The 57671-nt window shown below is 53.2% G+C and carries 42 protein-coding genes, 1 tRNA gene and 1 other annotated feature (2 of these 44 running past the window's edge); of the genes, 12 read left to right on the top strand and 31 right to left on the bottom strand.

Annotated features, from left to right (window positions below):
* Positions 1-547 carry the 5' portion of a GNAT family N-acetyltransferase gene (locus GYMC10_RS01290; RefSeq protein WP_012818470.1) on the bottom strand. The gene continues 338 nt to the left of window position 1, outside the view, so only the first 547 of its 885 coding nucleotides appear in the window; the start codon lies at positions 545-547; the stop codon falls past the left edge of the window.
* Between the two features lie 230 nt (positions 548-777).
* Here GYMC10_RS01290 and GYMC10_RS01285 point away from each other — a divergent pair, with 230 nt between their 5' ends.
* Positions 778-1896, top strand: a complete 1119-nt coding sequence (locus GYMC10_RS01285) for an ATP-binding protein (protein ID WP_012818469.1) — start codon at positions 778-780, stop codon at positions 1894-1896.
* 306 nt (positions 1897-2202) lie between these two features.
* Complete coding sequence (locus tag GYMC10_RS01280) at positions 2203-3057, top strand: alpha/beta fold hydrolase (RefSeq protein ID WP_012818468.1); 855 nt, start codon at positions 2203-2205, stop codon at positions 3055-3057.
* A 1298-nt stretch (positions 3058-4355) separates the two neighbouring features.
* Here the strand turns inward: GYMC10_RS01280 and metG are convergent.
* From metG to GYMC10_RS32385, 3 genes are all read right to left on the bottom strand, one after another.
* The gene (gene metG / locus GYMC10_RS01260) at positions 4356-5996 is read right to left on the bottom strand and encodes a methionine--tRNA ligase (RefSeq protein WP_012818466.1); all 1641 of its coding nucleotides are present in this window, start codon (positions 5994-5996) and stop codon (positions 4356-4358) included.
* 46 nt (positions 5997-6042) lie between these two features.
* Positions 6043-6314 (bottom strand) — a binding site (T-box leader).
* 50 nt (positions 6315-6364) lie between these two features.
* Positions 6365-6685, bottom strand: coding sequence for a sigma-70 family RNA polymerase sigma factor (locus tag GYMC10_RS01250; protein WP_036664899.1), 321 nt, complete (start codon positions 6683-6685; stop codon positions 6365-6367).
* Between the two features lie 57 nt (positions 6686-6742).
* Positions 6743-6919: a hypothetical protein gene (locus GYMC10_RS32385; RefSeq protein ID WP_012818465.1), complete on the bottom strand. Its 177-nt coding sequence runs from the start codon at positions 6917-6919 to the stop codon at positions 6743-6745.
* A gap of 159 nt (positions 6920-7078) precedes the next feature.
* Here GYMC10_RS32385 and GYMC10_RS01245 point away from each other — a divergent pair, with 159 nt between their 5' ends.
* The gene (locus GYMC10_RS01245; protein ID WP_012818464.1) at positions 7079-7996 is read left to right on the top strand and encodes an ArsR/SmtB family transcription factor; all 918 of its coding nucleotides are present in this window, start codon (positions 7079-7081) and stop codon (positions 7994-7996) included.
* 354 nt (positions 7997-8350) lie between these two features.
* Here the strand turns inward: GYMC10_RS01245 and GYMC10_RS01240 are convergent, their stop codons facing one another.
* The 9 genes from GYMC10_RS01240 to GYMC10_RS01200 form a co-directional block, all read right to left on the bottom strand.
* Positions 8351-9697 carry a glycoside hydrolase family 30 protein gene (locus GYMC10_RS01240; RefSeq protein ID WP_012818463.1) on the bottom strand — a complete coding sequence of 449 codons (1347 nt, stop codon included), beginning with the start codon at positions 9695-9697 and terminating at the stop codon, positions 8351-8353.
* Positions 9698-9808: 111 nt separating this feature from the next.
* Complete coding sequence (locus GYMC10_RS01235; RefSeq protein WP_012818462.1) at positions 9809-11452, bottom strand: sugar ABC transporter substrate-binding protein; 1644 nt, start codon at positions 11450-11452, stop codon at positions 9809-9811.
* Between the two features lie 96 nt (positions 11453-11548).
* The gene (locus tag GYMC10_RS01230) at positions 11549-12433 is read right to left on the bottom strand and encodes a carbohydrate ABC transporter permease (protein WP_012818461.1); all 885 of its coding nucleotides are present in this window, start codon (positions 12431-12433) and stop codon (positions 11549-11551) included.
* 23 nt (positions 12434-12456) lie between these two features.
* The gene (locus tag GYMC10_RS01225; protein ID WP_012818460.1) at positions 12457-13446 is read right to left on the bottom strand and encodes an ABC transporter permease; all 990 of its coding nucleotides are present in this window, start codon (positions 13444-13446) and stop codon (positions 12457-12459) included.
* Between the two features lie 120 nt (positions 13447-13566).
* Complete coding sequence (locus GYMC10_RS01220) at positions 13567-14586, bottom strand: LacI family DNA-binding transcriptional regulator (protein WP_012818459.1); 1020 nt, start codon at positions 14584-14586, stop codon at positions 13567-13569.
* A gap of 174 nt (positions 14587-14760) precedes the next feature.
* On the bottom strand, positions 14761-15600 hold the full coding sequence (locus GYMC10_RS01215) for a phosphotransferase (protein ID WP_261979528.1): 840 nt from the start codon (positions 15598-15600) through the stop codon (positions 14761-14763).
* Positions 15566-17785 carry a DEAD/DEAH box helicase gene (locus GYMC10_RS01210; protein ID WP_012818457.1) on the bottom strand — a complete coding sequence of 740 codons (2220 nt, stop codon included), beginning with the start codon at positions 17783-17785 and terminating at the stop codon, positions 15566-15568. Before GYMC10_RS01210 ends, GYMC10_RS01215 begins: the two co-directional genes overlap by 35 nt.
* On the bottom strand, positions 17782-19119 hold the full coding sequence (locus GYMC10_RS01205) for an ATP-binding protein (protein ID WP_012818456.1): 1338 nt from the start codon (positions 19117-19119) through the stop codon (positions 17782-17784). The genes GYMC10_RS01210 and GYMC10_RS01205 overlap by 4 nt, the downstream gene beginning before the upstream one ends.
* A 62-nt stretch (positions 19120-19181) precedes the next feature.
* Complete coding sequence (locus GYMC10_RS01200; RefSeq protein WP_012818455.1) at positions 19182-21083, bottom strand: TerB N-terminal domain-containing protein; 1902 nt, start codon at positions 21081-21083, stop codon at positions 19182-19184.
* Positions 21084-21222: 139 nt separating this feature from the next.
* Between GYMC10_RS01200 and GYMC10_RS01195 the strand changes: the two genes are divergently transcribed.
* Both GYMC10_RS01195 and GYMC10_RS01190 read left to right on the top strand, forming a co-directional pair.
* Positions 21223-21885 carry a M50 family metallopeptidase gene (locus GYMC10_RS01195; RefSeq protein WP_009590185.1) on the top strand — a complete coding sequence of 221 codons (663 nt, stop codon included), beginning with the start codon at positions 21223-21225 and terminating at the stop codon, positions 21883-21885.
* Positions 21886-22096: 211 nt separating this feature from the next.
* Positions 22097-24799 carry an S-layer homology domain-containing protein gene (locus GYMC10_RS01190; protein ID WP_012818454.1) on the top strand — a complete coding sequence of 901 codons (2703 nt, stop codon included), beginning with the start codon at positions 22097-22099 and terminating at the stop codon, positions 24797-24799.
* Between the two features lie 157 nt (positions 24800-24956).
* Here GYMC10_RS01190 and GYMC10_RS01185 read toward each other — a convergent pair whose 3' ends face one another.
* The gene (locus GYMC10_RS01185; protein WP_012818453.1) at positions 24957-27740 is read right to left on the bottom strand and encodes a glycoside hydrolase family 2 protein; all 2784 of its coding nucleotides are present in this window, start codon (positions 27738-27740) and stop codon (positions 24957-24959) included.
* Between the two features lie 147 nt (positions 27741-27887).
* On the opposite strand from GYMC10_RS01185, the gene GYMC10_RS01180 reads away from it, so the two are divergent.
* Entirely contained in the window at positions 27888-28820 is a 933-nt protein-coding gene (locus GYMC10_RS01180; RefSeq protein ID WP_012818452.1) for an ArsR/SmtB family transcription factor, read from the top strand.
* A 167-nt stretch (positions 28821-28987) separates the two neighbouring features.
* Here GYMC10_RS01180 and fhuB read toward each other — a convergent pair whose 3' ends face one another.
* Both fhuB and GYMC10_RS01170 read right to left on the bottom strand, forming a co-directional pair.
* The gene (gene fhuB, locus GYMC10_RS01175) at positions 28988-31093 is read right to left on the bottom strand and encodes a Fe(3+)-hydroxamate ABC transporter permease FhuB (RefSeq protein WP_012818451.1); all 2106 of its coding nucleotides are present in this window, start codon (positions 31091-31093) and stop codon (positions 28988-28990) included.
* Positions 31090-32124 (bottom strand): ABC transporter substrate-binding protein, encoded by a 1035-nt coding sequence (locus GYMC10_RS01170; protein ID WP_012818450.1) that lies wholly within the window; start codon positions 32122-32124, stop codon positions 31090-31092. The genes fhuB and GYMC10_RS01170 overlap by 4 nt, the downstream gene beginning before the upstream one ends.
* A gap of 317 nt (positions 32125-32441) precedes the next feature.
* On the opposite strand from GYMC10_RS01170, the gene GYMC10_RS01165 reads away from it, so the two are divergent.
* The 3 genes from GYMC10_RS01165 to GYMC10_RS01155 all read left to right on the top strand — a co-directional run bounded on the left by GYMC10_RS01165 (position 32442) and on the right by GYMC10_RS01155 (position 34381).
* Positions 32442-32660 carry a DNA-binding protein gene (locus tag GYMC10_RS01165; RefSeq protein WP_012818449.1) on the top strand — a complete coding sequence of 73 codons (219 nt, stop codon included), beginning with the start codon at positions 32442-32444 and terminating at the stop codon, positions 32658-32660.
* A gap of 168 nt (positions 32661-32828) precedes the next feature.
* The gene (locus GYMC10_RS31685) at positions 32829-33140 is read left to right on the top strand and encodes an ArsR/SmtB family transcription factor (protein ID WP_009590170.1); all 312 of its coding nucleotides are present in this window, start codon (positions 32829-32831) and stop codon (positions 33138-33140) included.
* 116 nt (positions 33141-33256) lie between these two features.
* Positions 33257-34381, top strand: a complete 1125-nt coding sequence (locus GYMC10_RS01155; protein ID WP_012818448.1) for an NADH:flavin oxidoreductase — start codon at positions 33257-33259, stop codon at positions 34379-34381.
* Positions 34382-34490: 109 nt separating this feature from the next.
* Here GYMC10_RS01155 and aroC read toward each other — a convergent pair whose 3' ends face one another.
* The gene (gene aroC / locus GYMC10_RS01150) at positions 34491-35549 is read right to left on the bottom strand and encodes a chorismate synthase (protein WP_012818447.1); all 1059 of its coding nucleotides are present in this window, start codon (positions 35547-35549) and stop codon (positions 34491-34493) included.
* Between the two features lie 109 nt (positions 35550-35658).
* On the opposite strand from aroC, the gene GYMC10_RS01145 reads away from it, so the two are divergent.
* On the top strand, positions 35659-36543 hold the full coding sequence (locus tag GYMC10_RS01145) for a LysR family transcriptional regulator (RefSeq protein WP_012818446.1): 885 nt from the start codon (positions 35659-35661) through the stop codon (positions 36541-36543).
* Between the two features lie 167 nt (positions 36544-36710).
* Here GYMC10_RS01145 and GYMC10_RS01140 read toward each other — a convergent pair whose 3' ends face one another.
* The 13 genes from GYMC10_RS01140 to GYMC10_RS01080 all read right to left on the bottom strand — a co-directional run bounded on the left by GYMC10_RS01140 (position 36711) and on the right by GYMC10_RS01080 (position 55123).
* Positions 36711-38966 carry an FAD-dependent oxidoreductase gene (locus GYMC10_RS01140; RefSeq protein ID WP_012818445.1) on the bottom strand — a complete coding sequence of 752 codons (2256 nt, stop codon included), beginning with the start codon at positions 38964-38966 and terminating at the stop codon, positions 36711-36713.
* 52 nt (positions 38967-39018) lie between these two features.
* Positions 39019-39846, bottom strand: a complete 828-nt coding sequence (locus GYMC10_RS01135; RefSeq protein WP_012818444.1) for a carbohydrate ABC transporter permease — start codon at positions 39844-39846, stop codon at positions 39019-39021.
* Positions 39847-39858: 12 nt separating this feature from the next.
* Positions 39859-40740 carry a carbohydrate ABC transporter permease gene (locus GYMC10_RS01130; RefSeq protein ID WP_009593631.1) on the bottom strand — a complete coding sequence of 294 codons (882 nt, stop codon included), beginning with the start codon at positions 40738-40740 and terminating at the stop codon, positions 39859-39861.
* A 274-nt stretch (positions 40741-41014) separates the two neighbouring features.
* Entirely contained in the window at positions 41015-42346 is a 1332-nt protein-coding gene (locus tag GYMC10_RS01125; protein ID WP_012818443.1) for an ABC transporter substrate-binding protein, read from the bottom strand.
* A gap of 152 nt (positions 42347-42498) precedes the next feature.
* Positions 42499-43311: a response regulator gene (locus GYMC10_RS01120; protein WP_012818442.1), complete on the bottom strand. Its 813-nt coding sequence runs from the start codon at positions 43309-43311 to the stop codon at positions 42499-42501.
* 73 nt (positions 43312-43384) lie between these two features.
* Positions 43385-45169 (bottom strand): sensor histidine kinase, encoded by a 1785-nt coding sequence (locus GYMC10_RS01115; RefSeq protein ID WP_012818441.1) that lies wholly within the window; start codon positions 45167-45169, stop codon positions 43385-43387.
* Positions 45170-45469: 300 nt separating this feature from the next.
* Positions 45470-47320, bottom strand: coding sequence for an S-layer homology domain-containing protein (locus GYMC10_RS01110; RefSeq protein ID WP_012818440.1), 1851 nt, complete (start codon positions 47318-47320; stop codon positions 45470-45472).
* 562 nt (positions 47321-47882) lie between these two features.
* Positions 47883-49172, bottom strand: a complete 1290-nt coding sequence (eno, locus tag GYMC10_RS01105; protein WP_009593642.1) for a phosphopyruvate hydratase — start codon at positions 49170-49172, stop codon at positions 47883-47885.
* Positions 49173-49221: 49 nt separating this feature from the next.
* The gene (gene gpmI / locus GYMC10_RS01100) at positions 49222-50766 is read right to left on the bottom strand and encodes a 2,3-bisphosphoglycerate-independent phosphoglycerate mutase (protein WP_012818439.1); all 1545 of its coding nucleotides are present in this window, start codon (positions 50764-50766) and stop codon (positions 49222-49224) included.
* On the bottom strand, positions 50767-51519 hold the full coding sequence (gene tpiA, locus GYMC10_RS01095) for a triose-phosphate isomerase (protein WP_012818438.1): 753 nt from the start codon (positions 51517-51519) through the stop codon (positions 50767-50769).
* A gap of 79 nt (positions 51520-51598) precedes the next feature.
* Complete coding sequence (locus tag GYMC10_RS01090) at positions 51599-52780, bottom strand: phosphoglycerate kinase (protein ID WP_012818437.1); 1182 nt, start codon at positions 52778-52780, stop codon at positions 51599-51601.
* Positions 52781-52975: 195 nt separating this feature from the next.
* Positions 52976-53980: a type I glyceraldehyde-3-phosphate dehydrogenase gene (gene gap / locus GYMC10_RS01085; RefSeq protein ID WP_012818436.1), complete on the bottom strand. Its 1005-nt coding sequence runs from the start codon at positions 53978-53980 to the stop codon at positions 52976-52978.
* Between the two features lie 99 nt (positions 53981-54079).
* Positions 54080-55123 carry a sugar-binding transcriptional regulator gene (locus GYMC10_RS01080; protein ID WP_009593661.1) on the bottom strand — a complete coding sequence of 348 codons (1044 nt, stop codon included), beginning with the start codon at positions 55121-55123 and terminating at the stop codon, positions 54080-54082.
* Between the two features lie 257 nt (positions 55124-55380).
* Here GYMC10_RS01080 and GYMC10_RS01075 point away from each other — a divergent pair.
* Positions 55381-55455: transfer RNA gene (locus GYMC10_RS01075), tRNA-Arg, on the top strand.
* A gap of 162 nt (positions 55456-55617) precedes the next feature.
* Positions 55618-56214, top strand: a complete 597-nt coding sequence (clpP, locus tag GYMC10_RS01070; protein WP_009593635.1) for an ATP-dependent Clp endopeptidase proteolytic subunit ClpP — start codon at positions 55618-55620, stop codon at positions 56212-56214.
* Positions 56215-56699: 485 nt separating this feature from the next.
* Here the strand turns inward: clpP and GYMC10_RS01065 are convergent, their stop codons facing one another.
* Positions 56700-57671 carry the 3' portion of a PdaC/SigV domain-containing protein gene (locus GYMC10_RS01065; RefSeq protein ID WP_009593665.1) on the bottom strand. The gene runs 102 nt beyond the window's last position, so the window shows 972 of its 1074 coding nt (coding positions 103-1074); its start codon lies off the right edge, out of view; it ends in the stop codon at positions 56700-56702.

The raw sequence follows: 57671 nt of genomic DNA, 5'->3' as shown, positions 1-57671 counted from the left end.
CCAGCGGCGCTTCCGGCCAAATTTCAGCTTCGAGCTTTAAATACTCCACTTCCTCTTCCGCAGACTCGATCCTCCACAACCGATTTTGATAGCGATCATCTAATGGCAAGGCAGGAATGGGCTCCTCCAACGATCGTTTCATGGCATAAAGGTTCTCCAGCGGCTGAAACCCCTTCTTCTCCGTAAAAAAAGCATTATTTGCGCTCTCATGGACATAATTGCCCACGCACAAATACGTCTCGTACGTCTTCGGCAAAGTCCTCATTAAGACAACCGCCCGTTCATACAGGACCTGATACAATTCGTCCAAAAGGTCGAAATCCCGCTCACGATGCGGAACCGCCTTGAGATTCACGTAAATATGATGCTTGCAGTTCGGGACACATCCCGGCGGAATCACGTTTATGATCCCGACCTGACCCTTAGCTACCATCTTCCCGTCTTCGATAGCGCAGAACACGTTTTCCCAATTCTCCCGGTCACCCACCCACCAGAACAGCGCATTCTCGGCGGATACCGCCTGATATAACTCGCCTAGCAGAGGCATGTCGCCCTGCCCAAAACTACGAATGATTCTTTCACTCAAATGAATGTCACCAGCCTTTGCGTTCATTGTAAGGCGATCGGAGTGCCAACAACAGAGAAAAAACAACTATAGACAAACAAGCCGCCTTTTTCAAACAACGATCTCCTTATAATGGGTGTACAATAATGAAATTACGTAATATAATAATTACGTAATAACATAATACTCTAAAGTGAGGTTGATGATTCCACATGACACGTGATCTGATCCAAGAGATGGATGTCTTAAAGAATCAAATGGCGGAGCTGCAGCAGCTTGTTTATCAAGCTCTTATGGAACGAAAACCTGCATCCGCATCAAATCCATACCGCCAAGAAATCGCAACAGCGCCCACCATAAATGAACCCAATCCCGAAGACGGCTCTGTCTTCTACTCCGGGCAGGTGCACCTGAACGGACAAAACATCCGCTGGGAGCCACAGCAACGCCGATTGAATCAAATACTGGACATGAATACCGAGAAGGCGGCCAAAATCCTCGCTGCCCTGGGCAACAAGCAGCGACTGGATATTTTGAAGGCCGTCATGGCGGAGCCGCTATCGGGTTCCGAGCTGGTGGAACGGTTGAACATGGGGACGACGGGTCAGCTGTATCATCATCTCAAGGCGCTGCTCGGCGCAGACCTGCTCGTCCAGGAGCAGGGGGGCCGCTACGCTCTTCCCCAGCATCGAAGCCTGCCGTTCCTTCTGCTGTTGTCCGCTGCCGGCGATCTGCTCGATGCCAGCGATTACCTGGAGATGTCGGAAACCCGCAACAATGCAGGGATGTACTTCGGGCCCTCGCATGGCTTTGATATTCATCAGCTGCTTTGGGCCGTGGTGGAAAATTCGATTTTGGAGCATACGAGCGGGTATGGCGATCAGATCGGCATTTTCCTGCATGAGGATGGCAGCGTGACGGTGACCGACAACGGAAGAGGCATTCCGGTGCAGGCCCTCCCGAATTCCGATGTCCCCGTTGTGCAGTCGATTCTGACCGATGTCCACCGCTTCAACAACAGCGCGCACTTTCTGGTTCCCGGCGCGGAAAAAGGCATCAGCATTGCCGTGGTCAACGCCCTCTCCAAGCAGCTGTCCGTGGAAATTCGGCGTGACGGGAACATATACCGGCAGGAATACCGGCACGGCATTCCGCAGACGGGTCTTTTGACGGTTGGTTTGACTCAAGAGACGGGAACCAGCGTGACGTTTAAGCCTGAGACGGAATTATTCAGCTCGGCCTTTGAATTTGACCGCATCCTCGAGCACAAGGACGCGATTGCCGCGGATTATCCTGCACTTGCCCTGACCATTCGGAACACCGCTGAATAAAGTGGCTTTTCGAAGCGGTCCTAATTTGTATACTTTGCTTCTTTTGCAGCAGCGGCAGATATGGTTGGCAACCATCCAAGCATGCCCCGGACCACACGTCGTGCGCACAGGGGGCAGTTTCGCACGATGCATGAAAGCCTGGTATCCGGTACACCGAGTGCCTGCGCTCCTATGCTATACTGAGCTTGAACGAACGCTAATCGAGGTGATATAGAATGCTGGAACGTTCTATGGAGAATGTAATGGAATCCGAACAGGAAAGGGGCTGGTGCGATTAAAAAATATAACGAAACGAGGGCGATACACATGAATACGCGAGATACGGTAATGAGCGAAGGTTTTGCACTGAATGTTTCCATTCGCGGAAACGGCAAGCCTATATTGGTGGTGGGAAGCAGCGTTTACTACCCCCGCTTGTTTTCGGAGCAGCTTTATACGTCATTTCAATTGATTTTCCTGGACCATCGAGGCTTTGTGGAGCCTCCTCGGACACTGGAACCGGAAGACTATACGCTGAATAAGGTTCTGGATGATATCGAGAGGGCAAGACAAGCGCTGGGACTGGAGAATTTCATCATATTGGGGCATTCGGGACACGCCTTTATGGCGCTGGCGTATGCCCAAACCTATCCGGAACGCGTCAGCAAGGTGATCCTGCTGAATACGGGCCCCTCCAATAGTCCGGAGCGGCAGCAGCAAAGCTTTTCTTTTTTCAATGAGACGGCAAGCCCTGAGCGGAAACGGCAGTTCGAAGCGGATATCGCCCTGCTGGAGGAGGATGTCCGAAAGGAGCCTGAACGTCGGTTTGCTCATATGTGCATTCGGATGGGAGCCCACAGCTTTTATGATTATGCCTATGATGCGGCTTGGATGTGGGATGGGGTTTTCACCAGCATGCCCGTCTTGGATCATTTATGGGGAGAAGCCTTCGCGCGGCTGAATCTGATCGATTGCCTGGAAGAGGTCGATATCCCCGTCTTCATCGGTCTTGGACGGTACGACTATTTGGTCGGCCCCGTGTTGCTATGGGATGCCGTAGACGGCTCGCAAGCAAACGTGAGAAAGGTCGTTTTTGAGCAAAGCGGCCATAATCCGATGTTCGAGGAGCCTGAGCTTTTTAACGCCGTCTTGACGGATTGGATTCACGAAACGGATCGCTGATCTTGTAAAAGCTTGAATGAAGAGGAGCCCGCGGCATTCCCGCTGGGCTCCCTTTGTATTTACTGGTGCTTCAAGCGGCGTACTCTCGCTTCATAAGGCTTCAAAGGAGCATCGTCCGATGCTCTACTCGCTCAAAGTCGCTCTTTTTTGGGTCGGATGCGGACACAGCTTCCGCTATTTGCTGATATTCGGGCCTCTTTTGGGCCCATGCGGACATAGGATCCGCCATTCGCTGATCTTCGTTCCTTTTTGAGTCCATGCGGACACTGGTTCCGCTATTTGTTGATTTTTGGTCCTCTTTTGCGCCAATGCGGACATGATCCGCCATTCGCCGATTTTCGTTCCTTTTTTGAGTCCATGCGGACACTGGTTCCGCTATTTGTTGATATTCGAGCCTCTTTTGGGCCAATGCGGACATGATCCGCCATTCGCCGATTTTCGTTCCTTTTTTGAGTCCATGCGGACACTGGTTCCGCTATTTGTTGATATTCGAGCCTCTTTTGGGCCAATGCGGACATAGGATCCGCTAATGCAGCTTATACACGGTTGAATCCCAGTAAATTTTGAATATAGCGGATCTCCTGTCCTCAAATCGCTGCAATATGGCCAAAAACATAGAAATAACGGAACCATTGTCCTCCAAACGTCACAAATACGACCTATCCAACCCGCAAACCTTCATCACTCACGCGACGTTGCTTCGTCAGTTTTCGCCCATTGTCGAAGCTCCCCTTCTACTCTGCTTCACCGATCCTCGACTCTTGATACTCTGCTCCAGCGATCCCACCCTTGATACTTCGCTTCCTCGACTCCCGATACTTTGCTTTCTCGATCCCGAACTCTTGATACTCTGCTTCATCAATCCTCGGCTCTCGATACTTTCTTCCTCGATCCTCACGCTCTTGTTACTTTGCTTCCTTGATCCCCAACTCTTGTTACTTTGTTCCATCGATCCCCAACTCTTGTTACTTTGTTCCATCGATCCCCAACTCTTGATACTTTGCTCCATCGATCCTCGTCTTGTTACTTTGCTTCCTTGATCCTCGACTCCCGATACTTTGCTTTCTCGATCCCGAACTCTTGTTACTCTCCTCCATCGATCCCCGACCTTGATACTTTGCTTCCTGACTCCCCGACTCTCGATCCCTAGACCTCTTGAACCTACATCCCCTTCCCATGATCATGATCCTATTTCACCTTGCAGAGTCCTCTTACGAATACAAATTTCATCATGACGACAATAGCTCCCACCCTCCTGCAGGGTCTGACCTATGGGTGGGCAGCCGTGAGTTCCCCCATTAAAGGGACAACTCCCCCAGCCGACGACTCTCCTCCTCAATCCGGCTTGGATCGATCCGCTCAAACAACAGCTCCACCCCATGAATCGGCCTGCCGGCCGGAACGTGGCACCACTTCCACGCAGGCGGCTCCAGCGAGAGAAAGTCCCGGATCCTATCGCAAGAGAACGGGATGAACGGCTGCAGCAGGTTCGCCAGATTGGCCATAATCAGAATGCAGGTGTACAGCGTGGTCCCGCAGGCGGCCCGATCCTCCTTGACCTGAATCCACGGCTTCCGTTCATCGAAATATTTGTTCGCCTGGCGTACCACGCTGAAAATCAACTCCAACGCTTCTTTCAGTCGACCCTCCTCAATAAGCGCCCCGGCCTCCCGGTACAGTTCCTCCACCCGGCCCTGCCATTCATCGGATATGCTTCCCTCAGGCACTTTCCCGTCAAACGATTTGTTCGCAAACACCAGGGTCCGGTTGACCAAATTCCCGAACGCGCCAAGCAGCTCGCCGTTATGGCTGTGGATGAACTCCCTCCAGGAGAAATCCGCATCCCGCTTCTCGGGACCGTTCGCAAGGAGGAAATAACGAACCGAGTCCGGCTGATACCGGCTTAACAAATCCGGCACCCATATGGCCCAATTGCGACTGGTCGAGAATTTCTTCCCTTCCAGCGTCATGTATTCGCAAGAAATGATCCGATCCGGCTGATGCAGATCCCCCGCTCCCTTAAGCAGCGCGGGCCAGATCAACGTATGAAACGGGATATTGTCCTTCCCATGAACATAGTAAGCGGTCACCTCGCCTTTCCCCTTGCGCCAAAAGGACTCCCAATCGCCGCCCGTTTCCGCGGCCCACTGCTTGCTGGCGGACAAGTAGCCGCTGACCGCTTCGATCCAGACATAGATTTTCTTATCCTCGAAGCCCGGAACCGGAACATCCACGCCCCAGGTCAAGTCCCGCGTAGCCGCCCGGTCCTGAAGTCCTTCCTCCAAGTATCTTCTGGTCATGTGCACCGCATTATCCCGCCAGCCTTGGGCGTTGTTCAAATCATCCGCCAGCTCAGCTTGGAAATGCGACAACGATACATAAAAATGCTCGGTGGGCCGCTCCACCGGCGGGTTCCCGCAAATTTTGCAGGTCCTGTTCGTCAGGTCGGACGGATCAAGCATCGTGGAACAAGCATCGCACTGATCCCCGCGGGCCCTGCTCCCGCATACGGGGCAATTTCCTTCCACATAACGGTCCGGCAGAAACCGCCGATCGGTTTCGCAATACGTTTGCAGCACGGTTTTACGGTACAGATGGCCGTTGTCCAGCAGCTTCAGGAACAGCTCCTGTACCACGCCATGGTGAAACGCCTGATCGGTTCGCGTGTATAAATCGTAAGAGAAACCCAGCTGTGCAAAGCACTCCGCGAACTCCGCATGGAACCGATCGGCAATATCCCCCGGCGTTACGCCCTCTTGAATCGCTTGCACCGCCACCGGCGTGCCGTGGCAATCGCTGCCCGATACGTACAGGACGCGATCGCCCTTCGCGCGGAAATAACGCGCCAACACGTCGCCGGGCAGGAGACTGGCAAGCCGCCCCAAATGTAAGGAGCCGTTGGCATAAGGCCAGGCACCGCCGATAAAAATGTTTGTCATGTCGTTCATCCTCCTTTTTTATGGACAACAAAAAAAGCCCTCATCCCAAAGGGACGAGAGCTTATGGCTCACGTGGTACCACCCAATTTCATTCATGCCTTGCGGCATTCACCTCTTCGGGTACGACGCCCATATATCGCGTGTATACCCTAGCACGTTAACGGGTGCGGGATCCGGCACAGCCTACGACCCCATGCAGGGTTTCGGTGCACAGCTCAGAGACCATATTCCCGAGGCTCCTTCTTTACCCCTTTTCACCAGCCGGGGCTCTCTGTTCAAAGACGCTGCCAAGGTACTCTTTCTCGTCATTGCTTTTGTCTAGCGTTATTCAACTTACTGGAAATCATACTCGAATTTCACGGAAGAAGTCAAGGGGACGAATGCGCAGCTTTTCTTGCCCTTTCCCGGCCGTCCCGTATCGCTCCCAGCTTCTTGCCCAGCATCATTTTAAGCTTCTTGCGGGCTCTGCTCATGCGGTTCCGGACATTTTCGGGCTCAATCTGCAGCACCTCCGCAATTTCCAGGGTGTTGAAATCCTCGTAATAGTACAAATACATCGGTTGTCTTAAGGTTTCGGGCAGCCTAAGCACGGCAGACAACAGCTCGTCATGGTTTTCCTCGCTGTACATTATCGATTCAGGCACCTGTACGGCCCACTCGCTTAAACGATTCTCAGCCAAAAGATCCATTCATTTCAACTCCTTTTTTCCCGTGTATGGATATGGATCGGTTCTTCCTTGTTCCCGTTAGTTCAAATTTCGAGCTCTTTTCTTGACCGGCTGAAATTGTCGTCTCTTCGCTGGGAAGAAGCGAGCCAACAAACGTACCCGATCATGCGTATATTTCCAGGACTCTCCGGCCTCTCGATCCAACTCCGCCTGCTGCTGCTTGATGAGAGATTCCACAACGAACCAATTGGTCATATCTAGTCACTCCTCTTCCCTCGCTCGTTAGTTCATATTTTTTTGAACTAAATATTTAAGTTCAATTATATATGAACTAATAAAAAGTTCAATATTTATTTTCCTTGGGATGTGGTATCATAAAAATGGAATAATGAGTGCTTGGAGGAGAGGATGATCATGACTCATATCAGAGTTGACTATTCGCCTGTTCACGAGCTGGTAACCAGCTTGTTCACATATGCAGATAATAAAAACCAAATGCATGATCTAGGGAATAAATGGAGGAAGGACATTCAGAAGAATCTGCCCGCGTCTTTTACGGATAAGCTGGAAGAGCTGGACCTGTGCGAGATCGTTGCTTATCTGCACCTGGTTATCGTAGACAGCCCGAAAAAAGACAACATCGAGCGTTTTCTTGCCTGGTTTGCCGATTTAGGAGAAGGGCAATTGTACGAAATCCTAGCGCCTTATCTAGAAGACGGATTTCCGATGGGGCTGAAAACATTCCGGGATCAGAGCCTTGAGATCATGACGGAGTGGCACCGGGTCTATACGATCTTGCCTGAGATTCACGACCTGCTGGGGCGTTCCGCTGCCCGCATGGAGCAGCTGAGCCGGGAGCTTTCCTGTATTGATCTGATCGATGAGGCAACGAACGGGATCGTGCTCGATCCTGAAGACGAATATAGCGCCATTCTTCTCATCCCTACTTATCACATCAAGCCGTTAAACCGGATGGACGAAGTGGGCAATCAACAGCTCATTATCAGTTATGCCGTAGACGATGAGCAGCAGGACGAGGATACGCCGACCAACCAGCTGCTGCGCATGACCAAGGGATTGGCTGACGAGAAGAGGCTCGTGCTGCTGCACATTCTCGCTGACGGCCCCGTCACGTTTACGGAGCTGCAGCAGAAGACCGGACTTTCCAAGAGTAACCTGCACTACCACCTTTCCTTGCTTAAAACCGCGGGCCTTTTGCGCATGCACTTCAAAATGCCGAATGAACGATATAAATACAGCGCAAGACCGGAATCCTTCACTCAGCTCAAGTCTTTCCTGGAGTCTTACGTGTTCGGTCTGACAAAAGAATAAGCGCTGCGTAGTCCCCCACCGAATTCGGGAGCACAGCGATAGTCATGTAAGAACTACACGCAAAGAGGCTCCCCTCTTTAGGAAGCCGGTACAGGATGTAAGGCGAAATGGCGAGTATAAAATAGCCTGCCGCATTAATAAAAACATCGATCGATATCCCCGGAAGGCAGTCCGTATACCGGAACGGAGCGTTGTCTTGCGAGATCAGGGCCACAAGCTCTAAAGGTTTATACGTTCTGATCTCTAACGAAAACAGAAAAAAGCCTGGAACCATCGTTCCAGGCTTTTTATCATTCAGTTATAGAGGTCGCAGCTTTCTATCGTTGCTGTTATAGAGGCCCCCGCAGCCTCCAATCAGTTGCTCTCTATCTTGACTGTCAGCGCACTCTTGGCCGGCATTTCCAGCTGCAACGCCTCTTCCCCGCGCAGCTGGATCGCCACGCTCTCCGGAGCCTCGCTGTCGTTGAACAACACGGCGGCAATCGAGCCGTCCGTGTTCTTGAAGGCTACCGAACGGATGAACTCATGGCTGGTAGATGCCACACGCCGCGCTTTGGGACGGATCACCTTGCTAAAGTGCGCCAGCGCGTAGTAATCCAGCGTATAGGTAAGCTCCTTCGTCTGCTGATTCACCGTCACGATGCCGCGGCAGGTGCTTTTTCCAAAGCCCGGCACGGTAGGTCCGCTCTTCTCGTCCAGTGCCATATTCCACAGCACGTAAGATTTACTGTGATTGCGGAGAATCTCGATTCCGGTCCGCATCACATTGGAGAAGGCTTGCTCAAACGGCGGAATCCACTCCCCGCCCGATCCTTCCGTAAAATGAACCTCTTTCCCCGGGAATGCCTCGAAGACTTCCGATTGGGCCGACGGTTTGCCGCCGTACCAGTGCCAGGCAACCCCATCCACAGCGTCGGCCGCTTGCTCAAATACGGTCAGCGGGTAGTCCGGCTTGTCCCAGTTATGGTCATAACAGAGTATTTTCGTACCGATGCCGTTCTTTACGAATTGCGGCTTCAGATGGTTCTTGATAAAATCGCTCTGCGCTTCGGGCAGCATGATCATGCCGGGGTAATGTCCCGGCGAGTATAATGCCTCGTTCTGCGGCGTGACGGCATAAATCGGCAGCCCGTTGGCTTCATACCCTTGGATATAACGCACAAAATAATCAGCATACACCGAATAGTATTCCGGCTTCAGCTCTCCGCCGATCATCGACCCGCTCGTCTTCATCCAGCCGGGCGGGCTCCACGGGGAACCCATCAGCTTCACGTCCGGATTCAATCTCACCGCTTCCTGCAGAAGAGGAATGATATCTTCCTCGTCATGCGCAATGGAGAACTGCTCCAGCTCTACATCCGTCTGGCCCTCAGGCATATCATTGTAGCTGTAGAAATCACGCGCGTAATCCGATGCTCCCATCGGCTGGCGGAGTACAGATAACCCGATCCCTTCGTTTGGATCGAACAGCTGCGTCATGAGCTCGGAACGCTGCTTCGTCTCCAGCACCTGATGGATCAAATAAGCAGCGGAGTCCGTGAAGGACGCGCCGAAGCCGTCCATCTCCTGAAACGTCTGCTCCTCATCGATGACAACCTTATGCTTCGCTGCACCCGTAGTTACGGGCGTTAGCTGCGCCTTGTCTTTCTTCACGAATAATTCTTCTTCACCGTTTGACTGGTAGATGGTGATGTTCAGCATGTTGTTCCCCTCCAGGTTTCTTGTGTCTTCCTACCCATGGCCTACCGAAGATAACTTGGAAAGAGCCCCTCTCCTGTCAAGAAAGGGGCCCTTCCATCCATTAACGTAAACTTATTTCAGCCCCAGCTTCTCTTTGTTCGCTTTCATCTTCTCGTTGCGGACTTCGACGATTTTATCCCAGTTGTTATCGTCCAGGAACTTTTTATAATCGTTCAAGAGGCTATCGAAGGTTGCGTCGTCCTTCGAGCGAATCATGCTGACGAGCGTGGAGTTCCATTTCGTATTGATGGCCGTCAGGGAGCGCGCTTCCGGCGTGCCCTGATCCGGGTTGATATTCTCCAAAATAAAGTGCGGCGTCAGCTTGCCTTTGCCCCATTCCTGCATTTGCTTGATCGCATCCGGGAAAGCATCCCCGCTCAGCGCCTTGTGGCGGTCATGTCCGAAGAACATGAATTCGCCCATGCGGTAGTCCTTCTTGAACGTATCCGGATTGTTCATCTGGAGCTCCTTCACGTCTGGCAGGAATTCCACCGTTCCGTCTGCGTTCACTTGGTAAGTCTCGCCTTCGATGCCATAGTTCATCAGCATTTGTCCTTCTTCGCTTAACAGGTACGTGAAGAGCTGAATGGATTTGGCAGGGTCTGCGTTCTCTTTCGTGATAAAGCTGATCATCCAGCCCGTAATACCGGATTGGTTCAAAGTAGGCGCATGTCCGACCGTGCTTTGCGGTCCGTCAATCGCGATGTACTCTTTGCCTTTGTTGTTGCTGTAGAAGCTCTGCAGGTTTCCGCCCTGCTGCGGCGTGCCGTCCAGCATGATCGTTGCGTATTTGCCCGCCTTCACCTTCTCTTCAAAAGCCGTTCCGTCATCGGCAAAGCTGTCATCGCTGATCGCGCCGTCACGGTATACGGTATTGAACGCCTTCACCCAAGTCAGATAATCTTCATCCAGGTTCCGGTTATAGAAGCCGCCGTTCTCGTCTTCCAGCGGCACGCCGATGAAATCCTGCAGCACGTCGCCGAGCGAGCCCGTTCCTTCGCCGATGGAGTTGAAGCCCAGTGGAATCAGGGCAGGGAATTGCTTCTTGATATCCGCGAGAGCAGCCTGGAATTCCTCAGGCGTTCCCATCGCAGGCTTGCCGATAGCCTCGTACACGTCCTTGCGGATGATAAATGCCGTTTTGGCAGGAATGTTGCCGCTGTCATAGTCTTCCTGCGTATTGGAATAGTTCGGGTATCCGTACGTTTTGCCGTCCTTCAATTGGAACCAGTTGAGGGTATCCTGCGCCGCTACCTTATTGAAGTAAGGGTCATATTTCTCGGCCAGATCGTTCAGTGGCAACGCCCATGTAGCCGCTTTCTGTACGACAGGGGAGTTCGAGTCAAATGTCGTGATCAAATCCGGCATATCCCCGCCGGCAAAAAACGTATTCAATTTGGTATCGTCACCCGTAATGAATTTGATATTGATATTCAAGTCTTCCTTGATCTTCTTCGTTACAACGTCCTTGCCGAAATCCGTGTTCCACCAGTCCGCATTCACGTACCAAGTCAGCTCGGTGGTCTCTTCTTTTTTGTCCAGCTGCCAAGCCGGCTTTTCCGGATCCGGCGTATACCGGTCCTCGATCGAAACCCAATTCTCCTTCTTGGAGCCGGAGCCCCCCGATCCGCCGCAGCCGCTCACAACCAGCACAACGGCCATCAAAGCCGTAAGCAGCGTAAGTCCTCTCTTACCCATAGCCTTGTTCATCAACATCCTGTAACCCTCCCTTTAAATAAAAGCGCTTTCTCGATAAACCCTTGTCTTTACAGGCTTGCTTCTGTTCCACTCCCTTAAAGAGCTACGGCTTCGCTACTCTTTAACAGCTCCGAGCATCATGCCGGAGATAAAATATCTCTGTAATATTGGATACATCACAACAATCGGCAGCGTCGTCACGACAATTGTTGCTAGTTGGACCCCTTTGGTGGTCGTCTGAATCGCAACCGAACCGATATTTTGCATCGATTGGGTCTGGGACTGCACAATAATCTCATACAGCATCATCTGTAACGGATACAGCGACTGATCCGTGATATACAATTTGGTGGTCATAAAATCGTTCCACTGTCCGACTCCGTTAAACAGGGCAATCGTCGCCATGGCCGGCATGGAAAGAGGAATGAAGATGCTCAGGAAAATTCTCCAGTCGCCCCCGCCATCGATCTTCGCCGACTCTTCCAGCGAATCCGGCACGTTGCGGAAGAAGTTCATCAGAATGATAACGTCGTAAAAGCTTAACAGGGCCGGGATGATATAAACCCAGAAGCTGTTTAGCAGCCCCAAGTCTTTGATCAACATGTACGTCGGAATCATGCCGCCCGAGAAAAACATGGTGACAACGCCCATCGCCACGTAGAACTTGCGGCCGCGGACGTATTTTTTACTCAAGCCGTAACCCACCATGGCACAGAAGAACACGTGCGTGATGACTCCGATCACGGTTTTGGCCACCGAGATGAAGAAGGCATTCCATATGTTGGCATCCCTGAACACGGCCTGATAATTCTCCAGCGAGAACTCGGTAGGCCAGAAGATGAACCCGCCCTCGGCAAGGGACCTGCCCGAGCTGAAGGATGAGACGACGACGTTCCATAACGGAACGACGATGATGATCGTAAACGTAACCAGTAAAATGATGTTGATCGTATCAAAGATCCGGCTGTCGAGATCTCCTTTTGCTGCTTTGAAATTCACCGTTATACCCCCTTCTGCATGACCTATAGAACGGATTGATTATCGTTTAATTTACTGGTCACCTTATTCGCCGTAACGAGCAGAATGACGGAGATGATGGATACGCCCAAACCAACGGCTGTGGCATAAGAGAAATCTCCCTGCGTCATACCCATCCGGTACACGTACGAGTTAATGACTTCGGCCTTTTCCCGGTTCTGCGAATTCATGAGCACCAAGGTTTGATCCAGATTCGATCCCAATAAACCGCTTACAGTCAGGATCAAATTCAAGCTGATAATCATCTTCATGTTCGGCAGGGTGATGTTCCAGATTTGTCTCAAGCGGCTGGCCCCGTCGATTCTTGCGGCCTCGTAGTAGGTAGGATCGATCTTGGCCATGATCGCCAGGTACAGAATCGTTCCCCAGCCGGCCTCTTTCCAAATATCCGACAGCGTTGCAATCCACCAATACTTGCTTGGATCGAGCAAAATGTTTTGCGGCTGCGAGATCAGTCCCAGAGCAAGCAAGATTTCGTTGAACAGGCCGGATGTCGAGAACCAAGTAATGAGCATGCCGCCCAATACGATCCAGGACAAGAAGTGAGGCAGGTACGAGACGGTTTGAACGAATTTTTTGAAGCGCCCCATGCCAACCTCGTAAATCATGATGGCCAGAATAATCGGAATGACAAAGCCGATCGCCAATTTCAAGAAGCTGATGCCCAGCGTGTTGACGACGGAGTCCCAGAAATACTTGTCCGACATAATGATCTTGAAATTGTCCAGGCCAACCCACGGCGCGGAATCCAGCGTATCGATAACGGTGTAATTTTTAAACGCAATCGTCAAACCGTAAATCGGTATGTAGCAGAAGATGAACATGAAGATGACGCCGGGAATGATCATCGATTGAAGCTCCCATTGCCGCTTGTAATCCATAAAGAATTCCTTGATCCTCTGCCCCATCGGCTTCTTCCCGGTAGGTTGAACCGCTCCCGTGCCGGTTGACTGAACTGCAGCAGTTTTACTCACCTGCTTAACCCCCTTTGATCAAAAACGTTTCATAATAAAAACGTTTTTATTTTTCGCGAAAAAAACCCCGAATTTATAAAGTATTTTTAAAAAACCGTTTGACGCGTTCATTCCCTTCGGTTAAACCGGTTCATTCCGACTCATCTTCACGTGACTGGAGCCGCGAACGACCAGTTCTCCCGGCAGCTTCTGAATCTTGCCCTTCTCTTTCTTCTGAATCATGCGCACCAGATGATCCACGACCAGAATCCCCTGTCTGGCAATCTGATTGCGGACGGTCGATAACGGCGGCGTAAAATACTGCGCGATATCGATATCGTCGAAGCCTACAACGCTGACGTCCTGCGGAACCTCGTATCCATGAGACTTCAACGCCCGAATGCAGCCGATGGCGCTCACGTCGTTACCGGCGAGAAAAGCATCCGGCACTTTGCCAGGGTGTAAGTGAAGAAACGATTTGACGGCGTTATAGGAACCCTCTTCCTCGAAATAGCCTTGCAGTATGTAGTCTCCGTCGATCGGGAACCCGCACTCCCGGAGCGCAGCCAGATACCCTTCCTTCCGCTGCACGCTGTCAAACATCGTATCCACGCCGGAGATGTAGGCAATCTTCTTATGCCCCAGGCTGATCAGGTACTTGGTTGCTTCATAACCGGCTACGTAAGAGTCGAATATGATGCTGCCCATCGTTTCGTTCTGAACCTCGCGATCCAGGAAAACGGCCTTGATCTTATCCTTCTCCATGGCAGCGATGTCTTTGTCGTCGATCTTCAGCTCTTCGAAGATAATGACGCCGTCCACACGGCCGCCCATAATATTGCTCATGATCACCTGCTTATCCTTCGTCACAAACACGTTCAAACCATAACCCAGACGGTCACATTCCCGTGACATCGACTCCACCAATGTGTAGAAGTAAGGCCCTGACACGCTTGTCGTAAAGAAGCCCAGCATCTTGGTCTTGCCCGACTTCAACAGCTTTCCGTTCAGGTTAGGTACGTAATTGAGCCGCTCCGCCACCTTCAGCACATGGGATTTGGTCTCCGGGTTCAATACATCTACGTCGTTCAATGCATTCGAAACCGTAGAAATGGAGACTCCGGCTTCTCTTGCCACATCCTTGATCGTTACTTTACCCATATAACCATTCCATTTCCTTTGCGATAAAAACGTTTTTATGTTCATAAGTTACCACATATGTGAGGTGAACACAATGCTTTTTTGGAAGGGGTTACAAATATTTTTTCAGTTATGCTCAACGACTATTGGGGGATAGATATGAAAAAAAGCAGACACTCTTCAAATCGGTACCCTTCATCGGTACCACTCTTCGAAGTGTGCCTGCAGAAATTGAATCTCTCGTTCGTAATGGGCTACATGCCCCTCATCGATCATGTTCTGGTAAGCCTTGTTGCCTTGTGCCGCACCGGTTGTAAGTGTATCGCATAATGCCTTGAGGCGTCTTATAGTCCATTCTTTCAAGTTGGGAGGCTTTGATATGCCATAGGACTTAAAGAACAGCGATATTCTGTGCGTGCGATCCACAGCATGTAATTCCGATTGATAAGGTATCGATGTCCCTGTAGTGTAATCTATCGCAAAGCTTGCCAGCGGGACTGAGGTGTACAGCATATAAACCATGTCCCAGATTCTTGGACCTGGCGCAGCCAAATCAAAATCGATCAGTGCAACCGGCACTTCGTCTTGAAAAACGATATTGTATGGCGCGGCATCATTGTGACAGATCACCTCATCGTCCCATTCCCCCGAAGCCTGAGAGGTATGTGCAACCTCCGGTTGGATTGAAGTTGCAGCAAAGCCCTGTACGGCGTCATGATAACGCCGTAACAACGCTGCACTCTGGATGAGGGCATGGTCCGACCATATATAAGGTTTAAAATCAGGATATTGGTTTCCCGGCACTTCGCCAGGAATGTAGGACAAGATCTCCCGACCGCTATGATCAATGCCTATGAACTTGGGGGCGCCTTCAAAACCCTGCTTATCCAAGTATAGGAGCAAGTCATGCACGAAAGAACTCCATTTCGTAGTTCGGTGAACGTTATTTCCAATACGAACAACTTCGTTAACATTCCCACCGGGAAGTATTTCTTCCTTGTCACACATCCGCAACTCCCCTTCCCGCTGCTCCACGTGCCAGCCCCAGCGCCTCTGCCAGCCCCTCCAGATCCAGTCCGTCGGCGGCAAAAGCGGTGCGAACGAGCTTCGGCGGGACGAACTCGTCATATTTGCCGAGATACGGCGCTTCGTCAGGATCGAGAAGCGCGCCGGCGTCCTCGCAGTTCGCCAATTCCTGCTTGATTTCTTCCATCAGCGTTTCGTTATCGACCTTGCCCGCGACCACCATGTAATACGGCTCCATCGGCACGATAGAGCGGAGAGCCAGCCTCTCCGACAGATTATGCTTAAGCAATCGCTCCAGCGTGCGAAACTGCTTGCTGCCCGCCCAAGGCAGAATGAACAGGGAGTCGCCGCCCGCCGGTATAACCACCTGTTTCAGCAGTCCGCTCTCCCGAGCAAGTCGGCGGGCCCGTTCCAGGCGATTCACCGCACCCGGTGCCAGGTATGGATAGATGGCGCTGACAGCGAGCACCTCCCGCATCTTCTGCACCACGCGGGTATGCACATCGCCGCCTGCGCCAAGCCACAACGTATCGACCTTGCCCTTGGCCGACTTCACGTACAGGGCCTTGTGCTTCGTGTCGACTTCCTCTACCTTCCACAGCTTGCCTGCCAGCGAGAAGCAGTAGCCCGGCGGCGGCACGGTCGTAATCGATCCGATTTCTTCCGACCCGTTATAGACGACATGTTCTTCATCGTCCTTAAACACCGCATAGAAGCGGTAGTTGTTCACGATTTTCTCCCCGCCAAGGCCGATGATCAGGCTGCCTTCTTCCGTACGCTGGATGTGATCCGTCTGGAGCAAATACTGCAGGAACTCCTTGTATTCCTCCGGCTCGATGCCGCGGAAGGCCGGGAGCGTCAGCACCGCTCGCGCCAGATCGGGCGGCTCGGCCTCGCCCATGCTCTTGAGCGTGCTCATCGTCTGATGGTAAAGCACGCCAACCGGTTTCTTCCGCAGGGCCAGCGGTTCGACCCATTTCTCGCGAATATACAGCTCAATGACGGCAATGGCCCGGAGCAGCATCCACGGCATGCGCGCAGGCAGCATGGCCTCCTCGTCCTCGTCCTCCGGACAGAGGAACATCATCTCGGAGGCCTGATCCCCCCGCCGGCCGGAGCGGCCCAGCCGCTGAACGAAGCTGGAGCAGCTGTACGGCGCACCAAGCTGGATCACCCGCTCCAGCTCGCCGAGATCGATGCCGAGCTCCAGCGTCAGGGTGGCCGCCGCAACCGCCGGCCCCGGACCTTCGCGGAGCGCGGCCTCGGCTTCCTCGCGCAGCATTGCGGAGATGCTTCCATGATGCACATGGAAGACATCCCGCTGCTCGCGCTTGGCCGCAATCCGCCGCAGCTCGAGCGTGGTCAGCTCGGCATCCGAGCGGCTGTTGGTGAAGACCAGCGCTTTTTTCAGGTGGGTGTTGTCGTATACGAAATCGTAGTAGGCCTTGCGCGCAAGCTCCAGCTGCTCCGCCTGCTTCTCGTCCCGCGCATCCGGGAAGGAGAAATGCTCGACCGACAGCCGCAGCTTCCGCCCCCCTTGCGGCGAAACGACCTCGACCGCGTGCTTCGTGCCTGCGCCCAGCCAGCCGGCTGCGGTCTCGTAATCGCTGAGCGTTGCCGACAGCCCGATGCGGCGAGGCGAACAGGAAGCCATCCGCTCGATCCGGGTCAGCTGGCTCAGCACCTGAATGCCCCGGTCGGCTCCCATGAAGGCATGCACCTCGTCAATGATGACATACCGCAAATCCTGGAACAGCGCCGGGATGGCGTTCGGCCGGTTCATGAGCAGCCCTTCAAGCGATTCCGGCGTAATCTGCAGCACGCCCGACGGCTTCTGCATGAGTTTCGTTTTCTCGGCTTGGGACACGTCGCCGTGCCAATGCCATACCGGCACCTGGCCTTCCTTCAGCAGATCGGTGATCCGTTCGAATTGGTCGTTGATCAGTGCCTTTAGCGGCCCGATATACAGGATCCCGACCGAGCTGGAAGGCATGTTGTACAGCTCCGTCAGCGCCGGGAAGAATGCGGCTTCGGTCTTGCCCGATGCCGTGCCGGAAGCGATCAGCAGATGATTGGGCGTGTCGAACAGGACGCGGCAGGCTTCCACCTGCGCCTCGCGAAGGGTGTCCCATCTTTTTTTATAGATAAACTCCTGAATGAACGGGGCCAACCTGGAAAAAGGATTCGCACTCATAGCTCAAACTCCGCCAGCAGATCGTCCAGATCGTCCGAAGGAGCATCGCTTTGCCCCTTGCCCTGCGGCTGCGCTGCGGCGCGCTCGCCTAGCAGCTCTTCAAACGTCGCCTCCGGATGCTGATGCAGCGTATGCAGCAGATCCATGAAATCCCGCACCACCTCGCGGGTGGTTAGCAGCTCCTCAGCTCCCAGCCGGTTCACGGCCGTCTGCATGAACGCGATCAGCTGCTCGTCCGTCAATTGCGCTTCATACTTGAAATGCAAGGCATGGATGTCGCGCAGCTTTTGCAGGAGGATGAGAATCTCCTCATACGACAGCATGTCCAGCTTCAGGATAGGCGACGTGTAGGTTCTCAGCGAACTGCTGCCGTAGCGTCCGTCGATCAGGCGGGAGCGCAGCGCGTCATAACTGAACAGTCCCCGGCGCTCATCCTCGACAAACTGCGGCGTTCCGCCCATGTAGATGCCCAGATGCTCCGCTTTGCCCTGCATCGTGTCGTTGAACATGGTCAGCAGCTTCTCGTAGTTGCTCTGGCGGGACACGCTGTTGGTGATTTTGTAGAGGTTAACCCCTTCGTCAATGAACAGCAGCAATCCCTTATACCCGATGGCCGCCGTAAATTCGGACCACAGCTTCATGTAATCGTACCAATTGTCGTCATCGATAATGACCCCGACGCCAAGGTCCTTGCGGGCCTCCGTCTTCGTCGGGACTTCCCCGCGGAGCCAGCGCAGCGCCGCTCCCTTGCGGTCATCGTCGCCAAGCTTATAGCCGTTCCAGTAAGCAGCGAGAACCTTCGCAAAATCAAAACCGTGCACCAGATTCTGCATGCCGTTCGTCACGGCATAAATCTGCGTTTCCACCTTATCGTTCAGCGCAGGGTCATCCGGGCGCAGGCCCGTCTCCTGCATGATGTCCTGCTGGATCGCGGCGATCCATTTTTGCAAAATAGCCTCCAGCGCGCCTCCGTCCGGACGCGTTCTCGTGGACAGATGGGTCATCAGCTCGCGGTATGTGGCAAGGCCCTGCCCTTTCGTGCCCACAAGCCGCCGCTCCGGCGACAGATCCGCATCCGCCACCACAAAATCGCGATCCATCGCGTAGTTGCGGATGATCTGCAGCAGGAAGCTTTTGCCGCTTCCGTAGCGGCCGGTAATCAGCCGGAAGGCGGCGCCCCCCTCGGCGATATTATCCATGTCGCGCAGGATCGACTCCACCTCCGGCTTGCGGCCGACGGCGATGAACTCCAGCCCCACCCGCGGCACGACCCCTGCCGTCAAAGAATTCACGAGGGCGGTCGTGAGCCGCTTCGGTATTTTCAGTTCCGTCATGGTTCCACCTCTTTCAAGCATCTTACAGTCATAACGAGTCCAATCGATGTCAATCCGTCCGGTTATACGGACTTCAATGTTTCCAGCATATCTATATAATCATCCGCAATGGACTCCCCATCGATCAGCAGATCGCCGACGGTATCCATCGCGGCCTCGTTGATCTCATCAAGCAGCAGCGCCGGCATGGAGCCGGCCTGCTCCGCAATCCGCTGCAGCTGTGTTCGGTTCGGTCCGGACTTGAGGGCGTGCAGAACCTCCAAGTGTATAAGCTTAAGACGCTCTCCGAGCTCCTGCCATTCCTCATCCAGTCCGTCCGTATTCCAAACCACCGCACCCTCAGATGATTTACCAGCCGCCGGGACGGATGGTTCCTTACTCTCGGGTGCAGCCAGTGCTGTTCCTTCATCCTCCGCTGCAGCGATTGCCCTTTCTTCCTTCACGGTCTCAAAGAGCGTTTCTTGCTCCTTAGCTTGATTCCGGTCTGTCTCCGGAACTGGCATCTCTTCATAAATAACCGCATCAAAATCCATCACGGCCTGGAACACTTCCGGGTTCTTCGCCGCGGATTTTGGAGAGGAATGCCCCTTTGAAGACGCACCCGTTCTCCTGTTAGTTGCTGCAGGTCCCCCATAGCCCGAAAAGGCTCCCGCATCCGTTACAATTTCCGCTGCAGGTCGGCTGTTCTCCGCTTCAACCTCCTGCTGCCCGGCTTCCTCCGTAAGCAGCATGTCGCGGACCTGGTCCGATTCCCGCTGCAAGCGGCGCAGCTTCCCTGTATCGATCTGAACCTCAGGCAGGCTCTGCTTGCGCTCGGCCTCCATCTGCTCCTGAATCTCTTTTTTCAGATAACGGGTGATGATCTCTTCCACTTCGGGTTCTACCGCTTCCGCTCCGCGCAGCCGTCCCTTGAAGCCCCTCAATTCCCGCAGCTTATTCTCGGTCAAGCGGACCAGCCCGGTTATATAGGAGCGCAAAGGAGCGTGCTCGCTTAAGGACACCACCGTCAGCACGACGGTTCGGCCGTATAACCCGTGATCGTACACCGCGCTGCGGAATAAATGCCGTTTCACCTGCCGGGGCCGCGGCTGAAAGCGGTCGATAAGACGCTGCCCTTTCATTTTGGCCCAATAACTGTCCACGAGCGCAATCACCTTCGGGGCGTACCGTTCCAGGTCCTTGCGGCCCTTCTCCTGGTAAAAACGGCTCTTCTCCACGTCATAATCCAGCAAATCGAGCAGCAGCTCCCACGACAGCTCCACCGGCTGGAGGGAGAACCGGCGCTTCCATTCCTTCTCCTTCAGCTCAGCGGATAAGACGCGCGGAAAACGCTGGTACGTCTCCCGGATCGGCATATCCAGGCCATGCACGATCATAAAATCATATAACCACTCCCGCAGATACGTATCCAGCTTGGCATAACGCTTGCGGTAGGCCGTCCACGCTTGCTCCATCAATGCATAGCCCTGCAGGGGATCGCTCCAGCCCACGCCATGGATCAGCTCGTAAAAATAGACAAAAAGATAGGAAAGGTCCGTATCCGGGTACCGCCCGGACCTGACTTCCTCCCGCCAGTAAAAATACCATTTGAACTGGTCGCTGGCCATCTGGTCGTAGGTCGGCCAATAGCTTTTGAAGGCTACGAAAGGGGTCTCGCCCTCCACATGCCATGCGAGTTCCCTCGCCTTCTGCACGAATTGCTGTTCCTTGGTCACATAGCGGAAGTCCTCGCCCCAATTCATGTCCAGGGGGTGCTGCGGCTTCACAATCAGGGAATTCTTCGCTTGCGCGTTAGGATTAACGATCTCCTGTTCCTGGTCATCCGGCCGCTTGTCAAGCAGTGGAATATCCTGTTCATCACCGGCCAGCTCGAATTCGGCAAAACGAATCCCTTGGTCGGTCACGTGCGTAGTATGTCTTATCGAATTTATGTGATTGTCGTTGTTAGGCTTATCGTTTTTCATCGAACATGAACCTCCGTCACAACTTCAATTATACCATTTAACCTATAGGAGCCACCTGTGTTTTCACATGTTTCTCATCTGTATTATAATGGACGGAATGATAGTCTAGCGAATGACTTTATGCTGAAAGGACCTTCGAATGAATAAATGGCTGAAAGCATTGTTATTTCTGGCCGGCGCGGCTTTTCTGACGAGGCTGATCCCCTTCTCTTCCTGGTTCCGTATTCTGGATACGATGATCCATGAGCTGGGGCATGCCGCCATGACCCTTCTCATGTCGGGCCGGGTGCTCAGCATCGAGCTGAATCCCGATCATAGCGGCGTCACCTATTCCATGCTGGCTTCCGGCGGGTGGAGTCCGATCGTAGTCTCGCTTGCAGGCTATACGTCGGCATCCCTGTTCGCCATTCTGATGTTCTACGGCTATGCCAAGAAAAAACAGGCTACCGGCCTGATCACCATTACCGTGCTAGCCCTCATCATGATCATCTTCTTCGTTCGCGCCGGTTACGGATTATGGTGGCTTATCATATTTATGATCGTAAATCTGATCTTCTATTTCCTCGGCGATAAGGTCCGCAATTTCTATTATCTGCTGCTCGCCTTTCTCGTGCTGGAAGAATCCGTGGTCGGTCCGCTGACCCTCTTGACCATGGCGCTGACCCAGCCCAAGCAAGCGGGCGACGCGTCCAACCTGGCCAACATGACCGTGCTCCCGGCGTTCGCCTGGGCGCTGCTGTTCCTGCTGTTCTCCCTATGGTGTGCCAAGGTGGCGCTGCAGCTGTTCTGGAAGAAGCGGTAACGAAACGTAGATTGCTTTAAATTTAATATAAAAGACCATTCCATGATGGAAATGGTCTTTTTTTCGTTCCAATATTTTCTTTGACTCTATCAATATTCCAAAATATAATAACATAGTCCTAGTATTTTAATCTCATATTAGGTATTTAGCAATGATTGTAGAGGGTTTTAAGAACTATATTCATATAAAATCTTACCAGGAGGCTACTAGAATGCACATCACGAAAGCACTAAAGAAACCCGTCTTTGTCATGATCATGCTCATCTTCTCGCTGTCCATCATGACGACGGCATGGGCCGCACAACCGGATGCGGACGATCTTCAAGGACATTGGGCGGAGACCCGGCTGCGCAGCTGGTCCGATCAGGGTCTGCTTCAGGGCTACAACGGGAAATTTAACCCCGATCGTCCTGTAACGCGGGCTGAATTGGTAACGCTGATCAACCGTTCTTTTGAAGTATCCGAACCAAGCAGCATCTCGTTTAAGGACTTGGAAACTTCTCATTGGGCTTATGACCAAATCGCCAGAGCCGTGAAAGCAGGCTACATCGATGGATATAACGACAATACGGTTCGCCCAGACCATACGGTTACCCGCGAAGAGGCCGCCGTCATGGTGGCCAAATTGACGGAGCTTGTCTCCGCCGAAACCGTGTCTGCAACCGATTTTAAGGACGACTCCTCCATTTCCAAGTGGAGTAAACCGGCGGTTTCCGCCTTGGCTGAGAAAGCCGTTATCACCGGCAGCGCCAAAGGGAACTTTAATCCGCAGGGCAAACTTACTCGCGCGGAGGCCGTTACCCTGCTCGATAAATCACTGGAGTACAAGGTTCCGACGGATATTACATACGATAAGGCTGGAACTTACGGACCGACTGCCGGCGTCGAAACGATCAAAGGGAATGTCATCGTAGCCGCGCCGGGCGTTACCCTTCAAAATGTGGTGATCGAAGGGAATCTTACGCTGACCGAGGCCGTCGGAGAGGGTGATGCCTTCTTCAAAAAAGTAAACGTCAAAGGTACCACGACCATTCAAGGCGGGGGAGCCAACTCGGTCCACTTCGAGGACTCTGTATTGGTACGCGTATCTGTTGACAAGCAAACCGGCACCGTGCGTGTCGTGGTCGTCGGAGAATCCGCGATTCAGCATGTGGTTGTCCATTCTCCGGTCAAGCTTGAGGAATCCAACGTGACCGACAGCGGATTCGCCAATGTGGAAATCGCGAAGAACATGCCTCAAGGCTCCGAGGTTCAGCTTGTCGGCCAATTCGAGGATGTTCGCGTGCTTTCATCGGACATCAAAGTCAGCATCCCTAGCGGGTCCGTTAAGCAGTTGAACGTGGAAGAAGGAGCAAAAAATACGGAGATCAACGTCAATGCCAATGCTTCGGTCATGGATCTCGTTCTGAACGCCGTTGCCAAACTGCTTGGTCAAGGCACCATCGCCAATGCAACGGTTAACGCGGATGCCGCCGGCTCTACATTCCAGAAGCGCCCTGGCGCGGTTGCCGGCGATGCGGCAAACACAATAACAGCACCGCCCGCAAGCGGCAGCACGACGGGCAGCGGCAATAACAGCGGCAACAACAGCAGCAACAATGGCGGCAGTGTGGTGGATGGCGGCTCCGGCGGAAACGACGGCGGCAATAGTGGGAGCAATCCGGGACCAGGCAACGGTGGCGGAAACGGCGGAGAACCCGTTCCTTGCACAGGAACGGCAGACCAGTGTAGAGACGCCCGCCTGGTGGATCTCACCGTATCCGGCTTCACCATGAACCAATTGGATGCGAACGAGTACACTACGGGAGTCACCGGCTTTAGTCCGGACACGTTCGAATACAGCATCGTGACGGACCGCAGTATGACGCAACCCGTACCGGCTACGGTAACAGTCACGAAAGCGACTTATAACAAGGTAGACTATATCGTCTGGGAGGATGGATCGAATACCTTGGCTTCCGGGACGATCACCGACGAGAATCCTGCATTCAACCTGGAGATCAAAGGCATGAAGGATGTACGGGTTCGCTTGACCGTCACGAGCGGAGACGGAATCGGCAAGAAGGTCTACGAAATTTTCATTCAATACCCAAGAACGATCCAAGAGGGCCTAAAGATTGGTTCCCACAAGGGAACGCACAGCAACAACGGAGTCCTGGTAGGGGAAAAGATGTATTACAACCTTATTAAAGGCAATGTAGGCGGAATCAAGCTTGGGGAGCTATATACAGTTCTCTTATATGAGCCGAACGCTTCCACGCCGTTCCTGACCTGCCAATATAACAGCTGCAACTTGCCGGACGGCAAATTTGCTAAGGATACCGCAGGTACCTGGAAGGTAGAGATTCTTCGCGACGGTGCGGTTGTAGACTCCGGCGATTATCAATACGATTTCATGACGGCGCCGGTGCTGACCAACGACATCGGATTGCGGGCTTCTGCCGTTACCAAGCAGGAATTGATCGATTTCTTCTTGAGCGGAGGAAACTTCACCACGCCGTTTAAGTACGGTTATCTCGTCTACGCGGACATGTCCAAGCTTCGCGCCGAGTTTCCGACAGCCAAATTCTTCGTGGAAGGGTCGTATGAGATGTACATGCCGACCTCCTCGCTCCCTTCGGGATTGAGCGTAGACGAATTGAAGGGCAATTTGCAGCCGTACGGGTACCAAGCTTACCAAATGAGCAGCTTGCGCCCGATTCCATCCGGTTCGGGAGAGGTACAGCTCACCGGGGGATACTACCACCAATCCGACTATGATAATGAAAAAATAGTCAACGATAAAGTCGTGTACCTAAGTCTATACGATGAAAATCACAACATCATCGGTCAATACATCACCATCCTGGAGTTCGATCAGGACCATGTTGCTGACGGGTTTACGCCGTCTGAAACCTGGCAGCCGACTCCGTAAGTAGGAGTGTACTAAAAAGAGGAGCATCGTTGTAGCGTACGCTACAACGATGCTCCTTTGCTGTTCCCTGGGTCGGTCCATGGGCCGGTCGCATTTGATAGCCTCCCATATTCCTCACCACTAAACTCAAGGCTGCCATTCATCAACCTTTCTTATATCACCGGCACCGCACAAGCAAATCGATCGGATAACGGCCTGCATTCCGACCATACAAACTGATGCCGCCCTCCTCGGTGCGCAGCTCCAGACGGAAGCTCCGCTTGCGGTCCAGCTCTGCCGCGAGTCTGCCCGGCACCTGCACCTGGCACAGATAGCCGTACGAACCGGCCTCTTCCAGAAGGCTATGAACCGGCTGATAGTGCCACGACAGCACGCCCCGGCTGTCGGCAGGGTCATCCGCGAGCACGGCCTCGCCGATTTTGACATCGTCCACCCACACCGATACACGGGATTCATGCAGCTCTTCATCCGTCATATAATAGGTGCTTGGATTATATTCCACGTCCGCCGACGCCCCGTGCATAAAGTCGATTCCGTGAGCGCGATGCCGCGCGCCCTCGATATTTCTTGCCAATAAGCGCTTTGCGCCTGCCTCGAAAACAATGTCGATATCGCGGATCAGCGGCTGTTCCTCACGGTCCGGCAGCTGCACGTCATAGACGAACCGCCCTTCACCGCCGCCGTTTACTTTGGAGCCTAGAAGCGCCTCCCACATGTAGGCAAAGCTTTGCTCACGGAACGAGTTGACGGGAATGCTTAAGGTAGTGACATCCGCTCCATCGTTCCCTTGTTCCTCTGCACCACGCACATCAAACGTCGTAAAGTTACGCGTTACGACGACGCCTCCTGCATTCAGGAGACGAACACCGAGGATCGCAACCGCATCGGTCTCCGGCATGCGAAGCTGCAGTTCGGTCAGCGGCGCCACGCCGTAGCCGTCCCATGCCACTTCCAGGGTTCCTTGATCCGCCACGACCTTCGTGCCAAGCCGGTCATAGGATAATTCCCAGGCAACGGTCAGCTTCTGCCCGTGATATTGATCCGAATAACTGGAACGCAGCAGCGGTATGGTCTTCTCAGCCCCTTGGTCCAGCGTCTGGCAAGGCGGTGCGTCAATCACGATGAAGTCCGGCGTGTGCAGGTCGGCGATCGTCATGCCCGGCACAAAATCCTCGTACCCGAATTTTTTGTCCGTCCCATCCAGCCGATAATAGCCGTTGAATTCGTTTGTCACGTCGCGGAACTCCGTAAATACGAAACCGCACAGCTTATCATGACGCCGGAATTCGTTCAGCATGTAACGGTAATGCCACGCGAGGTCGCTGTCCCCGGCTCCCCCGTCGATTCCCCACACATTTCCGCATTCGCTGTTCATGAGCGGAGCATCGCCTTGCTGGTTGCCGCCGATGTAGTTATGCTCCGATCCCGGATACGTCTTCTGTACAATTTCCTCGATATGATTACGCAGCGGTTCATAACCGTTGATATAAAAATGCCAAGTGTTGATATCTGTCTCCACATGATCATAATTGCATGGCGAATTGTCCTCCACGATCCGGGTAGGGTCAACACTCTTGGCCCAGCGGTACTTCTCCCGCACCCACTCCTGCGTCTCCGGGAGATAATAATGTTGCTGTCCTTCGCCGCCTGTAAGGCCGGCAGCCTCGCTATCCGTGCGAAGTCCCCAAGTTTCGTTAAACATAACCCACGAAAAAATCGACGGATGATTCCGGTCCCGTTCAATCACTTCCAGCGCCTCGCGCTCATAGGCGGAACGCGCCGTCTCGTCCGGGTTGCCCCAGAAGCACGGCATATCCTCCATCACCAGAATCCCGAGTTTATCCGCCCAATACAGCTTGCGGGGCTCCTCCGGCTTAATATGAATCCGCACGAAGTTCAGCCCGAGCCGTTTCATCAGGTAAATCTCGTCCCGCATCTCCGTATCCGTCGGGTAAGTGAAGAATCCCGTCTGATGGTAAGACTGGTCCAGCGTTCCGTTTAAATATACCGGCTTCCCGTTCAACGTAATCCAGCGGTAATCCCGGCCGTCGAACTTCGCCGTCCCGATCTCGCGTATCCCAAAATAAGTATGAACGACATCCTCGCCGGCCGAACCCGCCAGGCGCAGCTCCCCCTCGTATAAATGCGGGTTTTCGGGACTCCAAAGCTGCGGATCGTCGACCTGGAACACCGTTATCCGTTCATTCGCGCCTTCTTGCAGCTCCCACTCCGCCTGATGGGTGATCGAGCCCCCAGCGAACAAGAGCCCAAGTGTCACGGTGCCTGCTTCCTGCGCCTGGATTTTGGACTTCAATTCGATGCGGCCGTCCATAGAAGTCGTAAAAGTTGCTTGCTCCAAGTAGGTTTGCGGCCTGGCCTCCAGCCAAACCGGCTGCCAAATCCCTCTGATCTCGCCGTACCCCTGTTTCCCGCGGGCTTGGTAGTTATGGTCGTAATCCTCTGCACGAACCACGAGAATATTGTCTTGTTCCGTATTCCAAACGGCTGTTACCTCAAACTCGAAGGTTCCGTATCCGCCTTGATGCGAGCCGACATGCTTGCCGTTGACCCATACGTCGCACAAATAATCCACGGCACCGAATCGCAGGAAGATCCGCGATTGCTTCTCGGCCGGCTCCCAATTCACGGATCGGCGATACCAGCCGACTCCCTTCTCGTCTCGTGCAATGCCGGATAAGGGACTGACCCACGAGAACGGCACCGTGATCTCCGAATCAAAAAGACCGGCGTCTCCCCCTTGCAACTGTTTCGCTTGTAACTGTTTCGAACCCACGCCGCCTTGCTCCAAAGCGCCGCCGGTCTCGAGCGTGAACGACCACGGCCCGTTCAAATTCAGCCATTCTTTTCGTTCAAAATCCGGTCTCGGATACTCGGGACGTGGAATGTCCGTACGGATGGGCGCTGCCACAGGAATCTTCATGAAGCGAACACAACCTTTCCTTGTTCTGAATTTGCCCCTATTCTAGCACCTATATATAATTATTGCAATGTACATTATATTTTTACAATATAACAAATTTATTGTACACTTGGAGTCACTATAACGCTTCAGAAAAGGAAGGGAATTATGAACGAATCGAAGCTGGAAACCAACCGTTATCCGGCATCCCGGATCGTGGAAGTCGCCAAAGCCCTATCCAGCGATGTCCGGGTCCGCATCCTTGAAGCGCTCGGCGATAAACCGATGAGCGTCGGTCAGTTGGCGGAGGCGCTGGGGATTGCCCAGCCTACGGTGTCCATTAATGTCCAAATGCTGGAGCAAGCGGAGCTGATCGTCTCTTCGCAAGGTGCGAATCGGGAAAAAATCTGCGCCGTCACCTGCCGCTCCATTCTTCTCGAGCTGCCCTCGAAGCCGGGAGAAGGGCTGCAGCGCACGGAAGAAATCCACATGCCGATCGGCATGTTTTCCCACTGCTGCATCGAGCCTACGTGCGGCATGGCGGCTCGGGACGGCTCGCTGATCGGATCGCCTGACGATCCGCGCGCCTTTTACATGCCGGAACGAACGGAGGCTGCGCTCCTCTGGTTCTCGGGGGCGGGATACATCGAATATTATTTTGCGAACCCCATGCCGCCCGGTGCGGCCCTCGATGAGCTGCGCATCCGCGCGGAACTAAGCTCCGAGGCGCCTTCCTTCCAGCAGGAATGGCCGTCCGACATCACCGTCAGCATCAACGATCTTTCGGTAGGCACTTGGAGAAGCCCCGGTGATTTTGGCGACCGCAAAGGGAAGCTCACCCCGGATAAATGGAGGAGCGGCAGCGAGTACGGCATGCTGACGGAATGGCGCGTAACCAAACAAGGCAGCCAGGTCGACGGCCATGCGTCCAGTACCACGACCATCGATTCGCTGGACCTTGCCTTTAACCGGCCGATCCGCGTCCGCTTTGAGGTGAAAAAAGACGCGGAATATCCAAACGGACTGAATCTATACGGTTCGGGCTTCGGTGATCATCCGCAGGATATCATCCTGTCGTTTGTGCGGTACACGGAAGCCTAAATGCTGAAACGCCACGACGCCTGGCACGGACGTCAGGTTGGCTTCACAGCGCTACTGATCCCATGATTATGGTCCGGTCCTCCAGCCCTCGTTGCGCAAAAAGGCTATTCCATGTCACCCCTTGGCGACGATGGAATAGCCTTTTTCGCTATTACAATCCTAACGGTTTATTTCTTCTTCAGTTTATTGGATTTCCCCATTAAATATAACAGATACGGTGCTCCCAGGAACGCGGTAACGATACCCGAAGGCAGCTCCTTCGGAATGATGACCACCCTGCCGATCCAGTCTGCCCCAGCCAGCAGAATTCCGCCGAGCAGCGCCGCAATCACCATCGATTGCCGGTGACGGGCACCGACCAGCATTCTGGCGGCATGCGGCGCAAGCAGCCCGATAAAGCCGACCGAGCCGACGTTCGCGGCAGCGATGGAAGCCAGCAGCACTGCAATGATGGCGACATACATCCGGGTATTCCGCACATTCAGTCCAAGTCCGGTGGAGCTTTCTTCGTTAAACGTCAGCAGATCCACCTTCCGTCCGAGCCATGCCGCCAAAGGCAGCAGGATGAGGATCGCCGGAACAATCCGCTGCACCTCCGTCCAGCCCCGGTTATAGGTACTCCCCGCCATCCAGGATAAAGCGGGCGCAACGTCGACCTTCGCATGGACAATCATCAAATTGATGATGGCCGAACCAAGCGCGGCGACGGCGATGCCGACCAGCGTAAGAATCGTCGGATGAAGCCCTCTCCTCCAGGATACCGCGTATACTAAAGCGGCCGCGGCCATCCCTCCAAGAACCGCTCCGACCGGTACCCAGCCGGCCGACAATTGCGGGAAGCCTACCATCAGCAGCAGCGCCCCGGCTCCGGCCCCGCTGGTTACCCCGATCACCTGGGGATCTCCCAGCGGGTTGCGGACCGCATTCTGCAGCAGGCTTCCGCTGACGGCCAGCGCTATGCCGGATAGGCCGGCCGTGAGCAGCCTTGGCAGGCGGAAGTCCAGCAGAATCTGGCGATACATCGCCTCGCCGCCTCCGGTAAGCACGGCCACCACTTCCGTAAAGGGGATGCGCAAGCTGCCGCTCACCAGGCTGAACACCCAGACGAAAACCAGCAGCACGCTGAGCAGCGCAACCAGGACCGGATACGGAATCCGGCGCAGGCTTGTGCCGGCCATCATTGATCCCCCTGAAGCTCCGCGTCCCCCGATCAACGAGCGGGATACCCGAAGCGCAAGCCAGATCAGGCAAGGGGCACCGAGCATGGCCGTAATGGCTCCGACCGGAAGCTCCCCGTAGGCGTTCACGAACATCCTGGCCACCGTGTCGGCCCCGACAAGCAGAGCAGAGCCCCATAACGCGGCCAGCGGAATCAACCCTGCATGCCGGACTACGCCGGACAAGCGGACCAAATGGGGAGCAATCAACCCGATAAAACCGATCGGACCGACAACGCTCACGGTCACGCAGGCCAGCACGATAGCTGCCCCCATGGCAAGCAAGCGGGTGGTGCCGACTTTTTGGCCGAGGGAGCGCGCCGATTCCTCATTGAGCGTGAGGATATCCCATTGGCGTACCGCCATGCATAACACGACTAACCCGCCAATGATCCATGGCCATGAAAAAGCTACGCCATCCCAATCGTTCTGGATCAGCGAGCCCGAACCCCACAGTAAAATCCCCTGTGTTGTCTGCTGATTCAACAGCAGCAGCGCACTCGTGACGGACGATAGGACCAGGGTAACGATCATGCCGGACAATGCAATCCGCAAGGGAGAGCCCTGTGTCCTGCCAGCCAGCGCATAGACGGCTACAGCCGCCAGCGTTCCGCCTGCCACTGCCAATGGAAGAGCATATTGGTGCAGCAATCCCGGCCAGAAGATCATCCCGGCCACGACAGCCAAATAAGCGCCCGCATTCACGCCAAGCGTCGTTTCCGAGGCAAGCGGATTGCGCGTTACGGTTTGCATGAGCACGCCGGACACCGCCAAGGCCGCGCCCGCCAGCAGGCCCATGACCGTTCGCGGAAGGCGCACGCTGCGGATCAGATGGTGATCTGCAATATCCTGCGGAGACACCAGCGCCTGCACAACCGTTTTGACCGATATATCCGCAAGCCCTTGCGTTAAGCTGATAAACGTAAGAAATAGCAGTGCCGCAAGGCCTCCAGCCAGTATCCATAACGGCTTCCAGCCCCTACCTGAGGCAACAGGCGGGGCCGGATGGATGCTCACCGGCGTGGAGCCTTGAGCCGGTTTCTCGCCGAAACTCATTGCGTGAGCAGGTCAGCTGTCTTTTGAGCCATGGTCTGGGCAGACAACGGGCCGCCGTAAGGCCACATGTCACCGCCAAGTGCATACACGCGGTCTTCTTTAACAAAGTTCAGGCCTTTCCAAACCGGATTGTCCTTCAATTGATTCTCGATGATGTTATCACTGTCCTGGATAATATGCAGGAAATTCGCGTCCTGAAGAGCCGGCAGCGCCTCGACGTCCGCAGTGGTGAATCCGTAGACTTCAAATTGACCTGGCTTATGGGCGTTGGTCAGCCCGATGTGCTCAAGAATTTTTACGGCCAGGGAATTATCCGTCGATATTCGGAATACCGCCGCATTCTGGTTGCTGTACCCCATCGCCAGCGCAAACGGTTTTTCCGTCATTCCCGCAGCTTCAAGCTTGGCTTTGGCATCGGCATAGGTTTGATCCAAATTGCTAAGCACGTTTGCGGCTTCGTTTTTTTTATCAAGCACGTCAGCAATCGTATTAAAGGTATTGATCATTTCTTCGTACTGATCCCCTTGTCCCTCAGCCGGATAAGGATCAAACACCAATGTTGGCGCAATGCTGTTGTAAGTTTCAAAACCGGCTTCAAGATTGGACTTCAAACCGATGATCAGGTCCGGCTTCAACGAAGCGATAAGCTCCAAATTCGGCTCTTGGCGAGTGCCGACATCGGTTACGTCCGAACCGATCTCTACCGGAATGTTCACCCACTGTTTCATCCCTTCGATGTCTGCAATGCCGACAGGCTGAACACCCAGCGCAAGAACATCTTCTGCATAAAGCCATTCCAGCGCCACCACGCGCTTCGGAACGCCCGTAATTTTCGTTTCGCCCATCGCGTGCTTGATGGTTCGGGTCTCCGGCGCGGCCTCGGTTTTATCCCCGCCTTGTGCGGCCCCCTGATCCGAATTCTGCGCTGCCGTGGAGCCGCTTCCTTCATTGGATGCCGCACCCCCGCCGCAACCGGCTAAAACCACAGCAAATATCAATACAATAAATACCAGACCCTTCATACTCCGCATTGAATTTCTCCCCCTATACCCTCTATGTATTGTAGATATTGTTTATTAATAATAATTATTGAGAACAATTATCATTATCAATACTCAGCACAATGATAATCATTCTCATTGATAATGTCAATAGATTTATGAAGATTATCTGAACCCTTCATGAATCGTGTACTTTTCGACATGAAGATCGGATTAACTCTTTACAGCCAAGTCGTTATGTAACATAATCTTACTGATTGTTTTATGCACGCTTAATCTCAGCCATCGACTCATCCACGGAAGTCCATGGCTCTTTTGACAAATAACCGAAAAAGTGAGGGATTTCCATGCGTGACAACCCCCCTGCAACTGCGGCCGAGAGCGACTTTCCCGTTAAAGCCGGCAATCCGGCACGGCGAGCCCTGATCGTTGCCGGCTATCATCGGCTTGCCGATCTTACCCGGGCGACGGAGAAAGAGCTGCTTGCGCTTCACGGAGTTGGTCCAAAGGCGATCGGAGTATTGCGCGCCGCTTTGGCCGAGAAGGGTCTGGCCTTCAAAGAATAAAAAAAAGAGTGAATACATAAGGTACCTACATAGGATGGATCCCCAAGCCGCAAAAAGGTTCAGGGATCCATCACGTTTATGTTTGCTCCAATACGTCAAATCTTACCGAAGGCAGAACATTCATAAAAAACATATTTACATTTCTATAAAAATAGATATAATGAGCTTATGGATACCTTACAAACCATCAAAGCACTATCAAACGAGTCTCGGTTCAAAATCCTGGAGTGGCTGAAGCACCCGGAAGAACATTTTGATCCGCAGGATCACATGCCTTCCAAATGTGATTTTCATGGCGGTATCTGCGTGGGCTCCATTTCAGAAAAAACAGGACTCGCTCAGTCGGTCGTTTCTGGCTACCTCGTCAAATTGCAAAAGGCTGGTCTCCTGGAATCCCATCGAGCGGGCCAGTGGACATATTACAGACGTAATGAGGAGGGCATTAAGCGTTTTATCGAACAACTCAAGGAAGAGCTTTAGGCTTAAAAAGCAAATCAACCTGAAGATTAAGCTTAAAAGCTCTTTCTTTTTATCATATATATCTATTTTTATGAAAATACAGAAAAGCATATTAAACATATTGGAGGATTCCATACATGAGCAACCAAAATCAAAGTGTCCGATCTGCTGCATCCCTATTCGTGCCCTATACCATCGGCAACCTTACCCTGCCTTCCCGCGTGGTGATGGCTCCCATGACCCGAGGCTTCTCCCCGAATGGCGTTCCGGGCCCGGATGTGGCCGCTTACTACCGTCGGCGTGCGGAGAACGGCGTCGGATTGATCATTACCGAAGGAACGCTGATTAACCACCCGGCGGCCACCGATAACCCCAATGTGCCTAATTTCCATGGAGAGGCCGCATTGAACGGCTGGGCCGAGGTGGTCCGTCAGGTCCATGAAGCCGGCGGTAAAATCATGCCGCAAATATGGCACATCGGCATGACAAGACCGCTAGGTGCCGAGCCAAATCCGGAGGCACTTCCGATCGGACCATCCGGACTTGACCTGGACGGCAACGTGGTCACGAAACCGATGACCAAGGATGAAATCGAGCAGGTCGTTCAAGCTTATGCCGATGCCGCCGCGAATGCAAAACGCCTTGGCTTTGACGGCGTAGAAATCCATGGTGCCCACGGTTACCTGATCGACCAATTCCTCTGGGAAAGAACGAACCGGCGTACCGATGAATACGGAGGCGACATGCTGAAGCGCGCCCGCTTTGCGATCGAAGTGGTCAAGGCAGTCCGTCAAGCGGTGGGTCCTGACTTCCCTGTCGCCATCCGCCTATCCCAATGGAAGACGAACCAATATGAAGCCAAGCTGGCGGATACGCCTGAGAAGCTGGGGCAGTTGTTAACCGCGCTGTCTGACGCCGGTGTCGATATATTCCACTGCTCGACCCGCCGCTTCTGGGAGCCTGAATTTGAAGGCTCTGACCTGAACTTTGCCGGATGGGCCAAGAAGCTGACTGGAAAAACAGTCATCACCGTCGGTTCCGTCGGTCTCGATGAAGTATTCACCAGCCTCTTCACCCAAGGTAAGGGTGCCGGCCAAAGAGATCTCGAAGAGCTGCTGAATCGTCTTGAGGAAAATGAATTTGACCTGGTTGCCGTCGGCCGTGCTCTGCTGGCGGATCCAGAGTGGGCTGCCAAGGTTCGAGACGGGCGTTTCGACGAGCTTGCCCCATTCACGCCGGAATCCTTGCAAACGCTGGTTTAATGCGATTTCAGATCCCCAGCCCCCTTGGGGCCTGAGCGCCGCATTAGATCTTCAAATACAAAACCGGAAGCAGATTGCTTCCGGTTTTTTTGCCGTATGCTGTTCATTGCTATTCGTCATGCAAAGCGGCTTGACGTTTGTAATGATCCTCGATGACCATGCAAGCCATCGCTTCGATCACGGGTACGACACGGGGGCAGATGCATGGATCGTGCCTGCCGATCGTCGTTATCTCCCGTTCATTACCCTCCACATCGACTGTCCGTTGGGGAATCGAAATGGAGGAAGTCGGCTTGACGACGACTCGGAACACGATGTCCGCCCCGGTGCTGATACCGCCGATGATCCCGCCGGCATGGTTCGTCCGAAACCCCTCCGCGTCCATCTGGTCGTTATGTTCGCTTCCCCGCATGGAGGCGGCTTGGAAGCCCGTCCCGAATTCGATGCCCTTAATCGCTCCCACGGACAACATCGCCTTCGCCAGCTCAGCGTCAAGCTTGTCGAATACGGGTTCTCCCAATCCCGCAGCGATTCCGCTGATACGGCATTCGACGATTCCCCCGCAGCTGTCGCCCTCTTCGGCCAGTCGTTCTATCCTCTCGATCATGCGAACGGCCGCTTCAGGATCACATGCCCGTACAGCATTGCGTTCGATGGCATCGACGTCGAATTGCTCGCACCGGATGCCGCCGATCTCAGTCGTATAGGCCAGGATCGAGACCCCCCGACGTTCCAGAAGCTTGCGCGCCACGGCACCGGCAGCCACTCGCGCAGCCGTCTCCCTTCCCGAAGCTCTTCCGCTTCCTCGATAGTCGCGTATCCCGTATTTTTTCTCATAAGTGAAATCCGCGTGCCCGGGCCGATAGGCCGATTTGATGGTGTCGTATGCCGACGGGCGCATGTCGGTGTTGTTCAGCATGATGCACAGTGGCGTGCCCGTGGTTTTCCCCTCGAATAGCCCGGATACAATGCGGATCTTATCGTATTCCTTGCGGGGAGTCGTAACGGAGGATTGCCCCGGCCTTCTGCGATCCATCTGAATCTGGATGTAGGCCTCATCCAGCTCAACGCCAGGCGTGACGCCCTCCAAAATGACGCCGACTGCTTCTCCGTGCGATTCCCCGAACGAAGTCATTTTCAATCGTTCTCCAAACGTACTTCCTGCCATGTCCATACCTCCCGAATACTTTCGATTCCTTTTCATTTAGTTTAAGGGTATAGTTGAAATAAATGAAATCATAATATCGTAGAGATGCCATAGAGAGGATTGATGACAAATGATCGCCAACACCGAATGGTATCGGGTGTTTCTGCATGCCGCCGAGACGTCCAATTTAACGAAAGCCGCTCAAAACCTCCATATGACGCAGCCTTCTGTGAGTTATGCCATCAAACAGCTGGAAGAAGCGCTCGGCGTGGGCCTGTTCGACCGATTATCCAAGGGCGTCCGCCTGACGCAAGAAGGCCAAGCCCTGTATCAGCATGTCCGGCAAGCCTTCGACGAACTCGATTCAGCCGAGCGCCGCTTGAAGAAGCTGAAGCAGTTCGGCGAAGGCAGGCTGAGGATCGGCGCGAACGGGGCTATCGTTAAGGACTTTCTCCTCTCCTTGCTCGACCGATTCCATGCCCGCTATCCCGACATCCGCATCCAGCTGTCACAGGAGCGAACCAGCAGCATCGTGGAGCGCTTAAAGAAAGGCTCGTTGGATCTCGGCTTTGTTCACCTTCCCGTATCGGACGAGGAAATCCATATCATCGACTCCCGTACTTCGCCTTATTGCGCCGTGGTTGGAACGGCCTTCGCAGATTGGGCTCGCAGGCCTCTACGGACGGAAGAATTGACGGAGCTTCCCCTCTTGTTGCTATCCCCTGGCAGCTCGACGCGGTCCTTCATCGAAGGGTGGTTCCGATCGCAAGGGGTGGAAGCGGAAGCCGACTTCGAGTTGAACAGCCTGGACATGTTAGCGGAATTTGCCGAGCGCGGTTATGGAACAGCCTTCTTGCCACGGGCCTTTGTCTCGTCCCGCATAGCGGACGGTTCCTTGCTGGAGCTTCGAACAGATACTCCGTTACCGGATCGATATATCGGCGTCGCCGTTCGGAAGCACCAGTCGCCTTCGCTGGCGGCAGGGGCATTTTTGGAGATGCTGCAGCACAACTGACGATCTTCCGCCGACATTCCCAACTGAACAAGGCAGCCGGATGAACGGCTGCCTTTGTTTCGTTTGTATTGACTAACGGTTTAGCAGATAAAAGCTTGCTTCTCATCAAATCCTGTCCAGGCTGGCACCTGTTGAATACACACAAGCAGCTGTTTAGCTTTGAAAAACTAACCGTAAGCCCTCACTTCAATAACCTCGGCATAATCAGAGCCGTTCGTGCGCTCCACCACCAATCGAAGCGCCGCGCATGGAACGGGCTCCTCCAAACGGTGGACAGTTCTCCGGCGGCGGTTCAACGCCTCCGAGGCAAGGGTGATCCACTTCCCTTCCGAATCCAGCGCTTCTAGTCTGTAGGCACGGACCAGCTCAGGGATGATGTCGAACGGCGTACGATGATGATGCAGATTGATCAGATCCTCGTTGACATCATCGTTGAAGATCAGGTGAATCTCGCGGACCGACTGCACTTCCTTCCACTCCAGCTTCAACCAAGGCGTCTCCCCGTCTGCGATTCGCTCCGATACCCACATATGCGGACCGCCGTAAGGACGCTTGTATCCATCAATGACATGCTCCGGTTGATACGCCCTTGAACCGATCGCCGACCGCAGGCAAAACAGCTTGCGGACCAGCCCCTTCATGCTCCACTCCACCACCGGCTGGCTGTCATCATGGTCTTCCAGCTCCTTGGAGACGCGGGCTGGCGTCCCCCGTTCGAAGGCAAGCAGCCCGCTCATCGGCTTGGACGACAAATACAGCGTCAGATCCGGATTTTCGCGCACGATGATAAAGGCGTTCTGCGGCTCCGCCGGCTGCCAATCCAGCTGGACGGGAACCCATTGCCCCTGCCCCGGCATGATCCGGACGGAGGTGCGAAATTCTAACGCGGCCGGCACGTAATTCTCCGGACGTCCCGTGCTCCAAACCTCCACCGTCATGTCGGTCTCCTGCTCCGCATCCACCAGCCATGCCACCTCGCCCGCCAGCCCCGGATCGGCCGGCATCAGCACGGCGATGTCCCGCTCCAGCGGATAAGGCGCCTCCGCCTCCTCGATCGCGATCCTGGACAGGTGGGACGATGCGCTGACCTTGGCGCTTCGGGCCAGATCCAGCGGATCGTGGTTTGCAACCCCGAGCACGGAGGCATCCTGCTTCAGCAGCGTCTGCTGAAGCTCCCCGCTCCGGCTGCGGGACAGCTCGCGCGGGGAGAGGCCGTGCTGGATGCACAGCGCCGCAGCCGTGCCGGCCGCTTCGCCCAGGACGGCGCAGGTCGCCATCACCCGCGTGGTGCCGAAGGCCACGTGGGTGGCGCTGATGTTGCGCCCGGCGAACAACAGGTTGGCCACGTTCGCCGAGTACAGGCTGCGGAACGGTATATGGTAATTCCCGTCCGCATGCATATGCTTCGAGCCGCTCTCTTCGGCGTACATGCCCTGCGGTGGATGCAGATCGATCGACCAGCCGCCGAAGGCCACCCGGTCCTCGAACGGCTCTTGGGCCATAATATCGTTTTGCGTAAGCACATAGTCGCCGACAAACCGGCGGTATTCCCGCTTGCCCGGCTGGGCGCCGACCCACTCCAGCGTCATATTGGCGGCATCGAATTTGCCGGAATTTTTGATATAGTCCCATATGCCATATATGACTGACCACAGCTCATCGCGGATCCGCTCATTGTCATGCACGGTGTCGAGCTCGCCGCCCCATTCGATCCACCAGTAATGGCAGCCCGAGTCGCCGCTGCGGATGACCCGTTTGATCGGGATCGGCGTCTGCGTAATATCCTTGGCGAAGGCAGGCGGCACGAATTTTACCGGGTGTCCGGCATCCTTCGTGTAGAACAGCAGCGTGCTGCCGAGTGTCACATCGTCCGCCGTCTCCGGCGCCCATTCCTCCTCGTATTCGCTGCGTGCTTCCCGCCCGAGCCGGTATTTTGCTCCCGCCAGGAATCCGACCAGCCCGTCCCCTGTGCAATCCAGGAACACGGGACTCTCAAACCGGATGCGCCGCTCCGAGCCCATCATCCAACCGGTAACCGAACGGATCTGCCGCGCGTCAGAATCTCCGTCCGCTTCTACCTCATGCACGTCCGTATTCAAGAACAGGGTGATGTTGGGCTCGGCCCGCACGGTCTCCAGCACGATCAAATCCCATAGATACGGGTTGCCGTCCGGATTCCGGTACTGGTTCTCCACGAACATCTCGCCCATAATGCCGGTTTCCCGGGCATAGCGGTTGATCCCGTGAGCCGTCGCGCCGCATACCCATACGCGCACCTCGCTGCTGGAGTTGCCGCCCAGAACCGGGCGGTTCTGCACGAGCGCTACCTTTTGTCCGAGCCTGGCGGCCGCCACCGCCGCGCAGACCCCTGCCAAACCGCCGCCAATCACCGTTATGTCGCTTACTTCCGTTTCGTTTCTCATGCTCCTTCTCCTTTCATTTTCGTACAGGTCATCTGTGGACATGGATTGTGGGCTATCCTTTAACAGCCGAGCTCGCCACGCCCTGAATGATATATTTCTGACCGATCAGGAACACGAGAATCATCGGAATGATACCTGCGGTTGCCGCCGCCATCATGCCGTTATAATCCACCGTATTTTCCAGAATGAAATTTTGCAGTCCCAGCGGAACGGTGTACAGATCCTGATCGATCAAAAACACCAAGGCATTCTCATAGTCGTTCCAGTGCCAGGAGAAATCGATAATCGCCAGCGTGGCCAGCGAAGGCTTCGCCATCGGCAGAATGATCCGGGAAAAAATGCGGAAATGTCCGGCTCCGTCGATAAAGGCAGCTTCCGAAATTTCATGCGGTACGGAGAGGAAGAACTGCCGCATCATGAACACCCCGAATATCGTGAATACGCCCGGCAATATCAGAGCCCAATGCGTGTTGTAAATGCCGACCCAGTCGAACATGATGAACTTCGGCACAAACAAGACCTGAGGAGGGACCATCATCATCGACAAATAGATCATGAACATGGCATTCCGTCCCTTGAACTCGATCCGGGCAAAACCGTAAGCGGCTAAAGCGGACAGCAATACCGCTCCGACGGTGCTGATCAAGGCGACTTTAAGCGAGTTGAGGTAGTAGTGGCCAAAGCTGTTCGCTCCGGTCCACACTTTCACATGATGATCCCACATGAATTGGGCGGGAATCCACTTAATCGGGTACTGGAATACTTCCGCTGGCATCTTGAACGAGGTGCTGATCATCCAGAGGAAAGGGACGATCATAACCACGCTGAAGAACAGCATAATGAACGTGACGATTATTTTGGTGTATAAGGCTTTGGTCATTGTCCTTCCTCCTTAATAGTGAACCCAGCGCTTCTGGCCGATCCATTGAATGACGGTGAAGATCATGATGATCAAGAACAGCGCCCAGGAGATCGCGGATGCATAACCCATTTCGTAGTAGCGGAAGGCATTCTGGTATATGAACAGGGATAACACGGTGGTGCTGTTGCCCGGGCCCCCTTGCGTAATGGCTTGAATGATCCCGAACTGCTTGATGGTCATAATGAGTCCGGTAATTAGCAGCAGGAAGGTCGTGGGGCTGACGAGCGGCCACAGGATGCTGCGAACCGTTTGCCAGGCGCGGGCCCCGTCGATTTTGGCAGCCTCCAGCAGCTCCGTTGAGACCTCCTGCAGCGCAGCCAGGTAGATGATCATGTTATAACCGAGCATGAACCAGATCCAGATGATGTCGATGGCATACATGGAGGAATCCATGGTTGACAGCCATCCCGGGGGATTGGTTATCCCGAACGACTTGAGGATTCCGTTGATCGGGCCGTTATTCGGATGGAACAGCAGCATCCATACGAAAGCCACGGCGACGCCGCTGGTGATGTAAGGCATGAAATATAAGGCGCGGAGCAGCTTTTTTAAATACACCGAGCGGTTCAGTACCACGGCGACGATGAAAGCCAGTCCGATCGATATAGGAACGGATAACAGAAAGAACAGCGTATTTTTGATCGAAATGTAGAAGACCTCGTCGCCCAGCATTTTTTGAATGTTGGCCAGACCCACGAACTTCGTGTCCGAGCTCATAAATTTGTAGTCCGTAAACATGAGATAGAACGAATACAAGGCTGGCACAATAAAAAACAGCATCACGCCGACCATGTTTGGCCCTATAAACAGATAGCCGAGATACTGTTGCCGTTTCATCCAGGATGTTTTCACATAGCCCCACTCCTCTTGGTCTTTTTCATTTCAAGCATAGCAGTCGGGACCAAGCAGGGTTAAGGAACAAAACCTTCGAATTTATGCTACAGAAGTATGCAATTGCAGGGTCGTGAATTTCAGCGTCTCCGTAGATTTGTTCTATGGCCGATGAGAAAAAAGCGGCAATCAACTCCCCTGCCCGGGTCATGCCGAGATAGGCAGTGTCGAAGCCGAACAAAAAGGGGAACGCCGCCCGAAGCGATAGTCCCCTTCTATTGGTGCCGATATCCCCTTATTTGCCTTCTTTTAAAAACGTATTGTGCCGGTTCACCATGGCCTCCAGCGTTTGATCGAGCGATTGGGCGTTAAGGAAATACTTCTCATACTCCTGTGCGCGCATATCCATCACCTCTTGCGGCAAGCTCCTAACGTACGTAGGCGTTTTGTCTTCGAACATGACGTGCATCAAGGAATCCAGGTCATACGTGTCTTTCTTATCGCCGAGCAGGTTATTTAACGCCTCTTCCTGATCGGCGTCCTTCGAAGCCGGCAATCTTCCGCCCGCGGCCATAGGAGCCATGCCTCCGTCCGCATACCACTTCAGGAATTCCCAAGCTTCCGCTTGTTTTTTGGATTTGGCATTAATGGAGATGTAATCACCGAGGCCGCCCCTTGTCACGTAACTGTCCGCACTGTCCGTTAGTCTTGGCACTTGAGCGAACGCGATAGTGAAGTCGCGCGGGAAATCCGTAAAGTTATTCGAACTTCGCAGCAGCCAAGCCCCGATATTCAGCATAGGCACTTCCCCGCTCAGGAACACTTGCTCCACCGGCATTTTGGAAGTCAGCTGCTCTCCAAGCGGCGGCGTGGTCTTGTCATCCTTCATCATGACGTTCAGGGTTTCCAGCCATTTTTTGACCAGCGGGTGGTCCAGATTCGAAGTTCCGTCCGCCTTGGTGTACCCCTCTTGCGATAACACCGAATCAATCGGATCGACGAACGGCTCCATATTTTGAATAAATCCGTAGTTATTGCCGACTTTGAGCTTCTTGGCATATTCGCGCAGTTCATCCCACGTCCAGTCCTTCGGAACGGGCAGGCCGGCCGCATCAAGGGCATCCTTGTTCAGCGCGACAAAGAAGGCGCTTTTCGTGGTCGGCATCCCGTAATACTTCCCGTTGATTTTCCAGCCTTCAGCGTCGGGCCCCATTTTCTCGTCGATATTGTAATCGTCGAATTGGCTCAGATCCAAGGCCAAATTGGACTCCACCCGTTTGGACGTTTGGGAAAGCGTGTAATTCACGAACAGGTCGACATCCTGCCCTGTAATCATGGCTGTATCGAGCTTCAGGTTCCCGTCATCGTCATTGACGTAGCGGACATACTCGACTTGAATATCGGGATGCTCGGCATTCCACGCGTCGATGACCTCTTGCGGTCCGGCCTCCGGCGGTACGCCGCCCCACATGGTTAGTTTGACCGGATCGCCGGATGAAGGCGCTTTCGAATTGTCCGTTCCTTGTCCCTCATTCGCGGATGATGCGGTTTTGCCGCCGCAGCCTGCAAGAAGACCCATTAGCAATACGCCGATGAGAAGCATCGCCCATCCTTTTTTATTTCTCACATTAGAGACCTCCCCAAGAATCATATTGGTGTGATGCACTCTCATCGTAGCAGGGAACGGGAGCCGCTTTTAAGCTACATATCCATTCAGATCATGGAACAAAACGATGGAATTCCTGTTTCGGCGAATCCTATGCCTTGCATAGAATCGTTCTATTTAGCGTCTTTGCCGTGTTGTCTGTATTTGCTCGGCGTGAAGCCGGTCAACCGCTTGAATATTTTAATAAAATAATTGTCGTTCACGAACCCCACCCGAAGGCCGATCTCGTGAACAGGGAGGTCGGTTTGAAGTAAATACGCGATGGCCTTATCCACCCGGACCTGGTGCAAATAATGAATCAAGGTGCGTCCGGTCTTTTTCTTGAAGAGCGCGCTGACGTAATTCTCGCCCATCATCACGTAGCCCGACATCGATTTTACCGTAATGTCCTGCTCGTAGTGCTCATGGATGTACTGCAATATTTTCTGTACTTCCGGGTGCGTCGTGATTTCCTCGGGGGAGGCATGATGCGCCGGTTGTGGCGGCACCGTCTCCGTGGACGCGACCGGAATTGAAACAGGTTGGCTTGGGTTCGGGCTCGGGTTACTCTTGGTCAGCTCGGCATTCATTTTGTGCAGCGTCTCCCTCAGCGTATTCACGCTCATCGACAGCTTCAGGATATAGTTGGATGCCCCGTATTCCATCGCTTGCCGGACATACTCGAATTCACTCATGCAGGTCAGCATCACGAACTTCGAGGCATACCCTTCCTCCCGGGTTCTGCGGAGGAGCTCCACGCCGTCCATCTCCGGCATCACGATATCGGTCAGCACGAGATCGGGCGGATTGCTCCGGATCATCTCCAGCGCCTCGGCGCCGTTGCCTGCCTCTCCCGCCACCTTGAATCCAAGCTCCTCCCACGCGATGATCTCCCGCACGGACTCTCGCACAAACACCTCATCCTCCACCAGCAGCACCTTCCACATAGGTCTCCCCTCCTCGAAGCTTTTTAAAATCCGAATCCAAGCCTACACAGGCCAGAAACGAATAATCTGCCCGTTATGATGAAATCAAGTGATCGTTCTGATAAGGCGTTGAGATTAACAGCGGGATAGAAAATCGAATCCGCGTTCCCCGCTCCGAAGATATAATCTCCATGCTGCCCTCTTCTTTAAATAGCAGCCGCAGCAGCTCTTGCACATTGTTGAGACCGATACCCGGACGTTTACGCATTCCGCCCGCCTGCCGGGACTGCTCCATGCCGACGCCGTTGTCCTTGATCTCCACCGCCAATCGATTCGGCCCCTCCCGGGTAACCGTAATTTCAATGAGACCCTCCTGCTCCGACAGCGGCCCGATTCCGTGTATAATGGCATTCTCCACGAGCGGCTGGAGACAGAGCTTGGGTACAAGCGCATAGAGGATGTCCTCATCATACGCAAAGGTCACGTCAAAACGGTGATTATAACGCACCTGCTGAATATGGACGTAGGCCTGCACCAGCTCGATTTCATCCTTCAAATGCACCAGATCCTTCTCCGTATTCAGGCTCGCCTCCAGCAGCTTGCCCAGAGACAGTGTGATATTCGTGATATCCTCATTCCCGTGGCGAATGGCACTCCACTTGACGGTATTTAGCGTGTTGAGCAGAAAATGGGGGTTCATCTGAGCCAGCAGCATATGAAAATGCACCGCTTCCTTCTGCCTTTCCTCGGCCTTCAATCGCTGAATCAGCACATCCATGTCGTTGAGCATGGAATTGAACGTCTGCGTCAGTTCCAGAATCTCGCCCCGGAACTTGTGCTCCGGCAGCCGGATTTTCAGATTGTTGCGGACAACCGCCTTCATCTTATTCTGCAAATGGGATAACGGCCGGGTAATCGTGGCGGCAATAATGAAGGTCATGATGAGGAAAGCGCCGGTCAGCAGGAAAAAGGTCATGAAATATTGGCGCTTCAGCTCCTCGATCTCGTTAAAGAGCACCGTCAGCGGTATCCGGTTCACGATATACCAATCCAGCGATTCCACGTAAATGTAATTCACCAGGGTGTTGGAGGCCTTATCGATAAAATACTTCTGCCTGGGCTCGGCCGCAATCCTGGCTTTCACCTCGCCGGTCAGACTGCTGTTCAAGATCGATTGGGATACGTTCTCCCCAGCGCTTGTAATCAAAAAATACTCCTGTCGCAGCGTCGACTGCTTCAATACCGATTGAAACCAGAAGGAGTAATCGATGCTGATCCGGGCCATGCCGTACGGCTTGTTGCGGGGAGTTTCCATGTAAGCGTACAGCGACAGCAGGTAAGGACTCGTCGAGATATCCCGCAGCACGTAGTTGGCATCACTCGAAACCCAATGATACGACACGCCCTCCATCTGATCCCTATCAAAGCCAGGGTTGTCCCGAAGCTTCCTGTAATCGAGCGCCTCCCTGGGAGAATAAGAAGTGTAAGCGTTGCCATAAAAGTCGAGAATCGTGAAGTAGACCGACGGATTATATAGGAAAAAGCTGTTGTTCAAATTTTTGAACTTCTCCTCCATCAGGTTTTTGTTCTCGAGCCCCTGCCGCTGCCCGGGATGGGTCAGCACGGAGGCCACCGTCGAATCCTGCTCCAGAAATATCAGCGTTTTGAAGGCTACGCTCAACTGATCCTCCAGCGTTCGATACATCTGCTCCAGCTGGCTGTGGCTTTGCTGGCTGATTTTCTCCTGGACCAAGGTCTCGATCCGCTGGTAGTTGTACAAATTCAAAATGCCGAAAGGCAGCAGTATGACCAGAACGAACGCGGCAAACAGACGGTATTTCAGCTTGTGTGGAAACAGGGATCGTATTCGGTTCAGCACCCTCCCGCACTCTCCTTTTCGCTCGCTTGTTCTTCAATTATATCAGCACCGGTTCGCTTGAGAATGGCAATGTCTGAAATTGCATGGATATGTGCGGTTGATGCTGGGCGCAGGCATAGTGGATGTGTAGATTTGTTCTATTTTTATCAGACAAAAAAGACCAAACTCTCCGAGAGAGCTTGGTCCTCATCGATTGCATCAACGCATTTCGTGCTCAAGCGCGTTAACGATCACGCCCGCTAACGTCGAGGTCAGCCACTCTCGATCATGCGTGTTGCGTTTGATATCGAATTTAAGGACTTACTTTTCCATCAGCATTTCAAAGCAATTTAGCAGCAGCACATACGTCTGCTCGAAGGTGAGCTCCCCTTTCGGGTTGAACTGATTCTTGGCCATGCCGTTCATTAAAGAGAGGTTAGTCGCTTGGTATACTTGTTCCTTCGCCCATGGCGAGATGCTGCTGTCGTCCGCAAATCGAGAAGCCGAAACGGATCCGGTTGATGCCGGTCTGCCTTTCAGTTCATTCGTCTTGGCATACACCTGAAGGATCAGCGCGGCAGCCTGTTCTCTGGTGATGGTCGCTCGCGGCGAGAAGGATTGAGGCGATGTGCCGTTGATGATACCGTTTTGGCTTGCCCACGTCACGGTCCAATCATCGACGTCCTTAAACGGGGTCTTAACGTCGGTGACATCCTTATATAGATCCTGTCCCAGCATGGTCTCGATCATATGTACCGCCATCTCCGTAAACTCCACCCTGGTGATCGGCTGCTGATAGGATCGGTCAAACGGCCAGCCGATAATGCCATTCGCTTTTGCCTTCATGTAATCCGCTTGAGCCCAGTTACTCACTTTGCCATCAGCCGGACCATCATTCACGTTAACGTAGACCCGGCTTCTTGACTCCAGATAATCATTGACAGAGATCCATGTCGATCCCTTGCCTACGGCTTTGACCTTGCCGTTTGCATCAATCTCCACGATCCGGTTATCTCCGCTTTTGAACGTATTGCCGCTGGTCTGCAGTCCGTCGGTGAGGCCCATTTGAAGGGTTTCCCCCTTTTGAAGCTGAATATCGTAGCGGGCCAACAAACCAGGCATCATTTTGAAAAACGTCGTGGTGAACTCGACCTGTGCCGCGCTTCCGGAAGCGGTATATAGACCCGTGATCTGAACGGTGAAGGCATCGTCCGACGCAAAATCGCCTATGCCGTCAGGCCTAAAAATGACGGCAAACGGCACGCCGTAATAGCTGGTCTGCACATTGAAATATTTGCCCGATTTATCGTTGTCGCTTTTGTCAAAGCTCCACTCTTTCCCGTCCCTGACACGGGTCAATTTCACTTGAATCTGATCCGTTCTTGTCCGGTCATACTTTTGCGGGTTCAACGACACCGACCATGGATCGTTTGTCTTAAAAACCTCTTCCGGAAAATATCCTGCAGACGGCCAGGCGATGTAATCATACTGAACTTCGGAAGCCGGGCGGCCCTTGTCCATCGAGTACATCGACGCATAGGCAACGTTGTTGGCGTTATGTACCATGCCGAACATGGTCTGTTTCATCTCCGGATTGATGATCCACCGGCGGTGTCCGACGCGGTCGATATTCGTAGTACCGCTATCCGCCATATAACCAAGGACATTGTCATAAAAGGTCGGGCTGCCCCCGTAAAGGTTGCTTGTCCTCGCTCCTTCCTTCGCTGAAGCGTACAGCGAATCGTCCATGCCGGCCGGCATGGTTGGATAATGGCTCAGCTTTTGATGCAGAGCGTTTACTAGCGCTGCCGCCTGCTGCTGCCCTGCAAGCGAAGGGTTGGCTGTCACGTCATCGGGCAGGCCGGATAGGTATCTTACAAAGTTGACGGCGCGAAGGCCGTCCTCGATATATTCCGGTTTTATCGTCCCTGCCTTATAGGGTACGGCGACGCTTGGCGATTCCATGTAAATTCGTTCAGGCCCCATGTAGGATGTGCCAGTATCCATGGGTTTGTACTGCTGCCATTTATTCAGGATATCCTGCTTCGTTCGATCTCCCGTCAGCTGCTGAACGTCAGCCGCATGGGCATCGGGGGCCGATAAGACTGCTGCGATCAGCATAGCCGCAGGCAGAATCAGCCATTTTCTCGATCGTTGGAGTGATCGTTTCATAGATTCAAGCCACCTTACTTCTAGTATTTTTCCTATAACTTCCGTCTTCATCATTATAACGGCAAATATAGGAAACTTGAACTATAAAAAGATAGGCTTGTAGATCTACTAGAGTATCCCGGCCGTCGCACAGCCTATTCCATTCCAGCTTCCCGATTTTAACAGCGACCGGAGACGATATACGCACCGCCCCACGGCACGATAACAGAGTGTGCAGCCTTCGATCTCTTCTTCTCCCACGCCCAAAAGCCCGGCTCATGTGACTTCACAGAGCTGAGCTTTCTTCTTTGCACTGCTATGAAATACTCACAATCGGCTGCACGCCTCCCCCCCTGCTCAGGTGCGTATATCGGTGGAGGAGCAGCGCGTTCGCCTTTAAAATCGGGAAGCTTCCCCAGCTTATCCCATTCCAGCTTCCCGATTTTAACAGCGACCGGAGACGATATACGCACCGCCCCACGGCACGATAACAGAGTGTGCAGCCCTAACCCCGCAGATCTCAAATGAATGCAAAAAAGCCCAGCTCCCTCTAAAACAGGAGCCGGGCTTTCTCTTATTTCAATTATTTTTGCTTCAGGTTGTAGAACGACTTCAAGCCGTTGTATTGAGCAAGCTCGCCCAATTGGTCTTCGATGCGAAGCAATTGGTTGTATTTCGCAACACGGTCGGTACGGGAAGGAGCACCCGTTTTGATTTGACCCGCGTTAGTAGCCACTGCGATATCAGCAATCGTGCTGTCCTCGGACTCACCGGAACGGTGGGAGATGACAGCCGTGTATCCTGCGCGTTTTGCCATTTCGATCGCATCGAAAGTTTCAGTCAATGTACCGATTTGGTTAACTTTGATCAGGATGGAGTTACCGATACCCTCGTTGATGCCTTTTTCCAGACGCTCCGTGTTCGTAACGAACAGGTCGTCACCCACGAGTTGAATTTTGTTACCCAATTTCTCGGTGAGCAATTTCCAACCTTCCCAATCGTCCTCGGAGCATCCGTCTTCGATGGTTACAATCGGGTATTTGTCTACCCAAGAAGCGAGCAGGTCAACGAATTCTGCCGGCGTGAAGGATTTGCCTTCGCCTTCCAGAACATACTTGCCATCTTTGAAGAACTCGGTGGAAGCAACGTCCATACCCAGCAATACATCTTCGCCTGGCTTGTAGCCGGCTTTTTCGATCGCTTCGATGATGGAAGACAGTGCATCTTCGTTGGACGTGAAGTTAGGAGCGAAGCCGCCTTCGTCACCAACCGCCGTGTTCAGGCCTTTGCCCTTCAGAACGGATTTCAGGTTGTGGAAGATTTCAGCGCCCATGCGAAGAGCTTCTTTGAAGCTAGGTGCGCCAACAGGCAATACCATGAATTCTTGTACGTCAACGTTGTTGTCCGCGTGAGCGCCACCGTTCACGATGTTCATCATAGGCACTGGAAGTTGTTTGGCGTTGAATCCGCCAAGGTATACATACAGCGGAAGATCCAAAGCATCAGCAGCAGCGCGAGCTACAGCCATGGATACGGCCAAGATGGCGTTCGCACCCAATTTGCCTTTGTTTGGCGTACCGTCCAAAGCGATCATCAGCTTGTCGATGCCGAGCTGGTCCAGAGCGTCCATGCCGATCACTTCAGGAGCGATGATTTCGTTCACGTTCTCAACGGCTTTCAGAACGCCTTTGCCCAGGTAACGGGATTTGTCGTCGTCGCGAAGCTCAACAGCTTCGTGAACGCCAGTGGAAGCGCCGGATGGAACGATAGCGCGACCGATTGCACCGGATTCCAGGTATACTTCAACCTCTACGGTTGGATTGCCGCGGGAGTCAAGGACTTCGCGTGCATATACATCAGAAATAATAGTCATGTGTATAGTCTCCTTTGAAATGTTATGTTTATGTTCCATTATGAACTACTTATTTACGTGCTGCAATCATGGAGGTTCCCGTCATCTCGTCAGGCTTCGGCAGCCCCATCAGATCAAGAATCGTTGGCGCGATGTCGGCCAGAATACCGCCTTCACGCAGCGTTACGTTCTCATCCGTTACGATGAACGGAACCGGGTTCGTGGTATGCGCGGTAAATGGACGGCCATTCTCATCGAATACCATGTCCGCATTTCCGTGGTCAGCCGTAATGATAACCACGCCGCCTTTGGCAAGAACGGCATCCACCACTTTGCCAACGCACTCATCGGTGGTTTCTACCGCTTTAACGGTAGGCTCCAGCATACCGGAGTGACCAACCATGTCCGGGTTCGCGAAATTCAAGATGATCGCGTCATGCTTATCCGCTTCGATTTCTCTCACGCAGGCATCCGCCACCTCATAGGCGCTCATCTCCGGCTTCAGATCGTACGTCGCCACTTTCGGCGAGTTGATCAATACGCGCGTTTCGCCTGGAAGCTCAACATCGCGTCCGCCGCTGAAGAAGAACGTCACGTGCGGGTACTTCTCGGTTTCCGCAATGCGAAGCTGCTTCTTGTTGTGCTGAACCAACACTTCGCCCAGCGTGTTGTCCAGATCCTTCGGCTTGTAGGCGACGAAGCCTTCCACCGTCTCGCTGAACAGCGTCAAGCAGACAAAATGCAAGCTTTGCGGGAACTTCGGTCCGCGATCGAAACCACGGAAATCTTTGTTCGTGAACACTTGTGACAGCTGGATCGCACGGTCAGGGCGGTAGTTCAGGAAGATGACGGAATCTCCGCTCTCCACCAGACTTACCGGTTCTCCCGCGCCATTTACCATGACGGTCGGCTCTACGAATTCATCATAAACCGATTTCTCGTAGGATTCGGTGATGGCTTTCAGCGGATCCGTATATTTAGGGCCTTCGCCGTACACCATCGCACGGTAAGCCTTCTCGACGCGGTCCCAACGCTTGTCGCGGTCCATTGCGTAGTAACGACCGGAAAGCGTAGCGATTTGGCCAACCCCCACTTCCTCAATCTTCGCAATCAGATCCTTAACGAACTGCTTGCCGCTGTCCGGTGCCACGTCGCGTCCATCCATGAAACCATGGATGTATACGTCATGGAAATCTTCCTTCTTGCAAAGATCCAGCATCGCAAACATGTGCTCAATGTGACTGTGAACGCCACCGTCGGATACCAGCCCGTACAGATGCAGCTTCTTGTTGTTGTTCTTGGCAGCGCGAACGGCTTCCACCAGCGTTTCGTTCTCGAAGAATTCTCCTTCGCGAATCGACTTCGTGATGCGGGTCAAATCCTGATACACGATCCGGCCTGCGCCGATGTTCAAGTGACCCACTTCGGAGTTCCCCATTTGACCTTCCGGCAAGCCTACGGCTTCGCCGCAAGCGGTCAACGTGGTGTTCGGATATTGCTTCAAATACCGGTCGTAGTTAGGCTTGTTCGCTTGAGCGACCGCATTGCCCACCTCGGTGTTGCGAAGCCCGAAACCGTCCATGATGATCAGAGCTACGGGTTTTGGAGCAGACATTTACTTCGCCCCCTCAACGAGTGCGATGTAGGAAGCCGGTTGTAGACTTGCACCACCAACGAGCGCGCCGTCGATGTCGCTTTGTCCCATATACTCCGCTACATTTTCAGGCTTCACGCTGCCGCCGTATTGAATGCGGACTTGGTCTGCAACGGTTTCGCCGTACAGGCCTTTAACGAGTTCGCGAATATAGGCGATGACTTCATTCGCATCCTCTGCCGTGGAGGATTTGCCCGTTCCGATTGCCCAGATTGGCTCGTAAGCAATAACGACATGAACCGCTTGATCAGCAGGAACACCTGCGAACGCTGCTTCCGTTTGTACTTTGCACACGTCTTTGGTTTGGCCGGCTTCGCGTTCTTCCAGCTTCTCGCCAACGCATACGATCGGAAGAAGACCATGACGGAATGCCGCATGTACCTTCTTGTTCACGATCTCATCGGTTTCAGCAAAATACTGACGGCGCTCGGAATGTCCAATAATGACGTAGTCCACGCCCAGGTCTTTCAGCATCAAGCCGCTGATTTCACCCGTAAAGGCGCCATTGTCTTCGAAATGAAGATTTTGTGCACCGATTTTGATGTTCGTGCCCTTTGCCGCTTCAACCAATGCAGGAAGATTGGTAAACGGCGCGCAGATCACGCTTTCCACGCCTTCTACTTCCGCTTTGCCTTTCACATCTTCAATAAATGAAGTTGCTTCCGGAACAGTTTTGAACATTTTCCAGTTACCAGCTATGATAGGTGTTCTCACACGATTCACTCCTTTATTCCCCCGAAGATTCTCCAGGGTCCAAACTTCATCCACTTGCTATCCAATGTAATTCCTCATTCTATTTATCGTTCAGTGCCACAACACCAGGAAGTGCTTTGCCTTCCATGAACTCAAGAGATGCACCGCCGCCTGTCGAGATGTGATCCATCTTGTCGGCAAGGCCGAATTTCTCCGCTGCTGCAGCCGAGTCGCCGCCGCCGATAATCGTGTAAGCTTCCGTTTCCGCACAGGCCTGTGCCACTTCACGAGTACCGTTGCTGAACGGAGCGATTTCGAATACGCCCATAGGACCGTTCCACACGACAAGTTTGGAGTTCTTGATCACTTCTGCATACTTGGCGCGAGTCTTAGGACCGATGTCAACGCCTTCCCAATCGGCTGGGATGCCGTCGATATCAACGACCTTGGTATTCGCGTCTGCGCTGAATTCGTCCGTAACGACGATATCTTCCGGCAGGTAGAAGTTTTTGCCCAGCTCTTTGGCTTTTTCGATGAAACCGAGTGCCACATCAAGCTTCTCTTTATCAAGCAGAGATTGACCGATTTCATGGCCTTGAGCTTTGAAGAACGTGTAAGCAAGTCCACCGCCGATGATGACATTGTCAGCAAGCGTAAGCAGGTTGTCGATCACGTCGATTTTATCCTTAACCTTCGATCCACCGATGATGGCGGTAAAAGGACGGTCCGGATTCGAAAGGGCTTTGCCGAGAACGGACAGCTCTTTCTCCATCAACAATCCCGATACGGCCGGAAGATGATGAGCAATCCCCTCTGTCGAAGCGTGCGCGCGGTGAGCAGCACCAAACGCGTCGTTCACGAACAGATCGGCCAGCTCAGCGAATTGCTTCGCAAGTTCCGGATCATTCTTCTCTTCACCAGGGTAAAAACGAACATTTTCAAGTACGAGCACATCGCCGTTTTGCAGCTTCTCGACTTGAGCTTTAACGGCTTCTCCTACCGCTTCATCCGCTTTGGCTACCGGTTTGCCGAGCAGTTCCGACAGACGCTGACTCGCCGGAGTCAGGCGCAAAGATTCTACGACCTCTCCTTTGGGACGACCCATGTGGCTGGCCAGGATGACTTTCGCTCCTTGCTCCACCAGATACTTAATCGTCGGCAAAGTCTCGCGAATACGAGTGTCGTCTGTAATTTTACCATCTTCGAGCGGTACATTGAAATCGACGCGGACAAACACCCGTTTGCCGCTTACTTCTACATCACGTACACTTTTCTTGTTCATCTCCACGTTCCTCCTAAGAAAACTATTCTCCTCACCGACAGCATGCAGTTGCTCTCGTATCTCTCTCTATCGTCTAACCAGCGCCCGGATTCTTATCTATTCTTCCCAGTGCTCTGGCATGAAAACAAGGAAAAACCATGAACCAAAGAGGAGACCCGTGAACGGAACTCCTCTTCGGTTGAATGGCTAGATCAATTACAGACCTTTGCTTGCGATGTAAGCAGCGAGGTCAACGACACGGTTGGAGTAGCCCCACTCGTTGTCATACCAAGAAACAACTTTCACCATGTTGTCGCCAACTACCATCGTGGAGAGCGAATCGATAGTGGAAGAAGCTGGATCGCCATTGTAGTCGCTGGATACAAGCGGCTCTTCGGAGTAGTTCAAGATGCCTTTCAGCGGGCCTTCAGCAGCTGCTTTCAGCGCTCCGTTTACATCTTCAAGGGTTACGTTTTGGGACAGCTCAACTACGAGGTCCGTTACGGAAACGTTCTTCGTAGGTACACGCATAGAGTTACCATTCAATTTGCCTTTCAATTGTGGCAGAACGAGGCTAACCGCTTTAGCAGCACCTGTTGTGGAAGGAATGATGTTTTCAGCAGCTGCACGAGCACGACGCAGATCTTTGTGCGGCAGATCAAGCACTTGCTGGTCATTCGTGTAGGAGTGAATTGTAGTCATCAATCCTTTAACGATACCAAAGTTCTCGTCAAGAACTTTTGCAAAAGGAGCCAAGCAGTTCGTCGTACAAGAAGCATTGGAGATGATGGTGTGGCTAGCAGCATCGTATTTGTCTTCGTTAACGCCCATAACGATGGTGATATCTTCGTCAGTAGCTGGAGCGGAGATGATAACTTTCTTAGCGCCGCCTTTCAAGTGAGCGGAAGCTTTGTCTTTCGCTGTGAAAATACCAGTGGATTCTACAACGATTTCAACGCCGTACTCAGCCCAAGGCAATGCTTCAGGGTTACGCTCAGCGAATACTTTCACTTCGCGGCCGTTGACAACGAGTGCGCCTTCTTTAGCTTCAACAGTTGCATTCAGTCTGCCATGAGTCGTGTCATATTTCAAAAGGTGTGCCAGCGTTTTTACGTCCGTCAAATCGTTGATTGCCACGATTTCAACTTCGCTGTTGTTCAGCGCAGCGCGGAATACGTTACGTCCAATACGTCCAAAACCGTTAATACCTACTTTAACCATGAGTAGTTCCCTCCATATTTGTAAAATTTATATATTCAAGATTGGCCGTTAAGCCAATCAAGACAACAAAAATGAAAAATCAGTTGTACGCCCGCGGACTCAGATGCCGGCGTCAATTTCCTTCTCGACTTCCAATGCCGCGGCTTCATCCGTAACGAGAATGTCCTCGTGCCCGAATTTCAGCACCGCGTGAATCGCTTTGCCCTTGCCTTGCCCTCCAGCAATGCCGATGATGGTCTCCGTCCGCATAATATCCTCAAGCCGGAGTCCAAGGGTAAGCATTTTGTGGACAACTTCGCCATCTTCGCTGAAATAATAGCCGAAGGATTCCGCGATCGCGCCATCTGCCTGCAAGTTCCGGATAGAGCCTTCATCCAGCTTCCGCCGTCTGGCCATCTCCATGGCATCCCCGATGCCGTGAATAATGACGCGGCTGCGCCTGATCACATCCACGATCTCTTGGATGTGCTGATCCTGAACCAACGATTGATAAGCATCCTCGCTGAGCAGATCCGGAACATGAAGCAATCGGTACTCAGCCCCAACGCGCTTAGCCATTTTGGAAGCAATGGTGTTCGCTTGAATCTCCATGCTCTCCCCGAGGCCGCCACGCGCCGGCACAAACCAAGTGCTTGTCAACGGTTCGCCGCCAGGCAAAGAGGACATCTGCTCTGCCACTTCGGCGAGCGTGGAGCCGCCTGTTACGGCAATCGTATCTCCATCCTGGACAAAGTTAAGCAGCGTTCTTGCTCCGGCCCGGCCAAGCTCACGTTTGACTTCCGGAGATGACTCGCTGTCACCGGGAATAATGACCACTTTACGAAGCCCGTAAGCCTGACGAATCTTCTCTTCCAGTTCAACCAGTCCGAACAACTCATTCATGACCGGTTCCAACTCCTCCAGCAAGCATATCCCTGAGCCGCTGATCCGCATGCCGAGCGTTTCAATCTCGATCAGCCCTTGCGCTTTCAGAAGATCAGTCTCTGCTCTGAGAACACGCTCGGTCATCGATAACGATGAAGCCAGTGTTCTTCGGCCAACAATTCCGGACAACTTGATCTGATGAAGGATGGTATACCTTCGTTTAAGAGTGTCCATCAGATCCGGCAGAAGTTGCTCTTGTATTTCTAATAGGTTACGCATGCATTCCACTCCTGCAAACTTCGTCTCGGCTCTCCTACCTGGTCGTAAAATGTCCCAGTTAAACTTTTTAAGTCCCACCCTTATTCTAACCAATAATCATGCCGGTTGCAAGTGTCCGAAAGTATATTTCTCTACCCCAGGCATTCTTATACATTATGGCCAACTACCGGCTCGTCTATATAATAGGAACAAAGTTTTGTCCGCTATTGTATTTTTGAAATAGATGCGGTATAATCAACTTCGTTGCTGATTTTTGTGCGCCCGTGGTCCAATGGATATGACGTAGGCCTCCGGAGCCTGAGATCGAGGTTCGATTCCTCGCGGGCGCGCCATTATAACATTTATTCTCTATACTGATTACCCTAAAGTGCCCATAACGGCTCTTTTTTTTACTCAATAGTTTGACTTTCTTTGACTTTTTGATTTAAATTGTTTATCATGTGGGTAATACGGTAACAGTATTTATATGAGGTACTTAAGAGGAGGTTTTCCACGTGAGTTTTATACCTATGGTCGTTGAACAAAGCAACCGCGGTGAGCGGGCGTACGACATCTATTCCAGATTGCTGAAAGACCGCATTATCTTCCTCGGCTCCGACGTAAATGACGTGGTCGCCAATTCCATCATTGCCCAAATGCTGTTCTTGTCGGCTGAGGATCCCGAGAAGGATATTCATCTTTACATCAACAGCCCTGGCGGTTCCATTACCGCAGGTATGGCGATATTCGATACGATGCAGTTCATCAAGCCGGACGTCTCGACGATCTGTGTCGGCATGGCTGCTTCCATGGGCGCATTCCTGCTCAACGCAGGCGCTAAAGGCAAACGTTACGGACTGCCTAACAGCGAGATTATGATTCACCAGCCGCTCGGCGGCGCACAAGGTCAAGCCACGGATATTGAGATCCGTGCCCGCCGCATTCTGAAAATGCGCGACAAGCTGAACCGCATCCTGTCCGAACGCACCGGCCAACCGCTGGAGCGCATCGAGAAGGATACTGATCGCGACTACTTCATGACGGCTGACGAAGCCAAAGAGTATGGACTGATCGATCAAGTACTGGAAAACACACCGCCGCAAGGCTTATAAAAGAAATGAAGTAAAGGGCAGGCGCCGTTATCCGGTGCCTGCCTTTTCTTATCCTCTGGATTCATTGAAAACTTCGAGTACTAAATAGTGAGAGTATCCCCTTCGGTCGCTGTTGAAATCGGGAAACTGGAATGAATTGAAAAAGGTTGTTTCCCGATTTCAAAGGCGAACGCGTTGCTCCTCCAAGGATACTCTCACTTCGGTACGATTTTTTCAATAAAACATAAAGACGGTAAGGCCATCCCCCTCCTAAAAGGCCTGTCTTAACTTGAGGGGAGGGGAAAAAGGGTACGCCTATGGTGAGATACACAAAAAAACCCCTTGATCATAGGGCGCAGGAGTATATGCTCCACGCTCAATTGATCAGGGGATTTATCGCAACGGGTTCCAGCACAGTGTTACATCAGGACAGCATCATGTATCTAAACAAGCTATAGTATGAAATTTAATGATTACAGTTTACACAAACCGCCTATCATATACTCTTACTTCCACTCTTTCAGCTTCAGCTCAAACTCAGGAAATCCATAGGCATAGGCGGTGTACTCATAAAGCTGGAAGTACAGCACCGCCGCGTTATCCTTCACGTAGAAGTCGGCATCGGCAGGCACTCCCTCAAAACCGCCGAGGTAACCTCCCTCTTTCTTCATCTTGCTCAGCACAAGGTTGTTCAGCTTCTGCTTGTTCTTGCCCTGCATGTTAATGAAATCGCCCAGCTTCATTTGCTTGCCGTCCTTCAAGGAGAACGTGAAGCTTTTACGGAAGGTCATGCCATGGGCACCGCCGGTGTACGAATAATCATACGCCGTAATGCTCAGGATGTCGTTCTGGTTGTAATGGACCACGAAGTCACCGCTGAATTCGTAAGGGAAACTGGATTCCGACGGCGGGAATTCCTCGGCGTTTCCTTCCGCACCGGTGATTACGCCGGACGCATTTTCTTTCAACACTTTGTTGATTTCGGCTTGGACCTCTGCATTATCGAGTCCGCTGATTACAGGATAATTCACAACAGCGTCTACGCCCTGAATATTCTTCTTGAGCGCAACCGATTTAATGGTAATGTCATTCAGCTTCTTCTGTGTCATGCTCAGTGTTTTCAAGGAAGGATTCCATTGTCCCTGAATGCCCATGTATTCGCTGATCGTTTTGAACGGCAGATACAGACGTCCATTGATGATCTGTCCGCCAGGCTCGCCGGCATACGAACCGTTCACCAGAATGCCGATCTCGCTTGCAGCATACACGGCGGCGCTCAGCTTGTTATAGCCGTTACCCAGTGTATACGTGCGGTTTTTGGAATCATATTTAAGAGGCATCCCCAGACCATCCCGCAAAGCGGTAGCTGGCACATAAGTTACCCCATGCAGCACTAGACCTTTTTGTGACAAGGTTTTGCCGTTCCATTTCAGTACAACTTCATTCTTCGACGTTTTTTGGCTGGCGGAAACGGGTGC

It is taken from the genome of Paenibacillus sp. Y412MC10, from assembly GCF_000024685.1.
In the GTDB taxonomy this organism is placed as follows: Bacteria; Bacillota; Bacilli; order Paenibacillales; family Paenibacillaceae; genus Paenibacillus_AQ; species Paenibacillus_AQ lautus_A.
This window is presented reverse-complemented; position numbering and strand designations above follow the sequence as displayed.

What these genes read in the sequence shown, in the direction of transcription:
- GYMC10_RS01245 (WP_012818464.1), top strand. Translation starts at nt 7,079, where the DNA reads ATGACTCATATCAGAGTTGACTATTCGCCTGTTCACGAGCTGGTAACC.
- GYMC10_RS01180 (WP_012818452.1), top strand. Translation starts at nt 27,888, where the DNA reads ATGAACGAATCGAAGCTGGAAACCAACCGTTATCCGGCATCCCGGATC.
- GYMC10_RS01155 (WP_012818448.1), top strand. Translation starts at nt 33,257, where the DNA reads ATGAGCAACCAAAATCAAAGTGTCCGATCTGCTGCATCCCTATTCGTG.
- gap (WP_012818436.1), bottom strand. Translation starts at nt 53,980, where the DNA reads ATGGTTAAAGTAGGTATTAACGGTTTTGGACGTATTGGACGTAACGTA.
- GYMC10_RS01135 (WP_012818444.1), bottom strand. Translation starts at nt 39,846, where the DNA reads ATGACCAAAGCCTTATACACCAAAATAATCGTCACGTTCATTATGCTG.
- GYMC10_RS01285 (WP_012818469.1), top strand. Translation starts at nt 778, where the DNA reads ATGACACGTGATCTGATCCAAGAGATGGATGTCTTAAAGAATCAAATG.
- GYMC10_RS01120 (WP_012818442.1), bottom strand. Translation starts at nt 43,311, where the DNA reads ATGTGGAAGGTGCTGCTGGTGGAGGATGAGGTGTTTGTGCGAGAGTCC.
- GYMC10_RS01185 (WP_012818453.1), bottom strand. Translation starts at nt 27,740, where the DNA reads ATGAAGATTCCTGTGGCAGCGCCCATCCGTACGGACATTCCACGTCCC.
- GYMC10_RS01080 (WP_009593661.1), bottom strand. Translation starts at nt 55,123, where the DNA reads ATGCGTAACCTATTAGAAATACAAGAGCAACTTCTGCCGGATCTGATG.
- GYMC10_RS01165 (WP_012818449.1), top strand. Translation starts at nt 32,442, where the DNA reads ATGCGTGACAACCCCCCTGCAACTGCGGCCGAGAGCGACTTTCCCGTT.
- GYMC10_RS01210 (WP_012818457.1), bottom strand. Translation starts at nt 17,785, where the DNA reads ATGAGTGCGAATCCTTTTTCCAGGTTGGCCCCGTTCATTCAGGAGTTT.
- gpmI (WP_012818439.1), bottom strand. Translation starts at nt 50,766, where the DNA reads ATGTCTGCTCCAAAACCCGTAGCTCTGATCATCATGGACGGTTTCGGG.
- GYMC10_RS01280 (WP_012818468.1), top strand. Translation starts at nt 2,203, where the DNA reads ATGAATACGCGAGATACGGTAATGAGCGAAGGTTTTGCACTGAATGTT.
- fhuB (WP_012818451.1), bottom strand. Translation starts at nt 31,093, where the DNA reads ATGAGTTTCGGCGAGAAACCGGCTCAAGGCTCCACGCCGGTGAGCATC.
- GYMC10_RS31685 (WP_009590170.1), top strand. Translation starts at nt 32,829, where the DNA reads ATGGATACCTTACAAACCATCAAAGCACTATCAAACGAGTCTCGGTTC.
- GYMC10_RS01190 (WP_012818454.1), top strand. Translation starts at nt 22,097, where the DNA reads ATGCACATCACGAAAGCACTAAAGAAACCCGTCTTTGTCATGATCATG.
- GYMC10_RS01240 (WP_012818463.1), bottom strand. Translation starts at nt 9,697, where the DNA reads ATGCTGAACATCACCATCTACCAGTCAAACGGTGAAGAAGAATTATTC.
- GYMC10_RS01110 (WP_012818440.1), bottom strand. Translation starts at nt 47,320, where the DNA reads ATGAAACGATCACTCCAACGATCGAGAAAATGGCTGATTCTGCCTGCG.
- GYMC10_RS32385 (WP_012818465.1), bottom strand. Translation starts at nt 6,919, where the DNA reads ATGACCAATTGGTTCGTTGTGGAATCTCTCATCAAGCAGCAGCAGGCG.
- GYMC10_RS01170 (WP_012818450.1), bottom strand. Translation starts at nt 32,124, where the DNA reads ATGCGGAGTATGAAGGGTCTGGTATTTATTGTATTGATATTTGCTGTG.
- GYMC10_RS01200 (WP_012818455.1), bottom strand. Translation starts at nt 21,083, where the DNA reads ATGAAAAACGATAAGCCTAACAACGACAATCACATAAATTCGATAAGA.
- eno (WP_009593642.1), bottom strand. Translation starts at nt 49,172, where the DNA reads ATGACTATTATTTCTGATGTATATGCACGCGAAGTCCTTGACTCCCGC.
- GYMC10_RS01195 (WP_009590185.1), top strand. Translation starts at nt 21,223, where the DNA reads ATGAATAAATGGCTGAAAGCATTGTTATTTCTGGCCGGCGCGGCTTTT.
- metG (WP_012818466.1), bottom strand. Translation starts at nt 5,996, where the DNA reads ATGACAAACATTTTTATCGGCGGTGCCTGGCCTTATGCCAACGGCTCC.
- GYMC10_RS01145 (WP_012818446.1), top strand. Translation starts at nt 35,659, where the DNA reads ATGATCGCCAACACCGAATGGTATCGGGTGTTTCTGCATGCCGCCGAG.
- aroC (WP_012818447.1), bottom strand. Translation starts at nt 35,549, where the DNA reads ATGGCAGGAAGTACGTTTGGAGAACGATTGAAAATGACTTCGTTCGGG.
- GYMC10_RS01220 (WP_012818459.1), bottom strand. Translation starts at nt 14,586, where the DNA reads ATGGGTAAAGTAACGATCAAGGATGTGGCAAGAGAAGCCGGAGTCTCC.
- GYMC10_RS01235 (WP_012818462.1), bottom strand. Translation starts at nt 11,452, where the DNA reads ATGTTGATGAACAAGGCTATGGGTAAGAGAGGACTTACGCTGCTTACG.
- GYMC10_RS01090 (WP_012818437.1), bottom strand. Translation starts at nt 52,780, where the DNA reads ATGAACAAGAAAAGTGTACGTGATGTAGAAGTAAGCGGCAAACGGGTG.
- GYMC10_RS01205 (WP_012818456.1), bottom strand. Translation starts at nt 19,119, where the DNA reads ATGACGGAACTGAAAATACCGAAGCGGCTCACGACCGCCCTCGTGAAT.
- GYMC10_RS01140 (WP_012818445.1), bottom strand. Translation starts at nt 38,966, where the DNA reads ATGAGAAACGAAACGGAAGTAAGCGACATAACGGTGATTGGCGGCGGT.
- GYMC10_RS01250 (WP_036664899.1), bottom strand. Translation starts at nt 6,685, where the DNA reads ATGGATCTTTTGGCTGAGAATCGTTTAAGCGAGTGGGCCGTACAGGTG.